53 protein-coding genes and 1 pseudogene (2 of these 54 running past the window's edge) are annotated in these 56,676 nt (G+C 64.1%); 23 read left to right on the forward strand and 31 right to left on the reverse strand.

All coding sequences use genetic code 11. The features are described 5' to 3' along the window. Positions 1-1,422: the 5' portion of a CoA-acylating methylmalonate-semialdehyde dehydrogenase gene (locus JQ627_RS00235; RefSeq protein WP_212482169.1), read on the reverse strand. It extends 75 nt beyond the left edge of the window; 1,422 of the gene's 1,497 nt are visible here — the first part of the coding sequence; its start codon is at positions 1,420-1,422; the stop codon falls past the left edge of the window. A 102-nt stretch (positions 1,423-1,524) separates the two neighbouring features. Between JQ627_RS00235 and JQ627_RS00240 the strand changes: the two genes are divergently transcribed. Continuing rightward, complete coding sequence (locus JQ627_RS00240; protein WP_212482170.1) at positions 1,525-2,448, forward strand: LysR family transcriptional regulator; 924 nt, start codon at positions 1,525-1,527, stop codon at positions 2,446-2,448. Positions 2,449-2,543: 95 nt separating this feature from the next. Here the strand turns inward: JQ627_RS00240 and JQ627_RS00245 are convergent, their stop codons facing one another. Together JQ627_RS00245 and JQ627_RS00250 are read right to left on the reverse strand one after the other, a co-directional pair. After that, positions 2,544-3,164, reverse strand: a complete 621-nt coding sequence (locus JQ627_RS00245; RefSeq protein WP_212482171.1) for a TetR/AcrR family transcriptional regulator — start codon at positions 3,162-3,164, stop codon at positions 2,544-2,546. A gap of 69 nt (positions 3,165-3,233) precedes the next feature. Beyond that, a complete protein-coding gene (locus JQ627_RS00250) occupies positions 3,234-3,764 on the reverse strand; it encodes a PaaI family thioesterase (protein ID WP_212482172.1) in 531 nt (176 codons plus the stop codon). A gap of 153 nt (positions 3,765-3,917) precedes the next feature. Between JQ627_RS00250 and JQ627_RS00255 the strand changes: the two genes are divergently transcribed. The 3 genes from JQ627_RS00255 to JQ627_RS00265 all read left to right on the forward strand — a co-directional run bounded on the left by JQ627_RS00255 (position 3,918) and on the right by JQ627_RS00265 (position 7,578). After that, positions 3,918-4,688: an enoyl-CoA hydratase gene (locus tag JQ627_RS00255; protein ID WP_212483120.1), complete on the forward strand. Its 771-nt coding sequence runs from the start codon at positions 3,918-3,920 to the stop codon at positions 4,686-4,688. 283 nt (positions 4,689-4,971) lie between these two features. After that, the gene (locus tag JQ627_RS00260) at positions 4,972-6,168 is read left to right on the forward strand and encodes an acetyl-CoA C-acyltransferase (protein WP_212482173.1); all 1,197 of its coding nucleotides are present in this window, start codon (positions 4,972-4,974) and stop codon (positions 6,166-6,168) included. A gap of 114 nt (positions 6,169-6,282) precedes the next feature. Beyond that, a complete protein-coding gene (locus JQ627_RS00265; protein WP_212482174.1) occupies positions 6,283-7,578 on the forward strand; it encodes an MFS transporter in 1,296 nt (431 codons plus the stop codon). Here the strand turns inward: JQ627_RS00265 and JQ627_RS00270 are convergent. The 4 genes from JQ627_RS00270 to JQ627_RS00285 all read right to left on the reverse strand — a co-directional run bounded on the left by JQ627_RS00270 (position 7,575) and on the right by JQ627_RS00285 (position 11,144). After that, positions 7,575-8,978, reverse strand: coding sequence for a carbohydrate porin (locus tag JQ627_RS00270; protein WP_212482175.1), 1,404 nt, complete (start codon positions 8,976-8,978; stop codon positions 7,575-7,577). The genes JQ627_RS00265 and JQ627_RS00270 overlap by 4 nt on opposite strands. 22 nt (positions 8,979-9,000) lie before the next feature. Beyond that, positions 9,001-10,017, reverse strand: coding sequence for a transporter (locus JQ627_RS00275; protein ID WP_212482176.1), 1,017 nt, complete (start codon positions 10,015-10,017; stop codon positions 9,001-9,003). A 115-nt stretch (positions 10,018-10,132) separates the two neighbouring features. Then, positions 10,133-10,915: an acetoacetate decarboxylase gene (locus tag JQ627_RS00280; protein ID WP_212482177.1), complete on the reverse strand. Its 783-nt coding sequence runs from the start codon at positions 10,913-10,915 to the stop codon at positions 10,133-10,135. Positions 10,916-10,976: 61 nt separating this feature from the next. Then, a complete protein-coding gene (locus JQ627_RS00285; RefSeq protein WP_212482178.1) occupies positions 10,977-11,144 on the reverse strand; it encodes a hypothetical protein in 168 nt (55 codons plus the stop codon). Between JQ627_RS00285 and JQ627_RS00290 the strand changes: the two genes are divergently transcribed. After that, positions 11,143-12,318 (forward strand): patatin-like phospholipase family protein, encoded by a 1,176-nt coding sequence (locus tag JQ627_RS00290; protein WP_212482179.1) that lies wholly within the window; start codon positions 11,143-11,145, stop codon positions 12,316-12,318. The two genes, JQ627_RS00285 and JQ627_RS00290, sit on opposite strands and share 2 nt — an antisense overlap. Before the next feature lie 71 nt (positions 12,319-12,389). On the opposite strand, the gene JQ627_RS00295 is transcribed toward JQ627_RS00290, so the two are convergent. Continuing rightward, positions 12,390-12,884 carry a hypothetical protein gene (locus JQ627_RS00295; RefSeq protein WP_212482180.1) on the reverse strand — a complete coding sequence of 165 codons (495 nt, stop codon included), beginning with the start codon at positions 12,882-12,884 and terminating at the stop codon, positions 12,390-12,392. A gap of 419 nt (positions 12,885-13,303) precedes the next feature. Between JQ627_RS00295 and JQ627_RS00300 the strand changes: the two genes are divergently transcribed. Next, the gene (locus JQ627_RS00300) at positions 13,304-14,779 is read left to right on the forward strand and encodes an FAD-binding oxidoreductase (RefSeq protein WP_212482181.1); all 1,476 of its coding nucleotides are present in this window, start codon (positions 13,304-13,306) and stop codon (positions 14,777-14,779) included. Positions 14,780-15,043: 264 nt separating this feature from the next. Continuing rightward, positions 15,044-15,274: pseudogene (locus JQ627_RS38915) on the forward strand (DUF3303 domain-containing protein); the annotation flags it as partial. A 493-nt stretch (positions 15,275-15,767) separates the two neighbouring features. On the opposite strand, the gene JQ627_RS00310 reads toward JQ627_RS38915, so the two are convergent. Continuing rightward, positions 15,768-17,327, reverse strand: coding sequence for an acyl-CoA carboxylase subunit beta (locus JQ627_RS00310; RefSeq protein WP_212482182.1), 1,560 nt, complete (start codon positions 17,325-17,327; stop codon positions 15,768-15,770). Next, positions 17,257-18,231, reverse strand: coding sequence for an IclR family transcriptional regulator (locus JQ627_RS00315; RefSeq protein WP_212482183.1), 975 nt, complete (start codon positions 18,229-18,231; stop codon positions 17,257-17,259). Before JQ627_RS00315 ends, JQ627_RS00310 begins: the two co-directional genes overlap by 71 nt. Positions 18,232-18,325: 94 nt before the next feature. Between JQ627_RS00315 and JQ627_RS00320 the strand changes: the two genes are divergently transcribed. The 4 genes from JQ627_RS00320 to glsA all read left to right on the forward strand — a co-directional run bounded on the left by JQ627_RS00320 (position 18,326) and on the right by glsA (position 23,862). Further along, the gene (locus tag JQ627_RS00320) at positions 18,326-18,547 is read left to right on the forward strand and encodes an acetyl-CoA carboxylase biotin carboxyl carrier protein subunit (protein WP_212482184.1); all 222 of its coding nucleotides are present in this window, start codon (positions 18,326-18,328) and stop codon (positions 18,545-18,547) included. Between the two features lie 166 nt (positions 18,548-18,713). Then, on the forward strand, positions 18,714-19,880 hold the full coding sequence (locus JQ627_RS00325; protein WP_212482185.1) for a TAXI family TRAP transporter solute-binding subunit: 1,167 nt from the start codon (positions 18,714-18,716) through the stop codon (positions 19,878-19,880). A gap of 36 nt (positions 19,881-19,916) precedes the next feature. Further along, positions 19,917-21,992, forward strand: a complete 2,076-nt coding sequence (locus JQ627_RS00330; protein WP_212482186.1) for a TRAP transporter permease — start codon at positions 19,917-19,919, stop codon at positions 21,990-21,992. Between the two features lie 22 nt (positions 21,993-22,014). Continuing rightward, on the forward strand, positions 22,015-23,862 hold the full coding sequence (gene glsA / locus JQ627_RS00335) for a glutaminase A (protein ID WP_212482187.1): 1,848 nt from the start codon (positions 22,015-22,017) through the stop codon (positions 23,860-23,862). Between the two features lie 5 nt (positions 23,863-23,867). Here glsA and JQ627_RS00340 read toward each other — a convergent pair whose 3' ends face one another. Both JQ627_RS00340 and JQ627_RS00345 read right to left on the reverse strand, forming a co-directional pair. After that, a complete protein-coding gene (locus JQ627_RS00340; protein ID WP_212482188.1) occupies positions 23,868-24,170 on the reverse strand; it encodes a nucleoside triphosphate pyrophosphohydrolase family protein in 303 nt (100 codons plus the stop codon). A 26-nt stretch (positions 24,171-24,196) separates the two neighbouring features. After that, positions 24,197-24,724 carry a carboxymuconolactone decarboxylase family protein gene (locus JQ627_RS00345; RefSeq protein ID WP_212482189.1) on the reverse strand — a complete coding sequence of 176 codons (528 nt, stop codon included), beginning with the start codon at positions 24,722-24,724 and terminating at the stop codon, positions 24,197-24,199. An 8-nt stretch (positions 24,725-24,732) separates the two neighbouring features. On the opposite strand from JQ627_RS00345, the gene JQ627_RS00350 reads away from it, so the two are divergent. Further along, positions 24,733-25,098 carry a hypothetical protein gene (locus tag JQ627_RS00350; protein ID WP_212483178.1) on the forward strand — a complete coding sequence of 122 codons (366 nt, stop codon included), beginning with the start codon at positions 24,733-24,735 and terminating at the stop codon, positions 25,096-25,098. A 113-nt stretch (positions 25,099-25,211) separates the two neighbouring features. Here JQ627_RS00350 and JQ627_RS00355 read toward each other — a convergent pair whose 3' ends face one another. The 12 genes from JQ627_RS00355 to JQ627_RS00410 form a co-directional block, all read right to left on the reverse strand. Further along, entirely contained in the window at positions 25,212-25,571 is a 360-nt protein-coding gene (locus JQ627_RS00355) for a Zn-ribbon domain-containing OB-fold protein (RefSeq protein ID WP_212482190.1), read from the reverse strand. Then, the gene (locus tag JQ627_RS00360) at positions 25,568-26,704 is read right to left on the reverse strand and encodes a thiolase family protein (protein ID WP_212482191.1); all 1,137 of its coding nucleotides are present in this window, start codon (positions 26,702-26,704) and stop codon (positions 25,568-25,570) included. Before JQ627_RS00360 ends, JQ627_RS00355 begins: the two co-directional genes overlap by 4 nt. A 147-nt stretch (positions 26,705-26,851) precedes the next feature. Then, the gene (locus JQ627_RS00365) at positions 26,852-28,051 is read right to left on the reverse strand and encodes a CaiB/BaiF CoA-transferase family protein (RefSeq protein WP_212482192.1); all 1,200 of its coding nucleotides are present in this window, start codon (positions 28,049-28,051) and stop codon (positions 26,852-26,854) included. 121 nt (positions 28,052-28,172) lie between these two features. Continuing rightward, a complete protein-coding gene (locus JQ627_RS00370) occupies positions 28,173-28,379 on the reverse strand; it encodes a hypothetical protein (protein WP_212482193.1) in 207 nt (68 codons plus the stop codon). Positions 28,380-28,503: 124 nt separating this feature from the next. Next, positions 28,504-29,673 (reverse strand): acetyl-CoA acetyltransferase, encoded by a 1,170-nt coding sequence (locus JQ627_RS00375; protein WP_212482194.1) that lies wholly within the window; start codon positions 29,671-29,673, stop codon positions 28,504-28,506. Between the two features lie 59 nt (positions 29,674-29,732). Further along, positions 29,733-30,383, reverse strand: coding sequence for a bifunctional 4-hydroxy-2-oxoglutarate aldolase/2-dehydro-3-deoxy-phosphogluconate aldolase (eda, locus tag JQ627_RS00380; protein ID WP_212482195.1), 651 nt, complete (start codon positions 30,381-30,383; stop codon positions 29,733-29,735). A gap of 18 nt (positions 30,384-30,401) precedes the next feature. Further along, a complete protein-coding gene (locus JQ627_RS00385) occupies positions 30,402-31,382 on the reverse strand; it encodes a sugar kinase (protein WP_212482196.1) in 981 nt (326 codons plus the stop codon). A gap of 29 nt (positions 31,383-31,411) precedes the next feature. After that, on the reverse strand, positions 31,412-32,398 hold the full coding sequence (denD, locus tag JQ627_RS00390; protein ID WP_212482197.1) for a D-erythronate dehydrogenase: 987 nt from the start codon (positions 32,396-32,398) through the stop codon (positions 31,412-31,414). 90 nt (positions 32,399-32,488) lie between these two features. After that, entirely contained in the window at positions 32,489-33,364 is an 876-nt protein-coding gene (locus JQ627_RS00395; RefSeq protein ID WP_212482198.1) for a carbohydrate ABC transporter permease, read from the reverse strand. A 2-nt stretch (positions 33,365-33,366) separates the two neighbouring features. Then, entirely contained in the window at positions 33,367-34,314 is a 948-nt protein-coding gene (locus JQ627_RS00400) for a carbohydrate ABC transporter permease (RefSeq protein WP_212482199.1), read from the reverse strand. Positions 34,315-34,483: 169 nt separating this feature from the next. Then, positions 34,484-35,797 (reverse strand): ABC transporter substrate-binding protein, encoded by a 1,314-nt coding sequence (locus JQ627_RS00405; RefSeq protein WP_212482200.1) that lies wholly within the window; start codon positions 35,795-35,797, stop codon positions 34,484-34,486. 61 nt (positions 35,798-35,858) lie between these two features. Beyond that, on the reverse strand, positions 35,859-36,920 hold the full coding sequence (locus JQ627_RS00410; protein WP_212482201.1) for an ABC transporter ATP-binding protein: 1,062 nt from the start codon (positions 36,918-36,920) through the stop codon (positions 35,859-35,861). A 202-nt stretch (positions 36,921-37,122) separates the two neighbouring features. Here JQ627_RS00410 and JQ627_RS00415 point away from each other — a divergent pair, with 202 nt between their 5' ends. The 6 genes from JQ627_RS00415 to JQ627_RS00440 all read left to right on the forward strand — a co-directional run bounded on the left by JQ627_RS00415 (position 37,123) and on the right by JQ627_RS00440 (position 43,409). Then, on the forward strand, positions 37,123-38,223 hold the full coding sequence (locus JQ627_RS00415) for a LacI family DNA-binding transcriptional regulator (RefSeq protein ID WP_212482202.1): 1,101 nt from the start codon (positions 37,123-37,125) through the stop codon (positions 38,221-38,223). Between the two features lie 122 nt (positions 38,224-38,345). Continuing rightward, positions 38,346-40,175: an IlvD/Edd family dehydratase gene (locus JQ627_RS00420; RefSeq protein ID WP_212482203.1), complete on the forward strand. Its 1,830-nt coding sequence runs from the start codon at positions 38,346-38,348 to the stop codon at positions 40,173-40,175. Between the two features lie 136 nt (positions 40,176-40,311). Next, a complete protein-coding gene (locus tag JQ627_RS00425) occupies positions 40,312-41,043 on the forward strand; it encodes an SDR family oxidoreductase (RefSeq protein WP_212482204.1) in 732 nt (243 codons plus the stop codon). Between the two features lie 20 nt (positions 41,044-41,063). Beyond that, positions 41,064-41,810 (forward strand): SDR family NAD(P)-dependent oxidoreductase, encoded by a 747-nt coding sequence (locus JQ627_RS00430; RefSeq protein WP_212482205.1) that lies wholly within the window; start codon positions 41,064-41,066, stop codon positions 41,808-41,810. A gap of 30 nt (positions 41,811-41,840) precedes the next feature. Further along, positions 41,841-43,013 (forward strand): serine hydrolase, encoded by a 1,173-nt coding sequence (locus JQ627_RS00435; RefSeq protein ID WP_212482206.1) that lies wholly within the window; start codon positions 41,841-41,843, stop codon positions 43,011-43,013. Positions 43,014-43,016: 3 nt separating this feature from the next. Next, on the forward strand, positions 43,017-43,409 hold the full coding sequence (locus JQ627_RS00440) for a GFA family protein (protein WP_212482207.1): 393 nt from the start codon (positions 43,017-43,019) through the stop codon (positions 43,407-43,409). A gap of 2 nt (positions 43,410-43,411) precedes the next feature. Here the strand turns inward: JQ627_RS00440 and JQ627_RS00445 are convergent, their stop codons facing one another. Further along, entirely contained in the window at positions 43,412-44,323 is a 912-nt protein-coding gene (locus JQ627_RS00445; protein ID WP_212482208.1) for a DMT family transporter, read from the reverse strand. 90 nt (positions 44,324-44,413) lie between these two features. Here JQ627_RS00445 and JQ627_RS00450 point away from each other — a divergent pair, with 90 nt between their 5' ends. The 3 genes from JQ627_RS00450 to JQ627_RS00460 all read left to right on the forward strand — a co-directional run bounded on the left by JQ627_RS00450 (position 44,414) and on the right by JQ627_RS00460 (position 46,517). Next, positions 44,414-45,280 (forward strand): LysR family transcriptional regulator, encoded by an 867-nt coding sequence (locus JQ627_RS00450; protein WP_212482209.1) that lies wholly within the window; start codon positions 44,414-44,416, stop codon positions 45,278-45,280. Positions 45,281-45,351: 71 nt separating this feature from the next. Beyond that, complete coding sequence (locus JQ627_RS00455; protein WP_212482210.1) at positions 45,352-46,032, forward strand: site-2 protease family protein; 681 nt, start codon at positions 45,352-45,354, stop codon at positions 46,030-46,032. Positions 46,033-46,094: 62 nt separating this feature from the next. Continuing rightward, on the forward strand, positions 46,095-46,517 hold the full coding sequence (locus JQ627_RS00460) for a hypothetical protein (RefSeq protein WP_212483121.1): 423 nt from the start codon (positions 46,095-46,097) through the stop codon (positions 46,515-46,517). Between the two features lie 63 nt (positions 46,518-46,580). On the opposite strand, the gene JQ627_RS00465 is transcribed toward JQ627_RS00460, so the two are convergent. The 6 genes from JQ627_RS00465 to JQ627_RS00490 all read right to left on the reverse strand — a co-directional run bounded on the left by JQ627_RS00465 (position 46,581) and on the right by JQ627_RS00490 (position 52,413). Next, positions 46,581-47,378 carry an energy transducer TonB gene (locus JQ627_RS00465; protein ID WP_212482211.1) on the reverse strand — a complete coding sequence of 266 codons (798 nt, stop codon included), beginning with the start codon at positions 47,376-47,378 and terminating at the stop codon, positions 46,581-46,583. Positions 47,379-47,381: 3 nt separating this feature from the next. Next, positions 47,382-47,858 (reverse strand): biopolymer transporter ExbD, encoded by a 477-nt coding sequence (locus JQ627_RS00470; protein WP_212482212.1) that lies wholly within the window; start codon positions 47,856-47,858, stop codon positions 47,382-47,384. Positions 47,859-47,861: 3 nt separating this feature from the next. Next, entirely contained in the window at positions 47,862-48,857 is a 996-nt protein-coding gene (exbB, locus tag JQ627_RS00475; RefSeq protein WP_212482213.1) for a tonB-system energizer ExbB, read from the reverse strand. Next, positions 48,854-49,543 carry a Fe2+-dependent dioxygenase gene (locus tag JQ627_RS00480; RefSeq protein WP_212482214.1) on the reverse strand — a complete coding sequence of 230 codons (690 nt, stop codon included), beginning with the start codon at positions 49,541-49,543 and terminating at the stop codon, positions 48,854-48,856. The genes exbB and JQ627_RS00480 overlap by 4 nt, the downstream gene beginning before the upstream one ends. A 2-nt stretch (positions 49,544-49,545) precedes the next feature. After that, positions 49,546-51,963 carry a TonB-dependent siderophore receptor gene (locus JQ627_RS00485; RefSeq protein ID WP_212482215.1) on the reverse strand — a complete coding sequence of 806 codons (2,418 nt, stop codon included), beginning with the start codon at positions 51,961-51,963 and terminating at the stop codon, positions 49,546-49,548. A gap of 210 nt (positions 51,964-52,173) precedes the next feature. After that, a complete protein-coding gene (locus JQ627_RS00490) occupies positions 52,174-52,413 on the reverse strand; it encodes a hypothetical protein (RefSeq protein WP_025035676.1) in 240 nt (79 codons plus the stop codon). 396 nt (positions 52,414-52,809) lie between these two features. Between JQ627_RS00490 and JQ627_RS00495 the strand changes: the two genes are divergently transcribed. Together JQ627_RS00495 and JQ627_RS00500 are read left to right on the forward strand one after the other, a co-directional pair. After that, positions 52,810-53,982 carry an efflux RND transporter periplasmic adaptor subunit gene (locus JQ627_RS00495; RefSeq protein WP_212482216.1) on the forward strand — a complete coding sequence of 391 codons (1,173 nt, stop codon included), beginning with the start codon at positions 52,810-52,812 and terminating at the stop codon, positions 53,980-53,982. After that, on the forward strand, positions 53,979-56,676 hold the 5' portion of the coding sequence (locus JQ627_RS00500; RefSeq protein WP_212482217.1) for an efflux RND transporter permease subunit. It continues 449 nt past the right edge of the window; the window shows 2,698 of its 3,147 coding nt (coding positions 1-2,698); it begins with the start codon at positions 53,979-53,981; the stop codon falls past the right edge of the window. The genes JQ627_RS00495 and JQ627_RS00500 overlap by 4 nt, the downstream gene beginning before the upstream one ends.

Here is a 56,676-nt window from a genome sequence, read left to right on the forward strand (position 1 = left end):
CTTGGTGTAGAAGCGGACCGAGTCCGGGCCGTGCTGATTGAGATCGCCGAAGCCCGACTTCTTCCAGCCGCCGAAGGTGTAATAGGCGATCGGCACCGGGATCGGCACGTTGACGCCGACCATGCCGACATTGACCTTTGCCGCGAAGTCGCGCGCGGCGTCGCCGTCGCGGGTGAAGATGGCGACGCCGTTGCCGTAATCATGCTCGGACGGCAGCGCCAGCGCTTCCTTGTAGTCGTGCGCGCGCACGACCGAGAGCACCGGGCCAAAGATCTCTTCCTTGTAGATCCGCATGTCCTTGGTGACGTTGTCGAACAGCGAACCGCCGAGATAGAAGCCCTTCTCGTAGCCCTGCATCTTGAAGCCACGGCCGTCGACGGCGAGCGTCGCGCCTTCCTTGATGCCGATATCGATGTAGCTCTTGACCTTCTCGACCGCCTCGCGCGTGACCAGCGGACCGTAGTCCGCGGACGGATCGATCGAGGTGCCGATCTTGAGCGACTCGACGCGCGGGATCAGCTTTTCCATCAACCGGTCGGCGGTGGCCTTGCCGACGGGCACCGCAACGGAGACGGCCATGCAGCGCTCGCCGGCCGAGCCGTAGCCCGCGCCGATCAGTGCGTCGACCGCCTGGTCCATGTCGGCGTCCGGCATGATAATGGCGTGGTTCTTGGCGCCACCGAAACACTGGCAGCGCTTGCCGGTCTGGGCGGCGCGCTCATAGATGTACTGCGCGATCGGCGTGGAGCCGACGAAACCGACGGCCTTGATATCGGGATCATCCAGGATGGCGTCGACCGCCTCCTTGTCGCCGTTGACGACGTTGAGGATGCCTGCCGGCAGGCCCGCCTCGATCATCAGCTCGGCGAGCAGCATCGGCACGCCGGGATCGCGCTCGGACGGCTTCAGGATGAAGGCATTGCCGCAGGCGATGGCAGGGGCGAACTTCCACATCGGGATCATCGCCGGGAAATTGAACGGCGTGATGCCGGCAACGACGCCGAGCGCCTGGCGCATCGAGTAGATGTCGATGCCGGGGCCGGCGCCTTCGGTGTACTCACCCTTCATCAAATGCGGGATGCCGCAGGCGAACTCCGCGACTTCGAGGCCGCGCTGGATGTCGCCCTTGGCGTCCGGCACGGTCTTGCCGTGCTCGCGGGCGAGCAGCTCGGCGAGCTTGTCGTAGTCGCGCTGCACCAGCTCGACGAACCTCATCATCACGCGGGCGCGGCGCTGCGGGTTGGTCGCGGCCCATTCCGGCTGCGCGGCGCGGGCGTTCTCGACGGCGGCGCGAACCTCGGCCTTGGACGCCAGTGCCACCTTGGCCTGGACGTCACCGGTCATCGGCTCGAAGACGTCTGCAGTCCGGCCCGACGTGCCCTTCACTTCCTTGCCACCGATGAAATGTCCGACTGAACGCATGGAATGATCTCCTTGAGGCCGAGCTTGAACGCTTTGACAAATCCTATCGACCTGCATTTTATAGGATTCAAGTCTGAGATATTGCACCATAGATGTGCGAAAATGCTGGATCAAGGCGCTATCGATTGGGACGACTTTCGCTTCGTGCTGGCCATCGTGCGGGGCGGCTCGGTGTCGGCTGCGGCAAAACAGCTCGGAGTCGACCACGCGACCGTGATCCGCCGCGTCGACCGGCTGGAAAAGCACCTCTCGGCAAAGCTGTTTGACCGGCGCAAGACCGGCTATCTCCTCACCGAGGCCGGCCAGCGCGTCGCCGACAGTGCGGAAGCGATGGAATCGACCATCGTCGCCAACCAGGAGCAGGTCGGCGGCTCGGTCGCGCGGCTCACCGGTACGGTACGGATCGGCGCGCCCGACGGGTTCGGCACCGCCTTCCTGGCGCCGCGGCTCGCGCCGTTCGCGGATCGCTATCCCGATCTCGATCTGCAACTTGTGGCCACCGCGCGGCTGTTCAGCCTCTCCAAGCGCGAGGCCGATATCGCGATCAGCCTGACCATGCCGAAGGAAGGCCGCATCGTCGGCCGCAAGCTGCTCGATTATCGGCTCGGGCTCTATGCGGCGCCTGCCTATCTCGACCGCTTTCCGGCCATCACCTCGCGCGAGGTGCTGCCGCAGCATCGCTTCGTCGGCTATATCGAGGAACTGCTGTTCACGCCCGAGCTCGACTATCTGCCGCAGGTGTCGCCGCGGATCTCAGCGCGCCTGCGTAGCGCCAATCTGATCGCGCAGCTCAACGCCACGCTCGCGGGCTTCGGCATCGCCGTGCTGCCGCATTTCATGACGAGCGATTATCCGCAGCTTGTCGCGGTGCTGCCGGAAGAGGTTTCGATCACGCGGTCGTTCTGGATGCTGATGCACGCGGACAGCAAGGACCTCGCGCGGATCAGGGCGGTGGCCGATTACATCGGCGAGATCGTGGAGCGCGAGCGGGCGTTGTTTGCGGGGCGGGTAAGGACGGTCCCGTAGGGTGAGCAAAGCGAAAGCGTGCCCACCATATTCGTTGCAGGCGTGAACAGATGGTGGGCACGGCGCAAGAGCGCCTTTGCCCACCCTACCGCATCTCAGTTCTGCTTCGCCTTCTTCGTCGCCGTCACCTTCGGCTCGCGCTTCGCACCATCGAGCGCGCTGTCCTTGCCGGCCTTCAGCACCTCGTCCGACAGTTCGCTGGAGCCGGCGATGCGCGCCAGCAGCATGGTGCCGGCCATCGTGGCAAGCGTCGCGATGGCCTGCTTGCGCGCGGCCTTGCGCGGCAGGTTCGGGATGAAATCGGTCATCATCTCGACCATCTCGTCGAGCTTTCCGGCAAAGGCTTTTCGCGTCTTGGGGCTCTCACGGGCGATCTCGGCGCCGAGCGCCGGAATCGAGCAGCCGTGGCCCGGATTGTCCCGATGCAACGCCGAGAGATAGGTCTCGACGATCTGGGTCAGTTGCTTTTCGGGCGCGACCTGATCGGACTGCTTGCGCCAGTGCTCCATCGAGCGGTCCATGGCGTAGGCAAAGGCCTCGATCACCAGCGCCTCGCGCGAGTCGAAATGCGCATAGAACCCGCCATGGGTCAGGCCGGCCTCCTTCATGAGGTCGGCGACGCCGATGCCGTGGGCGCCTTTTTCCCGCAGCCGCACAGAGGCCTTCTTCACGATTCGGTCGTGGGTTTCCTGCTTGTGTTCCCGGGAATAGCGCATGCGGGTCTCATTGAATGTCGGAGATCATCTCATAACACAGAAACGGACCAGGCGGTGCATTAATTCATGTTAAGTTGTCACGCCGATCATGGAAAAGGTTGCAGTTGCATGGACTGCGAGCGCACCCTTGCCGTCGCGGACAAAGCCCTCGGTGTAGCTGGTCTGGCGTCCCAGCTTGATGATCTTGCCTTCGGCCGAGATCAGCCCGGAACGGACCGACAGCGGGCGCAGGAAGGTCATTTTCAGGTCGAGGGTCACGGACGATTGCCCGGCCTCCAGCCGCGTCGAGATGGCGCAGCCCATGGCGGTATCGATCAGCGCCGCGGCGGTCGCGCCGTGCAGGAGGCCGATGGTATTTTCGAGATCCTCGCGTGGCTCCAGTTCCATCACGATCCGGCCCGGCTCGACCACCGCCATGGTGAAACCGATCAATTTTGCGAAGGGCGGCGGCGGCAACCGGCCGTCGCGGATTCCCAGCATCGCGTCCATGCCTGAAAGCCCCATCGCCACTTTTGCAACCGGCGCAGGCACCTGCCAATCCACCACGCGCTCACGCCGCTGCGCGGGCGAAAACAGATCGAGTTGATCGTTACTGGTCATGGCGGCCTCTTTGTATGATGACTGTCATACTATGTCACGAACTTCACAATGGCAACTCCGTTCCCCACCCGCTTGACAAGCAGGGCGTTTCGGCACCGAAGTGATCCCGACCCGCGCGCCTCGCGCATGTCCACGAAACTCCGAGACGTCCCGATGGAAATGCTCAACAATCACTGCGGCGTGACGCGCGATGCGCGCGGCGTCGTTCATGTCGCGATCTGCAACGCCGGCCCGCTCAACATTCTGGGCTCGCCCGTCACCGATGCCGTGCGCGAAGGCCTGCAGACCCTCGCGACCGACCGCAGCATCCGCGTCGTGGTGCTGCGCGGCCAGAGCGAGAAGAGCATGATCGGCGGCGCCGACATCAAGGAGATGGCCAAGCTCGACCAGAAGTCAGCCGAAGCCTTCATCAGCCGCCTGCGCGATCTCTGCGAGGCCGTACGCCAATTCCCTGCCCCCGTGATCGCGCGGATGCCGGGCTGGTGCCTCGGCGGTGGGCTCGAAGTCGCCGCCGCCTGCGATTTCAGGATCGCGGCGTATGATGCGCATTTCGGCATGCCGGAGGTCCGCGTCGGCATCCCCTCGGTGATTCACGCAGCCCTGCTGCCACGCCTCATCGGCTGGGCGCGCGCCCGCTGGCTGGTGATGACGGCGGAGAACATCGACGCGCCGACGGCGCTGGCCTGGGGCCTGGTCGACAAGGTCGCGCCGGCGGGCGGATTGGATGCAGAGGTCGAACACGTTGTGACGGCGCTGCTCGAATGCGGCCCCGAGGCGCTGCGCTCGCAAAAGGCGCTGCTGCGGCAATGGGAGGAACTGCCGCTGACGGAGTCGGTCAACCTCAGCGTCAAGGTGTTCGGCGAGTCCTTCCTGACGGACGAGCCGACGCGGCTGATGCAGGCGTTTGTGAACAGGAAGCGGTAGGGTTGCCGCCGCGTTAGCACGCCGTCACTACACCAAAGGTGTCATGCCCCGCGAAGGCGGGGCATCCAGTACGCTGCAGCTTCTCGATTCATCACAGCCGTCTAGCAGTACTGGATCACCCGCCTTCGCGGGTGATGACAGTGTGCCGTGGGCAGGCCTCCTCCGATCGCACGAGCAAATCTCATGCGAACCGCAAGATTTTCTCATGCCGGCCGCGGTTGCATTTTTTGCGCCGCATCATATGATGATCATAATCTTTCACGTCATCGCAGGGAGTTTTCTCATGGCCGAAGCCGCCGATCCCGTCGTCATCGTCTCCGCCGCCCGCACTCCGCTCGGCCGCTTCATGGGCGAATTGTCGCCACTGGCGGCGCACAAGCTCGGATCCCACGTCATCGGCGCAGCACTGGACCGCGCAAAACTCGCGCCCGAGAAGATCGACGAGGTCTTCATGGGCTGCGTGCTGCCGGCCGGACAAGGCCAGGCGCCGGCTCGCCAGGCGGCACGTAGCGCCGGCCTGCCCGACGCCACGGGCGCAACCACCGTCAACAAGGTCTGCGGCTCCGGCATGAAGGCGACCATGCTGGCGCACGACATCATCCGCGCAGGCTCGGCCGAGATCGTCGTCTCCGGCGGCATGGAGAGCATGAGCAATGCGCCCTATCTCCTCGCCAAGGCGCGCGGCGGCTATCGCGCCGGTCATGACCGCATCATCGATCACATGATGATGGACGGGCTGGAGGACGCTTACGAGACCGGCCGCTCCATGGGCGATTTCGGCGAAGCTACCGCGGAAGCCTATCAGTTCACCCGCAAGGACCAGGATGCCTACGCGATGGAAACGCTGAGCCGCGCGCGCAAGGCGGTCGAGAGCGGCGCGTTCAAGGCCGAGATCGCACCGATCACGCTCACCGAGAAAGCAGGCCCGCGCATCGTCGCCAATGACGAGCATCCGCTGAAGGTCGATCCTGCGAAAATCCCCGGATTGAAGCCGGCGTTCCGCGCCAACGGCACCATCACGCCGGCCGCCTCCTCCGCCAATGCCGACGGCGCCGCCGCGCTGGTGCTGACGAAGCGCTCGCTCGCGGATCGCAACGGCCTGCCTCTCATCGCCGAGATCAAGGGCCACGCCACCCACAGCCAGGAGCCGCAATGGTTCACGACGGCGCCGATCCCGGCGATCCGCAAGCTGCTCGACAAGGTCGGCTGGAGCGCCGGCGACGTCGACCTGTTCGAGATCAACGAAGCCTTCGCCGTGGTGGCGATGGCGGCGCAGCGGGATCTCGGCATTCCCCGCGAGAAGTTGAACGTCAACGGCGGCGCCTGCGCGCTCGGCCATCCCATCGGCGCCACCGGCGCGCGGCTGATCGTGACGCTGCTGCACGCGCTCGAGGCGCAGAACCTCAAACGCGGCGTCGCGGCACTCTGCATCGGCGGCGGTGAAGCCACTGCGATCGCCGTGGAGCGTCTGACGCACTGACCAAGAGTCACGTCCGAAAATGAGGGAACTCTGTCATTTCCGACAGACAGATCCCGTGCCATTCTGCAAACTCGCGCAAGTCTCTTGCGACCTGACTACCAAGATTGAGGCCCAATGATTTCGAACTGGCTCGCGGCAGCGCTTTCCCGCCGCAATATCCACTACGGCTGGGTGATGGTCGGCGTGACCTTCCTCACCGCGCTGATCAGCGCCGGCACGGTCGGCGCGCCCGGCGTGTTCATCGTCCCGCTTCAGCAGGAGTTCGGCTGGAGCACGGCGCAGATCTCCTCCGCGCTGTCGATCCGCTTCATCCTGTTCGGGCTGATGGCGCCGTTCGCGGCCGCCCTGCTCAACCGCTACGGCCTGCGTAACGTCACGCTGACTGCACAGCTCATCGTCGTCTCGGCGCTGGTCCTTTCGCTCGGCATGACGCAGGTCTGGCAGCTCGTGTTGCTGTGGGGCGTCGTGATCGGCATCGGCACCGGCATGACCGCGCTGGTGCTCGGCGCCACCATCGCGACGCGCTGGTTCGCCGCGCGGCGCGGCCTCGTCGTCGGCATCATGACTGCGAGCGTCGCCACCGGCCAGCTCGTATTCCTGCCGCTGCTTGCAAGCCTGACCGAACGTTACGGCTGGCGGCTCGCGCTCGGCTTCGTCTGCATCGCGCTTGGCGTCTCCGCCGTGGCGGTTCTCCTCGCGATGCGCGACCGGCCGAGCGACGTCGGCCTGCGCCCGTTCGGCGACGAAGGCACCGAACCCCTGCCGGCTCCGCCGGTCAGCCATGGCTCGATCACGGGCGTGGCGCTCGGCACGCTGCGCGACGCCTCGAAGTCGCGCGCGTTCTGGATCCTGTTTGCGACCTTCTTCGTCTGCGGCGCGTCGACCAACGGTCTCGTGCAGGTGCACCTGATCCCGATGTGCCTCGATTTCGGCATCCCGCAGGTACAGGCGGCAAGCCTGCTCGCCGCGATGGGCATCTTCGACTTCTTCGGCACCATCATGTCGGGCTGGCTGTCGGACCGCTACGACAACCGCTACCTCCTATTCTGGTACTACGGCCTGCGCGGGCTCTCGCTGATCTTCCTGCCCTTCAGCGATTTCTCATTCTACGGCCTGTCGATCTTCGCGATGTTCTACGGGCTCGACTGGATCGCCACGGTGCCGCCGACGGTGCGCCTCACCGCGCAGAAGTTCGGACCCGAGCGCGCCAATCTGGTGTTCGGCTGGATCTTTGCCGGCCATCAGCTCGGCGCAGGCACCGCGGCGTTCGGCGCCGGGTTCTCGCGGACGGTCTATGAGAGCTATCTGCCCGCCTTCTTCATCGCCGGCGCGCTCTGCGTGTTCGCCTCGCTGATCGTGCTGGCGCTATCGCGGCAGCCGAAGGCCGAGCCGAAGCGAGCGATGGCCTAGTACCTGAGCGTGGAGGTGACGCCGAACACCGCGGCGTCACCGATCCGCGACACGCCCGTGGGATCGTTCGGGTTCGGGATGCCGCCTGAGGGGCGGAACACGTATTGAAAGTAAGGCGCGATCAACCAGCCCGGCTTGATGTGCGCCTCGTAGATCATCTCGATCAGCGTCTCGTTGCTGCGCACCGGGCTCTCGACGCCGGTGAACGCCTGCGTGTCGATGTCGAGATTGCGCGCGGTGTTCGAGATCCGCATATAGGCCATCGCCACGCCGAAGCGATCGAGCGGACGGCCTGGCGTGAAGCCGACGAAGCCGATGCCGCCGTCCACGTAAAGGTCGATCAGATTGCGGTCCGGCGGGCTGTAGGCGATGCGGCCGAACGCGGTGATGCCGGGAAGCGAGGCTGACGTGGTGTTGTCCTTCACCTCCGGCGGGCGATAGAGCACCTGCTCGATGACCGCAAATATTCCGTAGTTGCCACGAAGTTTTGCCGGGATGCCGGTGCCGCCGGGATCGGCGATCGACTGCCCTTCCGCCGTGAACCGCTGGCTGTCGAACGAGCCATAGTGCTTCCAGGCGCCCGGCGTGAAATTGCCGGCGAGCGGACGGCCGCCGATATCGAGGTCGTAGTTGAAGCGGACCTGCCCGATCACCCACGGCGCATCGTTGACGCGGAACGCCAGGCCATGATGGTCGCGCAGCTGCGGATCCGCCTCGCCAGGGCCTGACGGATCGCCGTTAAACACCGCGCCAAACGCGGTGATGTTGTCGGTCAGTGCCGCCTTGATGCGGATGCCGGACACCGCGATCGGCGGTGCTGGACCGCCGGCGGGAAGATTGCTCGCCTTGATCGCGGGCCAGCCGAAGGTGCCGTTGATGAAGAGGTCGTCGGTCTGGCTGTCGAAGAACTCGACGTCGGCGGCCTGCTGGCCGGCCCTGATGTTCAGGCGGTCGCCAAAGAAGCTCTGCTCGAAATAGGCATTGTAGAGCCGTTGGTCCGGCAGTGCCTCGATCTCGCTGATGGTAGCGAGGTTTATCACGTAGTTGCGGGAGAGCCCCTGGCCGTAGATCACGAACGCATTGGCGTAGAAGCGGCCGCCGGTCCAGCCGACCAGCTTGTCGAGATCGGCATCGACCGACAGATCGAGGCGGCCGAAATGGATGGCGCCACGCTTAACGCCGCCGGAGACGTTGGCGATGTTGTCGGCGATATAGGTGGCGCCGAAATTCAGGCCCTTGTTGGCGAGCCCGTCATGCCATTCGTTGAACCATTTTGGCGCCAGCCATTCGGCCGCGCTTTCGTCCTTGGCGCCGGCGAGCGCGCCGGTGCTCGCCACCGTTGAGGCCAGCACAATCGCGACCGCAATTCGCAGCGGATATCTGTGGGCAGTCCCGATCACGGCTGATACCGGCTGGCGTACGCTACCTGAAGATACCCGTGCGCCGCATGAAGAGATAGGCCGCGCCGACCGAAGAGGCCATCAGGAGAGCCGCCCAGAGAAATCCGCTCTCGACATCGGTCAGCGGCAGGCCCTTGGTGTTCATGCCGAAGATGCCGGTGATCAGGGTCGGCGGCAACAACAGCGAGGTCACGATGGAGAGCGTGTGGAGGTGGCGGTTGCTCTCCTCCTCGTTCTTGAAGCGCAGCTCCTCCTCGAGCAGGCGGCTGCGTTCGCGGAGCTCGACGATGTCGTGATCGAGCCCGTCCAGCCGCTGCGCCAGCTTGCCGGCGTGGATGCGCAAGGCAGGCGAGAGATGATCGGTGTTCTTCTGATCGAGGCGGTGGAACAGCACGCGCAGGCCGGTGAGCTGGCGATGCAGCCTGACGCAGGTCCGGCGCAGCCGGCCGAGATTGCGGCGCATCTCCGGCTTGGCGTCGTCGGCCAAAATCCGTTCCTCGATGTCGTCGATCTCCTGGCCGAGCTTGTCCGCCATCCGGTCCAGCGTGTCAGCGACCTCGTCGACGATCTTTTCCAGGAGATGGGCGACGTTGTCGACGCGGTAGCCGCCTTCGAGCACGCGGCGCGTCGCATCCGCCGAGCACAGCGCCTGATGCCGGCCGCTGACGAGAAGATGCTCGGTCATGGCAAAGCGCAGGAATGCGGTCTCTTCCGTCGCGCTGTCGATATCGCGCACGAGATCGGAGAACACGCCGTAGACGCAATGGTCGATGACGTGAAGCTGCTGGAACGTGTCGTTGGACAGCAAGAGGTCACGCGCGAGCGGCGGCAAATGCGACGACGCGATCCAGGGCCGTGCGCGCGCATCGGTCAGGTTGAAATGCAGCCAGAGCCGGCCGTCATGGCTGAACTCGATCGGCTGGTCGATCGGCAGCGCCTCGGCACTGCCGTCGCCGTGCAGCCGGAACGCCCAGACGAGGCCAGGAATGGCGGGCTGGGAATCCGATATCGCGCTGACAAGCTTCGCCGGCTCAGCCATGGCCAACCCCAACCGTCAACAAATGCCCCGTTTCCAGAAGATGGCTGACAGCATCTTCCGGACCTCTCAAGGGTACTCAATTACGGCTTTGTTACAGTTTAATGATGGTGCAGCCCTACTCCGCGGCCAGCCCTGTCGCGGCCACCGCCTCGGCCTCTTTGACGTAGTCGTGCACGACGCGGCCGAACGGCAGCGTGAGGTCGGCGATGTAATGGTGCGCGCCCAGGCAGCGGCGAACCGGGAAATCCGCGACCGGCGCGTTGACATGCGGCACCAGATGCAGCCGGCCGGGCCCCATCCAGGAGCCCTTCGGCACGATGTCGATGAGGTTGATCGCGACGAGCTGACAGACTTCGAGACGGCCGTCGACGCCCGGGATCATCTTCAGATTCACTTGCGTCTTCGACAGCGTCGCCCGGGTGCGATCGCCGTTGCCGGCCATGCTCTCGTGCTTGTAGCCCATCGTGCCCATGGCGACGAGCTGGCCGGCATATTCCAGCGTGCCCGTCAGCGTGTCCTTGACGATCTCGAGCTTGGGATGGGCGTATTTCTTGGGAAAGCCCCAGATCTCGCGGCCCGCCGCGATCGGCGGATCATCATCCAGATACATCTGGGAGACGAAATTGACCTCCTCGCCGTTGAGGCGCGCGGGGATGACGAGACCGGATTCGGTGTAGCTGCCGAAGCCGGAAGAGTCCGGCATCTTGATCCATTCGTAATGCACGATCGGCTGGTCGATTGGCTCCAGCGGCTCAGGCAGACCGGCGCGGATCAGGTCGGGATCGGTCTCGTAGGTGATGACGAGGAATTCGCGGTTGACGAAGCGGTACGGTCCGGCCGGATAGCTCGGCCCGGCCGCCGGCATGGACGGAAGTCTCAGCACGTCTTCCCTGCGCATCGCGCCTCTCCTGTGATGTCTGTGATGTCGGCCCGGCAGCTCGCAAGCTCAAGCCAAATTGCTAGCCGCCGTCATTGACTACGATGTGAAGGATTTCCGTCAGGTGCACGACCTCCTGCCATTCCCGCTGGGGTTGGCCTGCATGCAGACGATGCATCGGCGCCGAACTTGTCATCACGCCGTCACCGCCGGACGCAATCGTTTGGGACAGGCAGGAGATATCGGCCATGGACGCCCGCACGTCACAACCGGCTCATCAGACACATCAGCCTCCGTCACGGGGCTGGCGCCCCGAACGCTGCGATCGCGTCGCGCTGGTGCTGCAAGGCGGCGGTGCGCTCGGCGCCTACCAGGCCGGCGTCTATCAGGCGCTGCACGAGGCCGGCATCGAGCCCGACTGGGTCTGCGGCGTCTCGATCGGCGCCATTAACTCCGCCATCATCGCCGGCAACAAGCCGGAGAAGCGGCTGGAAGCGCTGCGCATCTTCTGGGAGCGCATCACCAACCGCAAGATCTGGCACTACACGCCCGACGGCGACATCTTCCGCCAGTGGCGCAACCTCACCAGCGCGTGGATGACGTCGGCGATGGGCCAGCCGGGCTTTTTCACGCCGCACCAAGTCAATCCCTGGTTCAGCCCGGTCGGCGCGCGCACGGCCACCAGCTATTATGACACGATGCCGCTGAAGGAGAGCCTGCTGGAGCTCGTCGACTTCGATCTCATCAACGAGAAGAAGGTCCGCTTCGCGGTCGGCGCGGTCAACGTGCTCTCGGGCAATTTCATCTATTTCGACAATTCCCATGACGAGATCGAGCCGGAGCACATCATGGCTTCCGGCGCCCTGCCCCCGGCGCTGCCGATGGTACGGATCGGCACCGATCATTTCTGGGACGGCGGCATCGTCTCCAACACGCCCCTGCAGCATCTGCTCGACCAGGAGGACGCGCTCAATTCGCTGGTGTTCCAGGTCGACCTGTTCAGCGCGCGGGGCGTGCTGCCGCGCTCGATCCAGGACGTGATGGCCCGCCACAAGGACATCATGTACTCCTCGCGCACGCGCCACAACACCGACGTCTACCGCCGCACGCACAATCTCAAGGTCCTGCTCTACAAGGCGCTGGCGAAAATCCCGGACGAGCAACTCTCCGACGAGGATCGTAGCCTCAAGGCGAGCCTGCGCCGAATGCCGGAGATCGCGATCTTGCACCTGATCTACCAGCAGAAGGCCTATGAGGGCGACGCCAAGGACCACGAGTTCTCGGGCACCTCGATGCGCGAGCACTGGACGAGCGGCTACGAGGACACCAAGCGCACCCTGAAGCGACGCGACTGGATCAAGATGCCGGAGGAAGGCATGGGGCTGGTGGTGCACGACGTGCACCGGGAGACGGAGAGCGCGTAAGGGGCGCTTTGCGTGGGGCGCTCAAACAGAATTGTTGCGCGTGAGCAAAGACCGAGGTCAAGCGATCGAAATCACTTGGTTTCCTTGTTCAATTCGATCGCGACCTCCGACATCCAGGAGCCCGGCGCCTCCATCAGAAAGGATTGATGATTGCTCCTGGTCTGGATCGTCACCAGCGCGGCGACGGTGTTTCCCTCAATTCGGGCCTCGATCAGGCCGTCCTTGTTCGTGCCGTAGACCTTGCCGCCCTGCCGGTATTCGCTCTCGAACCAGTTGCCGGAAAGCTCCGTCCCGCTCTGCTCGATGTTCGCGGACAGGACCATCTTGTACGCATCGCTCGCGCAGCGCAGCTCCAGCGTCAACGACCGTCCGGGCCTGGTGACGTTGTACGCCACTTTGCAGCGCACCTTCTCACGCGGACCATCGGACGGCTTCATCGTGCCGATGCCCGACCATGCGCCGGCCAGAGTGTCGAACACCGGTTCTGCGCGCAACGGGCTGAAGCCGACAAGCGCAAGGCAAGCGGCGCCAACGCCCATGCGCAGCACCGAAATCTTCAAAAGCATTATGCCAATCCTGATCCGTAAAATCCGAGCGCGTCCTATCGTCAAACAACCGCGGGATGTTGACGAAGATGTTTAGAAATGTTGCAGAGATTGCCTGAACGTTGCCGGGGTCGGCGCATCAATCGGTGATGAAGCCGATATCGCCGCGGCGAGCTCCCGTTGGTCCGGTTCGGCCGTAAATGCGATCGATGTTGCCGATCGTTGCGCCCGGACGACATCGTCCTTCGACGGGCCGGGCTATCACATATGAAGAAAAACGTGGCTGAAAGCTCGCCTGCGGCGCCTGCCCGGCCGAGATGATGCGGTCCGCATCCGCATGCCAGAGATATTGCCGTTAGACTCCCCGCTCCAAACGTGGACAATGCCCCTCGAGCACGTCACGTGCGCAGTGCACACCAAGATGCGCCAGGGGAAACACAATGCCGGCTGCCTTCCCGTCGTCCATACCCACCATCCCGACCGCTCCTTTGACCGCCCGGATGCGCGACGCCTTGCGCGCAATCGTGGGCGAGAAGGGTTTTATCGAGGACGAACACGGCAAGCAGCCGTTCGTGACGGACTGGCGGGGATTGCTGGTTGGCGGCGCAGGTGCCGTCGTTCGTCCTGGCAGCACCGAGGAAGTCTCGAAAGTGGTCCGGCTTTGCCATGAGCACGGCGTCGCGATCGTGCCGCAGGGCGGCAACACCGGCCTGATGGGTGGGGCCACGCCCTGGCCGGCGCACACCGGAATCGTGTTGTCGCTCGGCCGTATGAACCGGGTCCTGGACATCGATGCCGTTGGTTACGCGATGACGGTCGAGGCCGGCTGCGTTCTTCAGACGCTTCAGGAGACCGCAAGCAATCACGACAGGTTCCTGCCGCTCAGCCTTGGCGCGCAGGGCTCATGCATGATCGGCGGCAATCTGTCGACGAACGCCGGCGGCGTGCAGGTGCTGCGCTATGGCAATGCCCGCAATCTCGTATTGGGGCTCGAAGTCGTCCTGGCCAACGGGGACGTCTGGGACGGACTGCGTGCGCTCAAGAAGGACAACACGGGCTACGACCTCAAGCACCTTTTCATGGGCGCCGAAGGTACGCTCGGCATCATCACCAAGGCTGTCCTCAAGCTGTGGCCGGCGCCCAAGGATGTGTGCACGGCGTGGCTGGCTGTCCGGGATCCACGGGCGGCCCTGGAGATCCTGTCCGAAGCGCATGCTGCATCAGGGGACAATGTCGGCTCTTGCGAGCTGATGAGCCGCAGCGCCATCGACATGGTGTTGCGTCACGTCCCCGGCACCCAGGACCCTCTCAGGGCGGATACGCCATGGTACCTCCTGCTTGAATGGTCGTCCTCGCGGGCACGACAGGACGGGACCGAGGGCATGTCCGAGAAGATGGAGCAGTTTCTCGCCGATCAACTCGAGGCCGGTCGCGTGATTGACGCGGCGATCGCGCACACCGGAAATCAATCGCGCAACATGTGGCGCATCCGGGAAAGCGTCGCCGAGGCCTCCCGTGCCGAGGGGCCGGGACTGAGCTACGACGTGTCGGTGGCCATCTCCAGGATTCCCGAGTTCATCGACAAGGGGCTCAAGGCCGTGCTCGACATTCTCCCGACCATTCGCCCCTATCCGCTCGGACATATTGGCGATGGCAATCTGCATTTCTCGTTCATGGGCCCCAAAGGCATGGATCAGCGGACGCTGACCCAATATTCGTCCGCCATCACGCGGGCCGTGAACGATCTCATCACCTCGATGGGCGGCTCGATCTCGGCGGAACACGGCATCGGCCTCGACAAGCTCGACGAGCTCAGTCACTACCGATCGAAGACCGAGCTCGACATCATGCGCACCATCAAACGCGCGCTCGATCCGCAGAACATCATGAATCCGGGCAAGGTGCTGCGGCTCTGATGAGGTGACGCTTCGCCGCCTTGTCTTCGGCTGCGTCGATGTCAGAGCGGTAGCGGAACACGAATAATCGCCTTGGACACACGACCAAGTCCGCTTCGGGTTCCGCATCGCACTAACGCACCGTTTCATTCGCCGTTGTTATCCGACACGCCAGCGCTATTGTGCGCGGGCGGCGCAGCCGCAGCATTCATCCAATAATTCAGGTTATGGGAGAATCGCATGAAATTCATTACAACCTGAAGCGTACCTCAAGGCACCTTCAATGCGGCCGTCAGCCGCTTTCTGGAAACCGGCGGAGCGCCCCCCGAAGGCGTCAAGATGCTGGGCCGGTGGCATGGCATGAACGGACAGGGATTTGCGATCTCTGAATCGAGCGATCCAAAGGCGATGTATCGCTGGCACGCACAGTGGGCTGACCTGCTCCCATTGACCGTCACTCCCTGTCTGGAGGACGGCGACGCCGGAGAAGTGATGGCCTCGCTACCGAAGCGCTAATCGTCAACCCTCATGCCACTGCCGCCGAAGACCGGCGGCAGTGGCATGCCCGGCAGGTTTAAAATGTCGATCTGTCCGGCGGAAGGCATGGCCGCTCGCGTCTGGCGGCTTACGGTTAATGCTTTTGCGGGTACTTCGATAGGATCGTCACTGACGGCCGCGATTCCTTTAGCGCTCAGGTGGCGGGCGCGGGATCACCCATTGCTCGAGGCGATCGATTGATGCCTCCCGTTCATGCTGGCCCAACCAAATCGTAAAGAGAACCAGCGCGGCGGCGAGGGCCCCGATGCCGAAATACAGGTTCCTCATGCGCGTTTGAATGCGCATCGCCGCGAATGGTTCCATCCATCACGACTTTCACCGCGCCGCTCCACGAGGAGCGCAGCGACGAAGCAATCCAGACGGCCTCCGCGGGTGAAGTCGGGATTGTTTCACGGAGCCTGTCATCGGGGCCTCGCTTCGCGCGCACCCGGTTGCTCGCCATGACCGCAACCTAAGGTCTGATCGTCATGTTCTCCGGCGGTCCGGCCTTTCGCAGCGGCTCGGCGAGGCGCGCGAACTCGCACAGCAGCGACCGCGTCTTCCTGGGATCGACGATCTCCTCGACCCAGAATTTTTCGGCTGAACGGAACGGCGAGCGCAGCTTGTTGAGACGCTCCTCGATCTCCCTCAGCTTGCCCGCCCTGTCCTCGGCCGCATCGATGTCGGCGCGGTAGGCAGCTTCGATGCCGCCTTCGAGCGGGAGCGAGCCCCAATAAGCCGACGGCCAGGCGTAGCGGATCGAGAAGCGGTCCGCAGGCTGGTGCACCACGCCGGCGACGCCGAAGGCATTGCGCAGGATCACGGTGCACCAGGGCACGGTGGTCTGGTTGACCGCGGCCATGGCACGGACGCCATGGCGGATTGTGGCCGCCTTCTCGGCGTCGAGGCCGATCATGAAGCCCGGGCAGTCCATGAGATAGACGATCGGCAGATGGAAGGTTTCGGCGAAGTCGACCCAGCGCACCACCTTCTGGCACGCATCAGCCGTCCAGGAGCCGCCGTAGTGGAAACTGTCGCTGGCGAGCAGCATCACCGCCCTGCCCTCTAGTCGCGCCAAGCCCACAATGATCGGCTTGCCAAAGTTCTTTGCGACTTCGAAGAACGAGCCCTTGTCGACGACCGATTCGATGATCGGCCGCATCTTGTAGACCTGCTTGCGGTTGCGCGGCACCGCATTCATCAGCGCTTCCTCGGTGCGCTCCGGATTGTCGGTGCACGGCAAGGTCGGCGGCAGCTCGTAGACCGATGACGGCAGATAGGAGAGGAAGCGCCGCGCGCAGGCAAAGGCCTCTTCTTCCGTGTCGACGGCATGATCGACCGCGCCGGCGCGGGTCTGGATATCGGCGCCGCCGAGCTCCTCCTTCGAGAGGTCCTGCCCCAGCGCCTTCACCACCGGCGGGCCCGCGACGAACATCGCGGACTTCCGGGTCATGATGGAATAGTGGCTGGCGGCAAGGCGCGCCGCACCTAAGCCTGCGACCGAGCCGAGACCAAGCGCGACGACCGGCACCCGCGACAGATTCTCGGTCGTGAAGCGATACCAGCGCGTGCCGCCGATGCCACCCGGCAGGTTAGCCGCACCCTTGGTCTCGATGGTCTTGACCGAGCCGCCGCCGCCGGAACCCTCGATGATGCGGACGATGGGCAGGCGGAAATCATGCGCCATCTCCTCCGCCATCAGCGGCTTTGCCGAGATCGACGCGTCCGCCGAGCCGCCGCGGACGGTGAAATCGTCGCCGACCACAACGATTGTGCGGCCGTCGGCGCGCGCGCGGCCGAACACACAGTTCGCCGGCGTCAATTTCTGCAACTCGCCGCTAGAATCGTACTCACCGATGCCGGAGACGGCACCGATCTCGTGAAAGCTGCCCTTGTCGATCAGCTTGTCGATACGCTCCCGAACAGTCAGTCGGCCCTGGTCATGCTGACGCTTGACCTTGTCAACGCCGCCCATCTCCCGCGCGAAGGCTTCGCGCCGGGCGAGCTCGTCGAGTTCCGGCTTCCAGTTCATTCACTCCCTCCGAATTGATCGGCTTGTTATTGTTATGTACGGCCATTGCGACCGGCTTGCGCGAGATGCGGTTATTGAAGACGTCGCCTTCCGCGCCCGCCATCAGGCTGTCGAGCGAGCGGCCGAGCGTGAGCATCAGCGGCGCGACTTCGGCATGCAGACGCTGCTCGTCATACATCGCCGAGAGAAGACCGATCGTGATCACAACAAAGGTCTGGTACTGCGGGGACCAGATCGGCACCGCGAGGCCGTTGATGTGCGGGCTCCACAGGCCGCAGGCCGTGACATAACCGCGCTCGCGCAACGACTGCCGGTTGGTCTCGATGCGCGGCCGCAGGATCTTTGCAGCCTCGGGCGCTTCGCGCTCCATGTCCGCGATGAAGGCATCGCCGACTTCAGGCGCAAGCGCCGCGGTGTAGGCCGCGCCTGCGGCCGTCGAGGCCATCGAGATGCGGCTACCGGTGCCCTCGTGCAGGCCGAGCGCCGAGGCCGAGCGCGCGAACTGGAGATAGACCAGATGGAAGCGATCGGGCACGACGAAGCCGACGGTACCAGGCAATTGATCGGCGACTTCCTGGAGCCGCTGCCGGATCATGCTGCGCAGCTGCGCGCCCTTCATCATCGAGGCGCTCATCGCCACCGCGCTCGGGCCGATGCGATATTTCTGGTCGCGCGGCAGATAGACCAGCTGGCCCATGCGCGTCAGCGTGTGCGTGAGCCGCGACACGGTCGAGCGCGGCAGGCCGCAGCGATTTGAAATCTCGAGATTGCCGAGCCTGCTATCGTGGCCCTCGAAGCATCGCAACACGTCGAACGCGCGCGAAACCACCTGGATGACGTCACCCTCGCCTGCATCGCCAGCGAGCGCGCCTTGCCTGCTTAACCGCTCCGATCGTCGTCCCATGTTCCCTACCGGTTGTTCCGCTGTGCGGAATTAAATTCCACTTGCAGACGACGCTACCTCAGGCATTTTGCGACGACAACAAAAAGGCGATGGCATGCCAGAAATTAAGATCATCACCGAGATCGCGGGTCGCATCTGCTCAACTCCCGTGCAAGTTGGAGGAACCGTTGCGGATGGCGATGACGTTGTGGTGGTCGAAGCGATGAAGATGGAGATACCCGTGCCCTCGCCTGCGAGCGGGACGATCACATCGCTTCTCGTCAAGCTCGATGACGTCGTCGCCGAAGGACAGGCGATCGCGATCATCGCGAACTGACTGCATTATCCGTGACTTCCGCGACAATCTGTCTGCCTCATCGCCGCGTTCGCGGTACGGCGTTGCCATGGCTTGATCGCGATGACATGATCTGATTCAAACAAAAAACTGTTTCAAACAAAGAATGAAAGTCTTCGCGGCAAAGCGAGGATCATCGGAGGGAAACATGCTTCGTGGGCTAATCGTGCTCGCGCCTGCCTTGGTTGCGGGCATTTCTTTTGCGTCTACACGCTATGCAATCGCCGAAGACATCAAGCTGCCGGCGACATTGACGTTCACCGCCTACGACACCGGAACCGCCGGCTTCAACATTGCGGTCGGCGTCGGCAAGATGATGAAGGACAAATACGGCACCGACGTGCGCGTGCTGCCTGCAGGCAACGACGTCGCGCGGCTTGCACCACTGCGCGCCAAGCGCGCGGCGTCTGCTGCGATGGGATCGGGTACCTATTTCGCGCAGGAAGGCGTGTTCGAGTTCGGCAGCAAGGAGTGGGGCCCGCAGCCGCTCCAGATCATGCTCTCGAGCGTCGATTGCAATTGCGGTTCGCTTGGGGTCGCAGCCGACAGCGGCGTGAAAGATCTGAAAGACCTGAAAGGCAAGCGCGTCGGATTCGTCGTGGGCTCGCCCGCGCTGAACCAGAACTCGCTCGCGGTTCTCGCCTTCGCAGGCCTGACGCAGAAGGACGTCAAGGCCGTCGAGTTCGCAAGCTACGGCGCGATGTGGAAAGGCCTCATCAACAACGACGTCGATGCCGCCTTCGGCACCACCATCACCGGCCCCGCCAAGGAAGCCGAGACTTCGCCGCGCGGCCTGGTCTGGCCGCCACTGCCGGCGAAGGACAAGGAAGGCTGGGCGCGGATGCAGAAGGTGGGCTCGTTCTTCTTCCCGCAGACTGCCACCTGCGGCGCCGGCATCACGCCGGACAAGCCGATCGAGCTCGGCAACTATCCCTACCCGATCTTCGTCGCCTACGCGGCTCAGCCGGCCGATCAGGTCTACGCGATGACCAAGGCGATGATCGTGAACTACGACGCCTACAAGGACTCCGCGCCCGGCGCCGGCGGGTTGGGTGCCGACCGCCAGACCAAGAACTGGGTCGTCCCTGTGCATCCCGGCGCGGTGAAGGCCCTCAAAGAGGCCGGCCAATGGTCCGACGCGCAGGACGCGCACAACAACAAGCTGATCAAGCGCCAGGAAGTGCTCGGTGCCGCGTGGGCGGACTACGGCAAGTCCAATCCGCCCTCGGATGACAAGGCGTTCCTCGACGGCTGGATGAAGGCCCGCGCAGCAGCGCTCGCGAAGGCCGACATGCCGAACGGCTTCGAGGAATAGTCCACAGCGGTTCATAGCCCACGCGCGGGGTCGATCATGTCGTCTGCTCCAGTCTCCACCGCCTCGCAGGACGAGGCCAAGCGGGTCGTGTTCGACGACCCGCACGGCGCCGCCGGCAACATGCAGGAAGCGGAAGTCACGCGCGTCCGCACGTTGCGCGGCGCCTGGCGCTGGACGCTCGTCGTCGCGACCGCGGCGACGATCTTCCTCTGCATCAACCAGCAATTCTCGCTGCGCTTCTTCATCGGCTATACGCAGCTCAACACGGAGTATTTCTACCTCCTGATCGCCTTGATGCTGCCGTTCACCTTCCTGATCTTCCCGGGGACCGAGCGCGCGCCGCTCGACCGCATTCCGTGGTACGACGTCGTCTTCTTCGTCGTCACCTTTGCCGCCGCGCTGCTGTTGATGTCGAACGTGCGCAAGGCGGCCGAGGCCGGCTGGGAATTCGGCGGTGCGCCGAACACCGTGATCGCCGCGGGCCTCGTGATGTGGGTCATGCTGATGGAGGCGCTGCGCCGCACCGGCGGCTGGAGCCTGCTGCTGAGCGTGCTTCCCTTCACCGTCTATCCGCTGTTTGCGGAATCCAGCTGGCTCGGGCCGTTCCGCGGCACGCAGTCGACGCTGGAGCAGGCCACCGCCTATCACGTGCTGTCGGGCGAGAGCCTTCTCGGCATTCCCATTCAGGCCTTCGCCGACACCGTGATCGGCTTCCTCGTGTTTGGCACAGCGCTGATGATGACCGGCGCCGGAAAGTTCTTCATCAACCTCGCCTTCGCGCTGTGCGGCACGTTCCGCGGGGGCGCGGCGAAGGTCTGCATCTTCGCCAGCGGGCTGCTCGGCATGATGTCGGGCTCGATCATCTCCAACGTGCTGACCGCCGGCACCATGACCATTCCGGTGATGAAGAAGAGCGGCTTTCGCGCCTCCTATGCCGGCGCGATCGAGGCCTGCGCCTCGACCGGCGCGGTGCTGGCGCCGCCGGTGATGGGCGCAACCGCCTTCGTGATCGCGCAGTTCCTCAACGTCAGCTACGCCGACGTCGCGATCGCCGCGATCATTCCCGCCGCGCTCTATTACATCGGCCTGTTCATGCAGGTCGATGCCTATGCCGCGCGCCACGGGCTGAAGGGCATTCCGCGCGCCGACCTGCCGCGGATCATGGATACGATCAAGGACGGGTGGTATTACGTCTTCGTCATCGCGCTCCTGATCGTGATGCTGCTCTACTTCAAGCGCGAGAGCCACGCCCCATTCTATGCGACCGCGTTGCTGCTGGTTCTCAACCAGCTCTTCTCCAAGGACACGCGCTGGACGCTCGGAACGATCGGCAAATTCCTGGAGGTCAACGGACGCACCTTCGTCGAGCTGGTCGGCATTCTGGCCGGCTGCGGCCTTCTGATCGGCGCGTTCTCGATGACAGGCGTGGTGTCGAGCCTCGCCAACGATTTGCTGCATATTGCCGGCGACAATCCCTTCCTGCTGCTCGGCATGTGCGCCCTCACCAGCCTGATCCTCGGCCTCGGGCTGACGACCACTGCCTGCTACATCTTCCTCGCCATCCTGGTCGCGCCCGCGCTGGAGAAGCTCGGGCTGAACAAGATGGCAGTGCACATGTTCATCTTCTACTGGGGCATGCTGTCGTCGATCACGCCGCCTGTCGCGATCGCGTCCTTCGCAGCGGCCGGCATCGCCGGCTCCCCGGCGATGAAGACAGGCTGGGAATCGATGTGGGTCGGCAGCATCATCTACTTCATCCCGTTCTTCTTCGTGCTCAATCCAGCCTTGGTGCTGCAAGGGCCGAGCCCCTATCTCGCCGGCCTCGGCCTGATGGGGCTCGCAGCCTTCGGCACGCTGTTCATCTGCGGCGGCATCCAGGGCTACCAGCCCTTCGTCGGTGACTTGCGCGGTGCCGGGATGCTGGAATGGCCGATCCGCGTGCTGCTGGTGATCGGCGGCTTCGTGGTGGCGACCCCCGGCGGGGGGATCATGCCGCTGTCGCAGATGCAGGTGACGCTGCTCGGCCTCGCCATCCTCGTTCCGACGGTGCTGGTCGCCCTGCTGCTGGTCCGGCGGCAGGCCCTGCTGCCGGACGGGTTGCGCGCACCCTGATTGCGATGCACAAAGAGAGGCGATGACACCGCTTTCGCCTCTCGCCTCCGCCTGGACCCGCTCGAAGCCGCCCTTGCTGCGGTTTCTCGACACCTGCCTCAACGAATTCTCGGCCGAGACCGCAGGCCACGTCGCCGACTACATCCCCGAGCTGAGCAAGGCCGATCCTGCCTATTTTGGCATCAGCCTCGCCACGCTGGACGGCCATGTCTACGAGGTCGGCGACTCCAGGGTACCCTTCACCATCCAGTCGATGTCCAAGCCGTTCGTATTCGCGCTGGCTCTCGACCTTTTGGGTGCAGGCAGGGTCGAGAGCGCGATCGGCGTCGAACCCTCCGGCGATCCCTTCAACTCGATCCGGCTCAATTCCGAGAACCATCCGTTCAATCCGATGGTCAATGCCGGCGCGATCGCCTGCACCGGGCTGATCTACGACAGCAAGGGCACGGAGGCCTTCGAGCAGATCCGGCTTGCGCTCAGCCGCTTTGCGGGGCGCGATCTCGCAGTGGATGAGGCCGTCTATACGTCGGAGAGCCAGACCGGCGACCGCAACCGCGCTATCGGCTATCTCCTCAAGACCAATGCGGTGATCTCGGACAATGTCGCCGGCGTGCTCGACGTCTATTTCCGGCAATGCGCGGTGTTGGTCACGGCGCGCGACATCGCGGTGATGGCGGCAACGCTCGCCAATCGCGGCGTCAATCCCGTGACGCGCGAACAGGTGCTGACGCCCTACGCCATCTCGCGCACGCTGTCGGTGATGACGTCGTCGGGCATGTACGACTATGCGGGCGAATGGATCTACCGGATCGGCATCCCCGCCAAGAGCGGCGTCGGCGGCGGCATTCTGGCCGCGCTCCCTGCCCGCCTCGGCCTCGGCAGCTATTCGCCGAAGCTCGACAAGCACGGCAACAGCGTGCGCGGCATCAAGGTCTGCGAGGCGCTGTCCTCGCATTACGACCTGCACATGCTCAACCGCAGCGACGATGCGCGCAACGCGGTCATTGCGGACTACGACATCGGCAAGAGCCCGTCTCGCCGCGTCCGCCGCCCGCAGGAGCGCGAGATCCTGGCCGCGCATGAGCAGGAGGTGCGGATCATCGAGCTGGTCGGCACGCTCTCCCTGTCGGCGGTGGACTACGTCTCGCGCCGGCTGGCCGGACAGCCGCGGCCGCAAATCGTCATTTTCGATCTGCACCGCGTCACCTCGACGACGCGCGCCGGGGCACGGCTCGTGGCCGAAGCGTTCGCCGAGCTGGCGGCGCTGGGCGTGACCGTCGTGATTTCAGGCGTTCGTCGCGCCTCGAAGGCGTGGGATACGTTACGGGAATGGACCGCAGAGCTGAAGAACGTCCGCGACTTCTATTTGCTCGACACCGCGATCGAATGGGCCGAAGACCAGATCGTCTACCGCTATGGCGGCTCGATCGATTTCCACGAGACCACCGAACTTGCCGAACAGCCGCTGCTGTCAGGCATGAGCGAGGAAGAGCTGACCGACCTCGCCTCGATCTGCACGATCCGGACCTTTCAATCCGGGGCAAAGATCATCACGACCGGCGAGCCCGCCGATTCCCTGTACTTCCTGCGCAGCGGCGCGGTGCATGTCACCCTGCCCGACGGCGTGCGGCTGGCCACACTGACCGCCGGCATGGCCTTCGGCGAGATGGCGCTGCTGGAGCCGACGCGCTCGGCCGACGTGTTCGCGGACATGGCCGCGACCGCTTTCGAGGTGCCGCTGAAGGATTTCGAGCGCTTCCGCAAGCAGCACCCGCGCGCCAGCGAGCGCGTGATGCGCAACCTCGCCCAGTTGCTGGCCGATCGCCTGATCCTCGCCAACGCCAAGGTCGATATCTTGACGTCGACGTAAATGGCCTAGCGGCTCGCGGCCTCGCCGAGCCGCCGCTTGATCTTGGCGGCGCTTGCCTTGAGCAATTCGGATGGCTGCTGGCCGGTCGCGGCGCACAGGCAAGCCCAGTAGTAGATGACGTCGCCAAGCTCATCGACGAGGCCCGCCTTGTCGAGCCAGTCATCGCGCAACAGCTTCTTGATGTGGTCGGCGACCTCGCCGGATTCACCGGCGAGGCCGAGCCCGAGGTAGGACAGCCTCTCGTTGGACGGATGTTCATCGACTTTCGCAATCGTTGCAGCCCAGGCCGCATATTCATCGATCGTCATGGACATCCCTCGCCGCGGTTTTTGGATCAGCCCACCACTTCGGTCACGGGCTGGAGATCGATCTCGAAGGTCTCCAGAAATTTCGAGGTCATGATGTAGAAGCCGACCGAAAGCTGGAGCTCGACCAGCGCGGCCGGTGTCAGCTTCGATGCGATCGCCTTGAACGTCGCATCCGTCGGCTTCTTCAGTTTCACGATCTCGTCGGTGAAGGCGAGTGCGGCGCGCTGCACTTCATTGAAACAGGTCGCAGCCTGCCAATTCTCCAGCGCTTCGTTCTGCTCGTCGGTGACGCCGACATTCTTGCCGATGCGCTTGTGCGCGACGATCTCATACGGCGCCTCGCACAAAATGCCGGTGCGGGTGATCGCGAGTTCGCGCACGATGGGATCGAGTTCGCCCTTGTGGCGGATGGCGCCGCCGAGCCGGCAGTATTGCTCAAAATAGCTCGGCGAGTGCGACATCATCCGGAAGATGTTGGCATTGCGGTTCTTGTCGAGAATTTCGCGGGTGCGGTCGGATGCCCTGGACGGGTCGCTGTAGTTGATGCGGGCCATGATTTTCCTTGAGTTTTTACCTTGCGCTTTTGATGCTTATTGTCGTTGCCGGCGAAAATTCCCCTAAACTCTATTCGCGCGTCATCTTAGGAGCAACATTATCGAGTCAAAATGCCGCCGCATTGCTGATCGACCTTGGCACAGTCGATGTTCGCCGCGTGGGGACAAATCACGGTGAATACTCGCAAGGGGTGTTCCGAGTAAAAATAATTGACCGTCGGGTGCGCAGCGCGCGCAACGATGAGTCACGCCCAAGTCTAGGGAGAATAGGCATGAAGGAAGCCACCAAGGGGGCGGCCTCGGGAGCGCTCGCGCATATGCTGGCGGTGACGGCGATGCTCGTCATCGCCAGTATATTATTCTACGGGCGTTAGTATACGGGCGTAAGTGAGTGTTTTCGTCATTCCGGGGTGGCTCTCGCACAAGCCAGGCCCAGAATCCCGTTCCAGGCTCGGTCCCTTGGACCGCCCCCGAATGACGAATCCTACTATTTCCTCTTGCTGAAAAACGGCACGAGCTTGCCGGCAAATGGTTTGAAGCTCGCATCAATCTCGTCGCCGATAGCTAGATTCGTCTCGCCGTGCGCCATCATGCGAAAACCTTCGTCGCAATCGACCAGCAGGATGTTGTAGGGCACGTGCGCGCGCGTCTCTGGTGTGGCGGCGCGGCAGACCAGCGAGGTCGCGTAAACCCTGCCCTTGCCGCTGGCGCGCTGCTCGCGGGGGTCGGATGCTCCGCAGGCTGCGCAGAAGGCGCGGTAGAAATACTGCACGTGGCCGCATGAATCACAGGTCTGGTAGGTGATGGCCTGCTCGCCTTTGGTCCAGTCCGCGATTCGCTCGCTCATCGCACCCGCTCCAGAAACATGCTGACATGGGACGACAGCACGCCGCCGTCGCCGTGCAGCAGCGCGATCGAGGCGTCGAGCACCTGGCGATTCGCCGCCCGTCCCGTCATCTGCAAATGCGCCTCGACCAGATGCGCCATGGCGCCGCCGACCCCGCAATGGCCGTAGCTGAGCAGGCCGCCATGGGTGTTGAGCGGCATCGCGCCGTCGCGGCTGAAATGACCTGATCGCACGCGGACTGCGGCCTCGCCGCGTCCCGCAAGGCCGAGGTCTTCCAGCAACATGGCGAGCGTGATCGTAAAACTGTCGTAGATCGCGGCGTAGCGCACGTCGGAGAGCGCAAGGCCGGTGGCCTCCCTGGCGCGCGCGATGGAGATTTCAGCACCGAGCTCGCTGAGCGCGGGCGCGGCGGTGACATGCTGATGGGTATGCGCCTGGGCGCAGCCGCGGATGCGCACGCCGGCCTCGCCGGTCCGCTCGCGGCTGATCACGAAGGCCGCGCCGCCGTCGGACACCGGGCAGCAGTCCAACAGCTTGAGCGGCATTGCCACCGGCTTCGAGGCCATGACATTGGCGACCGTGATAGGATCGTGGAATTGCGCGCCGGGATGGGTGCAGGCGTGCGCGCGCATCAGCACCGCGAACTCGGCGAGGTCCTCTTCCGTCACGCCGTATTCGTGCATGTAGCGGTTAGCAACGAGGCCGTAATAGGCAGGAATGGTCGGGCCGAGCGGCACCTCGTAGTCGGGATGACCGACCTGCGCCAGCGCCTGGATCGAGGCATCGCGGCTCTGCCCGGTGAGACGGTTCTCGCCAGCGACGACGAGGACGTTGCGGCAGACGCCAGCCTCTACGAGGTGATGGGCGAGCATCGTCATCGCCAGCCCCGTGGCGCCACCGACCTGCACGGCGTGGGCGTAGGACGGACGGATACCGAAATGCTCGGCGAAGACGGTCGCCAGCATGATGTGTGGCGAGACGGTCGAGTAGCCGCAGAGGATACCGTCGATCTCGTCGCGCTTGAGGCCCGCGTCGTCGAGCGCGGCTTGCGCCGCCTTGCTCATCAGGTCGAGCGAGGACGAGCCTTCGTGCCTGCCGAAAGGTGTAAGGCCGACGCCGGTGATGAAGCTCATCGTCTCTCCTCCTCGTCATTCCGGGGCGGCCCGAAGGGCCGAGCCCGGAATCCATCGCGCGGCACATGCGGAGAATCAATGGATTCCGGGCTCGCGACTTCGTCGCGCCCCGGAATGACGGATGAGAGAGTCATTTGTCATTTTCCCCTACTCCGGCGGCGAACGCGTGACGCCGTCGCGGACCATGGCCGCGATCTCGTCCTGGGAATAGCCGATCTCGCGAAGGATCTCCTCACCGTGTTCATTGAGCCGCGGCGCGAGCCGAACAGGCTCGGCTTCCGTCGCCGACCAGGTCGCCGTCACCTTCATGCTGCGGATGGCGCCCTCCGTCGGATGGGTCACGACCGGGAAGAAGCCGGTCGCCTCGAGATGCTCATCGTGCAGGATCGTTTGCAGATCGTGCATGGGCATCACAGGCACATCAGCTTTGGTCAGCAGCTCGATCCACTCCGCCGTGGTGCGGGTCTCGAAGATGCGGGCGAGCTCGGCATAGACGACGTCGATATTGGCGGCGCGGCCGGCGAAGGTCGCGAATTTGGGATCGGCGCGCAGATCGTCGCGGCTCGTTGCCTTGAAGAAATTCTCCCACTGCTTGTCGTTGTAGACAATGACGCTGAGATAGCCGTCCGAGGTCTTGTAGGGCCGGCGGTCGCGCGAGAGGTGGCGGGCATAGCCGCCCTTGTCGAGCGGCGGCTCGTAGGTGAGCCCGCCCATGTGATCGCCCATGACGAAGCCGGCCATGGTCTCGAACATCGGGATGTCGACGCGCTGGCCGCGGCCGGTGCGATCCCGATGCACGAGACTGGCGCAGATCGCGCCGACGGCGGTGAGGCCGACGATGCGGTCGACCAGCGCGTTCGGTACATAGCGCGGCACGCCATCACCAGTCTGCGCCATCAAGGCGGGGAGCGCCGTCGCGCCCTGGATCAGGTCGTCATAGGCGGGCTTGGCGGCATAAGGCCCGTCCTGGCCGAAGCCGAACACACCGGCATAGACGAGGCGCGGGTTGATTGCGGAGACGACGTCGTAGCCGAGCTGAAGCCGCGCCATCGCCTGCGGGCGGACATTGTAGACGAGAACGTCGGCGTCCTTCAGCAGCCGCAGCACGGCCTCGCGCCCCGCAGGCTTCTTCAGGTCGAGGCAGATCGAGCGCTTGCTGCGGTTGGTGTTGAGGAACACCGGGCCCATGCCGGCGTGGCGCATCGGGCCGATCAGGCGGGTGACGTCGCCGTCGAGCGATTCCACCTTGATGACGTCGGCACCGTAATCGCCGAGCATCTGGGTCGCATAGGGCCCCATCAGCACGGTGGTCATGTCGACGACCTTGATGCCCTTCAGCGGCCCCATCCGTTTGCTCCCGATTGCGCGGGCTCTCAAGGCGGCGCCGCGATTTCGGTCCAGCTAAAGGCAGCGGCGCCGCGCGCGCAAGGGCAGCCGGCGTATGGCCGTATGCGCGGCGCTGCGGCTGCTATTTCTTCTGGCGGGATTCGCGGATCTTGATGAGACGGTCGAGTTCGTCGTTCTGCTGGTTGATGCGGTCGGCGATGCGCGACTCGTTCTGCTCGCCCGAGGCGGCTGCGGCCTGCTCGATGAGCTGGCGAATATTATCCTCGAGGATCGCGATGCGATCGTTCAGGGCGTCCAGCGACAGCGAAGATTCGTAGTCATTGCTCATGATAGCTTTCCCGCAAATCAATCAGGAGCGTCAGGGTGGGCAAGCCGAAGCGTGCCCACCATGATCTAGCGCAAAGAAAATGGCGGGCACGGGCCTTCCGCGCCTTTGCCCACCCGACGAGAGCTTACTTCAGCGGCTCCAGGACGGAGACGTAGTTGGCCACCGCCGCGCCGCCCATGTTGAAGATGCCGCCCAGCTTGGCGTTCTTGAGCTGCATGCCCTCGGGCGCCTGGCCGGCGAGCTGCATGGCGGTCATCACATGCATGGAGACGCCGGTGGCGCCGATCGGATGGCCCTTGGCTTTCAGGCCGCCGGACGGGTTGACCGGCAGCTTGCCGTCCTTGAGGGTCCAGCCTTCCTTGATGGCGCGGGCGCCCTGCCCCTTCGGCGTCAGGCCCATTGCTTCGTACTCGATCAGTTCGGCGACCGTGAAGCAGTCATGGGTCTCGACGAAGGAGAGATCGTTGAGCGTGATGCCGGCCTGCTCCAGCGCGCGCTGCCAGGCGACCGTGCAGCCCTCGAACTGGAGGATGTCGCGCTTGGACATCGGCAGGAAGTCCTGGGCGTGCGCCGCGGCGCGGAAGCCGATCGACTTGCCCATGCCCTTGGCGGTCTCGGCATCGGCCAAGACCAGCGCGGCGGCGCCGTCGGACACCAGCGAGCAGTCGGTGCGCTTCAGGGGACCGGCGACATAGGGGTTCTTCTCGCTCTCGGCGCGGCAGAAGTCGAAGCCGAAATCCTTGCGCATCTGAGCGAAGGGATTGGCGACGCCGTTCTTGTGGTTCTTGGCCGCGATCAGCGCCAGCGCATCGGACTGGTCGCCGTATTTCTGGAAGTAGGAGCTGGCGATCTTGCCGAACACGCCGGCGAAGCCGCCGACGGTGTCGCCGTCCTCGGGCAGATAGGACGCCTTGAGCAGGTTCTTGCCGATCTCCGGGCCCAGCGTGCGGGTCATCTGCTCGACGCCGACGACCAGCACGATTTTCGCCGCCCCTGCGGCGATCGCGCGCAGGCCCTGGTGGACGGCGGCAGAACCCGTCGCGCAGGCGTTCTCGACGCGCGTTGCCGGCTTGAAGCGCAGCTTCGAGTCGGCCTGGAGCACCAGCGAGGCGGTAAAATCCTGCGGCGAGAAGCCGGCGTTGAAATGGCCGAGCACGATCTCGTCGACGTCGGAGGCGGAAATGCCGGCATCGGCCAGCGCCTCATTGGCGACGCGCGTGACGAGGCTTTCGACGGTTTCCGTGTCGAACTTGCCGAACGGCGTATGCGCCCATCCGACGATGCTGGCGGTCATGGTCTTTTCTCCCTGGGGTCTCTTCCTGACCTAAGTCTTAGCTTAGGGATGGCAAGACTTCACGCAGGTTTAAGGGCCTGAAGGGTGCGCTGGCAGATGGCAGTTATGCCGGCCCAGTTCCCGGCCCTGATCTCCGCCGTCGGGCACAGCCAGGAACCGCCGACCGCGACCACGTTCGGCTCGGCCAGCCAGGTCGCCGCATTGGCCTCGCCGACCCCGCCCGTGGGGCAGAACCGCACGTTCGGGAACGGGCCACCGAAGGCGCGCAGGCCCTTGATGCCGCCAGCCTGCTCGGCCGGGAAGAATTTCGCGACGTCGAAGCCGTGCGACAGCGCCAACATCAGCTCGGAAGCCGTGGCAATGCCCGGCGCGAACGGCAGGGAGCTATGCGCGGCGGCCGCGAGGAGATCGGGGGTCAGGCCGGGGCTGATACCGAACGCGACGCCGAGTTTCTCGACGCGGGTGAAGTCGGCCGGATTGAGGATCGTGCCGATGCCGACCACCGCCTCGGGCACTTCGGCCATGATCGCCCGCGCCGCCTCGATCGCAACAGGGGTGCGCAGGGTCACCTCCAGGGTGCGGACGCCGCCGGCCACCAGCGCATGCGCCAGCGGCACGGCGTCCTGGATACGCTCGATGGTGAGGACGGGAATGACGGTCGCGGCCTTGAACAGGGCGACGAGGTGGTTCTGTTGGGCAGCAGTGGGCATCTTGAGGATCTTTTCGTTTCACTTGGTCGCTAGACGCGTGGGCGCAGCCCGGTGCCGCTTTTTCGGCGGCATGGCATAGCCCGGAATGATGGCGCCGGGATAGCAGATCACGAGGCTGGCGAGACGATGCCCGGCCTGGGCCGCCTCGACTGGATCGGCCCCCGTGAGCCGGGCGGCGATATAGGCCGCGGCAAAGCTGTCGCCCGCCGCCGTGGTGTCAACCACGGGCTTGGTCATTGGTTCGGCGCGGACCTCGCTGGTCCCCCCGGGGAAGCGCAGCAGGCTGACGGGGTCGGCCAGCCGGAACACCAGCTCGGGCGTGGGGATGCGCGCCATCAGCTGGTCGTGGCTCTCGCCGGGATAGAGCGCGAGCAGATCCTCGGTCGAGGTCAGCACAATGTCGGCGGCCGCGAAGGCCGCCGCAAACACCTCGCGCGCGACGTCGCGATCGGGCCATCCCCGCGCACGAAAATTGGTGTCGAACACGAAGCGGGTGCCGAGCAGGCGCGCGCGCTTGATCGCCGCGAACAGGCGCTCGCGTCCGGCGGCGTCGTAGATCGAGAGCGTGATCGCGGAGAGATAGACGATGTCGTAGCTCATCAACGAGTTGAGGAGTTCGTCCGTCTCCGGCAGGCTCATCAGCTGGCGCGCCGCCGCACTGTCGCGCCAGTGGAAGAACTGGCGCTCGCCCTTCGCATCGGTCTGGATCATGTAGAGGCCGGGCAGCTTGCCCGGCAACCGCACGACACGGCGGGTGCCGACACTCTCCGCATTCCAGGCCGCGATCATCTCGTCGCTCAAGGCGTCATCGCCGAGCGCGGTGAGATAGTCGACCTTGACCTCGAGCCGCGCCAGATACACCGCCGTGTTGAGGGTGTCGCCGCCAAAGCCGCGTGAGTAGAGCCCACCGCCCTGCCCGGCGGACTGCCCGGAGGAATGTCCCCCTTGGGCCTGCCGGAGCTCGACCATGCATTCACCGATGCAAGCAACGCTCGCCATCGTCATATCCACGCTGTTCATCGGTTAGATCAGGCGACGAAATTGCCGCCGAGCTCGTCTTCGATGTGAATGCGGATGATGTCGTCGAAGCTCTTCTCTTCGGTGGTGAAGCCGAGCTCGCGCGCCCGCTTCGCCTCGAAATTGCGCGGCCAGCCGCCGACGATGCCGACGATGAACGGATCGAGCTCGTGCTTGATGCGCGCGGCGACCTTGTCGCCGGCAACACGCCGCAGCGCTGCGATCTGCTCGCCGACTGTTGCCGAGAAACCGGGCATGGTCAGGTTGCGGCGTGGACCAACCTTGGCGAGGTCCATGGTGCCGGCGTGCAGCAGGAAGCCGACGGCGGAGCGCGGCGTGGCGTGCCAGTGGCGGACGTCCTCGGAAACCGGGAGCACCGCTTCCTTGCCGGCCAGCGGCTCGCGCAGGATGTTGGAGAAGAATCCCGATGCCGCCTTGTTGGGCAGGCCCGGCCGGATGCAGATGGTCGGCAGGCGGATGCCGATGCCGTCGAGGAAGCCGCGGCGCGAATAATCGGCGAGCAGCAGCTCTCCAATCGCCTTCTGGGTGCCGTAGCTGAGCAGCGGCGTGTGGAAGAACTCATCGCCGATCGCATCCGGGAACGGCGCGCCGAACACCGCGATTGACGAGGTGAAGACCACGCGCGGCTTGTAGCCGCCGCCGACGAGCCTGACGGCGTCGAGCAGCATCCGCGTGCCGTCGAGATTGATGCGGTAGCCCTTGTCGAAATCGAGCTCGGCTTCGCCCGAGACGATTGCGGCGAGATGGAAGATCACGTCCGGCCGGCCGGCGATCAGCTTCTCGGCCGCGCCCGGCACGGCGAAATCGCCCGACACGGTCTCGACGGGGAAACCAGCCTTTTCCGGCTTTTTGGGCTCGACCACGTCATGCATGGTCAGCTTGGTGACGTCGCTCTTGCCGAGCCGGCCATCGCGCAGCAGCCGTTCACAGAGTTTGCGGCCGACCATGCCGGCGGCGCCCAGAACCAGAATGTGCAAGAGCCTACTCCTTTTTATTGGCCGGAACGCACCTCTTTCGGGGCGTTCACTGGAACGCCCTCCTGGCGCGATCTCAGGCAGGCCCCGCGATCATTCCTTCACGGCGCCGGTCATCGCCGACACATAGTACTCTACGAAGAAGGAATAAAGGATAACTACAGGGACGGAGCCGGTCAGTGCGGCCGCCATCAGCGCGCCCCAATGATAGACGTCGCCGCTGACGAGCTCGGTGATGGCGCCGACGGGGATGGTCTTGTTCTCCGACGAGGAGATGAAGGTCAGCGCGTAGATGAACTCGTTCCAGGACAACGTGAAGGCGAAGATGCCCGCCGAGATCACTCCTGGGAGCGACAGCGGCAGCGTGATTTTGACCAGGATCTGGAGCCGCGTCGCGCCGTCGATCAGCGCGCACTCCTCGAGCTCGTAAGGAATGGTGCGGAAATAGCCCATCAAGAGCCAGGTGCAGAACGGGATCAGGAAGGTCGGATAGGTCAGGATCAGCGCCAGATTGCCGTCGAACAGACCGAGCTGGAACACGATCGCCGCCAGCGGAATGAACAGGATCGAAGGCGGCACGAGATAGCCGAGGAAGATCGCAAGGCCCACATAGCGCGAGCCCTTGTAGCGCAGCCGCTCGATCGCATAGGCGGCGCAGACGCTGGCGAACAGCGAGATGAAGGTGGAGGACACCGAAACGATCACGGTGTTCCACATCCAGAGCGGATAGTCGGTTTCGACCAACAGCTTCTTGATATGCTCGATGGTCGGATTCACGATCCAGAACGGATTGTACTTCTCGTAGTCGTACATCTCCGCGTCCGGCTTGAACGTCGCAACCGCCATCCAGTAGAACGGAAACAGCAGGAAGAAGATGATCAGGCCAAGCGGAAGGTAGACGCGCAAGAACTTCCGCGGGAAGCTCTCGAGGTAGTCCATTCCGACGCTTTGGTCGTCCGTCGTGGTCATTGTCAGTCCCTCCCGCCCTGCTGCCAGCGGGAACGCTGAAGCCCGAAGAAGCTGAGCAGGATCGCCGCGACCAGGAACGGAATCATCGCGTTCGAGATCGCCGCGCCCTCGCCGAGATTGCCGCCGGTGATGGCGCGCTGGAACGACAGCGTCGCCATCAGATGCGTGGCATTGATCGGCCCGCCCCGCGTGATGGTGTAGATCAGCTGGAAGTCGGTGAACGTCATCAGCACCGAAAAGGTCATCACGACCGCGATGATCGGCGACAGCATCGGCAGCGTGATGTGGCGGAAGCGCTGCATGTTGGTGGCGCCGTCGAGATTGGCGGCCTCATAGAGCGACGGCGAGATGGTCTGAAGGCCCGCCAGCAGCGTGATCGCCACGAAAGGCACGCCGCGCCAGATATTGGCGGCGATGACCGACCAGCGCGCATTCCAGGGGTCGCCGAGGAAGTCGATGTAGCGCGTGATCAGGCCGGCCTTCACCAGCACCCAGGAGATGATCGAGAACTGGCTGTCATAGATCCACCAGAACGCGATCGCCGAGAGCACTGTCGGCACCACGAAAGGCAGCAGCACGATCGCACGGATCATCGACTTGAATGGCAGCCGCTCGTTGAGCAACAGCGCCAGGTAAAGTCCGATCGCGAATTTCACGACGCTCGCGAACACCGTGTAGAAGATGGTGTTGAACACCGACAGCCAGAACACGGAGTCCTTGGACAGCGAGATGAAGTTCTGGAAGCCGATGTAGCGGCCCGCCCCGCCGATTTTCGTGTCGGTCATGCCGAGCCAGAAACCCAGCGCCAGCGGATAAGCCAGAAACAGGATGAGGATGGCGATTGCCGGCACCATGAACATCGCGCCGAGAAAGTTCCGGCTTTCGAATGCTCTGGACCACAAGCTACCGGGCTTGACCTGCGCGACAGCGGACTCGGCCATGACTGCCATGTCGGATTCCCCTCAACTAGAGCCATCTCCGTTCCGATGGAATCGGAACGGGGCTCTAGATTCTAGTTTCGACGCGCTTTCTTGATGCGAACCGGTATCCACTTCGCTCGAAAACGCTCTGGGAGTCGCGGCGTCCGGCGAACCGGACGCCGCGCAGATTAGAGGCTGATCAGACCTGGTAGTAGCGCTTGGCGCGCTCGGCGGCGCGCGCGGCGGCCTGCTTCGGCGTCGCGGAGCCCGAGGCCGCCTCGGCGAACATGTCGACGACGACGAAGTCGCCCATCACGGCGGCGGAGGCATAACCGAGATCACCGGCAAAGCCGTTGTCGCGGCAGCGCTTCAGGCAGTCGCGGTACGGGGTGATCTTCGGGTCCGACGTCCACACCGGGTTGTCGTTATAGGCCGGGAGCGGCGGCGAGACGTAGCCGTTGGAGGCGACCTCCCACGCGTCGTAGTTCTCCTTGTCCATCATGAACTTGATGAATTCCTTGACCGCCTTCGGATACTTCGAGTGCTTGTAGCCGTAATAGACGAGCACGTTCTGCTGCTCAGTGGACACGCCAACCGGCCCGATCGGCATCGGCGCATGGTTCATGTCCTTGGCGATCTCCTGCTGCTTCGGATCCGTGGAGTTCTTGCCGACGGTCCAGATCGAGATGCCGTTCAGGGTGAGGCTGAGTTCGCCGTTCAGGAACGCCTTGTTGTTGTTGGAGTCGTTCCAGGACAGCACGCCGGGGATGAAGGTCTCATAGAGTTGCTTGACGTATTCGAGCGCGGCGATCGTCTCGGGCGAGTCGATCACGACCTCGTTCTTGTCGTTGACGACCTTGCCACCGAACGCCCACAGCGCCCACTGGCACCAGCCGTTGGCATCGCCCGTGGCGTGGCCGAGAGCGAAGCCGGCCGGTGTGTTGTTCTTCTTCAGGGCCTGGCAGAGCTTGAGGAAGCCGGCGGTATCCTTGGGGAATTCCTCGAAGCCGGCGGCCTTCACATGGCTGATGCGGTAGTTCAGGCAGCCGCCGGTCGCGCCTTGCGGAATCGCGATCCAGCCATTGCCCTTCTTGCCGTACTTCTCGGCGACCGGGTACCAACCGCCATACTGCGCGCCGAGATATTGGGCGACGTCGGTGACGTCGATCAGCTTCTCCGGGAATTTGTGGGGATCATCGAGCGTGCCGATGATCAGGTCGGGCCCGGCACCGACATTGGCGGCGACCGCGGCCTTCGGACGAATGTCCTCCCAGCTCTCGGCCTCGAGCTTGACCTTGACGCCGGTCTTCTCGGAGAACTTCTTGGTCTGCTCGGCGAACTTGTCGAACTCAGCCTGGATGAACTGCTTCCAGCGCAGGACGCGGATGGACGCGTTCGGCTCGGGCGTGTTGGTCCACTCAGCAGCGCGCACCGGCACGATGCCCGGGCCGGCCAGCAAGGCTGCGCCGCCCAGGCCTGCTTTGAGCACACTACGCCTGTCGAAATCGCTCATCGTTCTCTCCCTTAAATTTTATATTTGTATTGGGTCGTTCTTGGGCAGTTCTTCGGCGTCGCTACATGCGTTTGCCTGTCGCCTCGTCGAACAAGTGAACCAGCGACGGATCGGGCTTCAGCCGCACCTTGTCGCCCGGGTTGAACTGGTGACGCTCACGGAAAACCGCGACGACCTGCTCGCCGCCGACCTTGGCGAACACCTGCGTCTCCGAGCCGGTCGGCTCGACCACGATGATCTCGGCGTCGGCGCCGTCGTCCGCGATGGTGAAATGCTCGGGCCGCACGCCATAGACCACGGGGCGGCCGTCAGACCCGGCCGGCGCGTTCTTGAGCGGCAGCTTGACGCCGTTCGGACCCTCGAAGGTCGCAACGCCGTTGACGCGGACATGCCCCTTCAGGAAGTTCATGGCGGGCGAACCGATGAAGCCGGCGACGAACTGGTTTTCAGGCTTGTCATAGAGCTCGAGCGGCGTGCCCATCTGCTCGACGATGCCGTCATGCATGACGACGATCTTGTCGGCCATGGTCATGGCCTCGATCTGGTCGTGGGTGACGTAGACGGTCGTCGTCTTCAGCCGCTGGTGCAGCTCCTTGATCTCGGTGCGCATGGCGACGCGCAGCTTGGCGTCGAGGTTCGACAACGGCTCGTCGAACAGGAACACCTGCGGATCGCGCACGATCGCGCGGCCCATCGCGACGCGCTGGCGCTGTCCGCCGGAGAGCTGGCGCGGATAGCGCTCGAGCAGCGGCGACAGCGCGAGAATTTCGGCGGCGCGCTTGACGCGCTTGTTGATCTCGTCGGAGCTCGCGTTCCGCAGCTTCAGCGAGAAGCCCATGTTCTCGCCGACCGTCATGTGCGGATAGAGCGCGTAGTTCTGGAACACCATCGCAATATCCCGCTCCTTGGGCTGGATATTGTTGACGACGCGGTCGCCGATCGAGATCGTGCCGGAGGTGATGTTCTCGAGGCCTGCAAGCATGCGCAGAAGCGTCGACTTGCCGCAGCCTGAGGGGCCAACCAGGACGACGAACTGGCCGTCCTCGATCGGAATCGAAACGCCGTGCAGGACTTCAAAATTGCCGAACGATTTCCGCACGTCGCGGATTTGCACAGACGACATCTAGCTCCCTCCTCGAAAGTCCACGACGCCTCTTGCGCCGCGACCGTCTTGTTTTTTCAGACTTCACCGAACGAAGCCCGATCTTAGCGGGCGACATTGTCGGCAGTTTGTGCGGTTTTGGCAATTTGTCTTTGGTTAGTCGTTGCTGGTAGCGCTGTCAACGATCCTTTGTTTGCGGGTGTGGCTATGCTAAGACCAACAAATGGGTCGAAAACGCACCAAGTCAGGTAAAATCCGGCTGGCGGAAGTTGCCGAGCTTGCCGGCGTCAGCCCGATCACGGCGTCCCGGTTCTTCCGCAATCCGGAGGCGCTGTCGGTCGCCAAGCGGACGCGGGTCGAGAGCGCGGCCAGGGAGCTCGGCTATGTGCCGAACCTGGCGGCGCGGGCGCTGGCCTCGCAGCGCACCGAAGTGATCGGCGTCCTGATCCCGTCACTGACCAACAACGTGTTTTCCGACGTGCTGCGCGGCATCTATGACGCCTCCGAAGGCAGCCGGTACTCGATCCAGTTGTCCAACACGCGCTACAGCATTCTCCAGGAGGAGAAGCTGCTGCGCCTGTTTCTCGCGCAGAAGCCGGCCGGACTGATCGTCACCGGCATCGACCAGACCACGGAATCGCGCGCGATGCTGGAGGCGGCGGACTGCCCGATCGTGCAGATCATGGAGATCGGGCCCAATCCGGTCGACATGATGATCGGCTTTTCGCACTATGACGCAGCCCGCGCGGCGATCGCGCACCTGTTCGCGCAAGGCCACCGCAAGATCGGCTTCGTGGGCGCGCGCATGGATCCGCGGGTGCAGCGGCGGCTGGACGGATATGTCTCGGCCATGAAGGACGCCGGCCTGTTCGAGCAGCGCCTCGTCGTCACGACGGCGACACCGACCTCGGTGACGCTCGGCGGCGCCCTGTTCACCGATCTGCTGGCGCGGCAGCCAGGCATCGACGCGGTGTTCTGCGCCAATGACGACCTCGCGCTTGGCGTGCTGTTTGAATGCCGGCGCCGGGAGATCGCGGTCCCCGAGCAGATCGCGATCGTCGGTTTCAACGACCTCGAATTCATGGCCTCCGCCGTGCCCACCCTCACCAGCGTGCGCACCAACCGCTACGAGATGGGCAACACGGCCGCCACCATGCTGATCGAAGCGATCGACGGACGGCGCCCCGAGCAGCCGGTGCTCGATCTCGGCTTCAAAGTGATCGAGCGGCAAAGCTCGTCGTCGCGGCGCTCGGACGGCAGGCCTGCCGCATCGGGCGCTGGCGCGGCGAACAAAATGATAGCGTTACCAAATGGCCAAGACTAGTATCGCATTTGTGAGGGAACGACCCGCCAGCGGGACAGCAGATCATCGCTCGCGCCGTTGGGCATCGCACAAGCCGACAGCCTAGGACCGACGCCAGTGCGTTTGCATTGCAGGAGAAACCAATGACAAAAAAGCCAACCAATGGGCATGCGCCCGCCAGCAACGGCGCTCGCCGCCACCTCCGCTCGCAGGAATGGTTCAACAACCCGCATAACCCGGGCATGACCGCGCTCTATATGGAGCGCTATTTGAATTACGGCCTCACCCGGGCCGAGCTTCAGTCCGGCAAGCCGATCATCGGCATCGCCCAGACCGGCAACGACCTTTCCCCCTGCAACCGCCACCATATCGAGCTGGCGCACCGCGTCCGCGAGGGCATCCGCGAGGCCGGCGGCATTGCGATGGAGTTTCCCACCCACCCGATCCAGGAGACCGGCAAGCGTCCGACCGCGGCGCTCGACCGCAACCTCGCCTATCTCGGCCTCGTCGAGATCCTGTACGGCTATCCGCTCGACGGCGTGGTGCTGACCACCGGCTGCGACAAGACCACCCCGGCCTGCATGATGGCGGCGGCGACCGTCAATCTGCCCGCGATTGTGCTGTCGGGCGGCCCGATGCTGAACGGCTGGCACGCCGGCGAGCGCACCGGCTCCGGCACCATCGTCTGGAAGTCGCGCGAACGGCTCGCCGCCGGCGAGATCGACTATGAAGAGTTCATGGAGATCGTGGCATCCTCGGCGCCCTCGGTCGGCCATTGCAACACCATGGGCACCGCCTCGACCATGAACGGGCTTGCCGAAGCGCTCGGCTTCTCGCTGCCGGGCTGCTCGGCGATTCCCGCGCCCTACCGCGAGCGTGGCCAGATCGCCTACGAGACCGGCAAGCGTGCCGTCGAGATGGTCTGGGAAGACCTCAAGCCCTCGGACATCCTGACCCGCAAGGCGTTCGAGAACTGCATCGTGATCAATTCGGCGATCGGTGGCTCGACCAACGCGCCGATCCACATCAACGCGCTCGCGCGCCACATCGGCGTCGAACTGTCGATCGACGATTGGCAGAAGGTCGGCCACGACGTGCCGCTGCTGGTCAACATGCAGCCGGCCGGCTTCTATCTCGGCGAGGAATTCCACCGCGCCGGCGGCGTGCCGGCCGTGGTGCGCGAGCTGATGAAGCACAAGCGCATCCATGAGGACGCGGTCACCGTCAACGGCCGCGGCATCGGCGAGAACTGCAAGGACGCACCGAAGCCCGACAACGACGTGATCTGGGCCTACGACAAGCCGCTGGTGAAGGATGCCGGATTCCTGGTGCTGAAGGGCAATCTGTTCGATTCCGCGATCATGAAGACCAGCGTGATCTCCAAGGAATTCCGCGACCGCTATCTCAGCAACCCGAAAGACCTCAACGCCTTCGAGGGTCGCGCCATCGTGTTCGAAGGTCCGGAGGATTATCACGAGCGGATCGACGATGCTTCGCTGGATATCGACGAGCGCTGCGTGCTGTTCGTTCGCGGCACTGGGCCGATCGGCTATCCCGGCGGCGCCGAGGTCGTGAACATGCAGCCGCCGGCGGCGCTGATCAAACGCGGCATCCTGTCCCTGCCCTGCATCGGCGACGGCCGCCAGTCCGGCACCTCGGGCTCGCCCTCGATCCTGAACGCCTCGCCGGAAGCCGCCGCCAATGGCGGGCTCGCGATCCTCAAGACCGGCGACAAGGTGCGCATCGACCTCAACAAGGGCAGCGCCAACATCCTGATCTCGGACGACGAGGTGAAGAAGCGCCACGCCGAGCTGATGGCCGATGGCGGCTTCAAGCATCCGGCGAACCAGACGCCGTGGCAGGAGATCTACCGCAACACGGTCGGCCAGCAATCGACCGGCGCCTGCATGGAGCTCGCCACGCGCTACCAGAACGTCGCCGGCACGTTTGGCGTGGCGCGGGACAATCACTGACACTGTCATTTCCGGGGCGCGACGCAGTCGCGAGCCCGGAATCCATCAGGCCACAGAACACGTCGAAAAATGGATTCCGGGCTCGCGCCAAGAGGCGCGCCCCGGATTGACGAAAAGAATTTCAAAGGAGAAAAAAATGGCAGACCGCCTCAAGGGAAAACGCGCCGTCGTCACGGCTGCGGCCGCAGGCATCGGGCGCGCATGCGCCATCGCATTCGCGCGTGAAGGCGCAACCGTCATCGCCACCGACATCAACGAGGCCGGCATCGCGGGCCTGACCAAGGAAGGCATCGCCGAGGTCGCAAAGCTCGACGTCCGCAACACCGCCGACGTCAACGCCTTCGCCAATCGCGTCGGCAAGGTCGACATCCTGCTCAACGCGGCCGGCTTCGTGCATCACGGCACCATCCTGGAGTGCTCGGAAGAGGATTTTGACTTCTCGTTCGATCTCAACGTCAAGTCGATGCACCGGACCATCCGGGCCTTCCTGCCCGAGATGCTGGCGGGTGGCGGCGGCAGCATCGTCAACATCTCGTCCTGCGCGGCGCTGCGGCCGCCGGCCAACCGCTACGTCTACAGCGCGTCGAAGGCTGCGGTATCGCTGCTGACGCGCGCGGTCGCGCTCGACTTCATCACCAAGGGCATCCGCTGCAACAGCATCTGCCCCGGCACCGTCGAGACCCCCTCGATGCTCGACCGCGCCGCCGCGCAGGGGCCGCAAGGCAAGGAGATGTTCGTCTCGCGCCAGAAGATGGGCCGGCTCGGCACCGCCGACGAAATCGCTTCCATGGCAGTCTATCTCGGCAGTGACGAAAGCGCCTTCACCACCGGCGTCGACCTCGTCGTCGACGGCGGCTACATGCTCTGACGCTCAGGGGATCGCATCTCATGAACAAGATTGATCTCAACGGCCGCGTCGCTGTCGTCACCGGCGGTGCGCAGGGTTTTGGCCGCGCCATCACCCAGCGTTTCGTCGATTCCGGTGCCAAGGTCGCGATCTGGGATTTCGATGCCGCACTGGCCGAGAAAACGGCAAAAGAGATCGGCGACAACGTCCGCGTCTTCAAGGTCGACGTCACCGAGACCGCAGGCGTCGAGCAGGCCCGCGATGCGACGCTTGCGGCCTTCGGCAAGATCGACATCCTGGTCAACAATGCCGGCATCGCCGGGGTCAACAAGCCGGTTTGGGAGACCGATCTCGAGGAGTGGCGCAAAGTGCTGCGCATCAACCTCGACGGCCCCTTCATCGCCTGCAAGGCCATCGTGCCCACCATGCTCAAGCAGAAATACGGGCGAATCGTGAACATCGCCTCGATCGCTGGCAAGGAAGGCAATCCGAACGCATCGCATTATTCGGCGTCCAAGGCCGGCCTGATCGCGCTGACGAAGTCGCTCGGCAAGGAATTGGCAGCCCACGATATCCTCGTGAACGCGGTGACGCCGGCAGCCGCCAAGACCGCGATCTTCGACCAGATGACGCAGCAGCACATTGACTTCATGCTGTCGAAGATCCCCAAGGCGCGCTTTGTGCTGGTGGAAGAGCTGGCCGCGATGGTGACCTGGCTCGCATCCGAAGATTGTGCCTTCTCCACCGGCGCGGTGTTTGATATTTCCGGCGGACGGGCGACCTACTGAGGCACTGGCCGCCCCTGGAAGGGGCGGACCATGCGGCTTGGTCGTCAGGATTTTGGGCGTCGGGATTTCGTGAAGCTCGCAGCGGGCGCAGGCGTGCTGCCGCTGCTATCATCGACTGCACTTGCGCAAGTCGCGCCCAACCCGCCGAGCATCCGCCCGCCCTCGCCGGCCGAGCGCGGCGCCATGGCACGGCTCGCGCACAGCTTCATGGACAAGTACGGCGTGCCGGCACTGTCCGTTGCTATCGGCTATGCCGGCGCTGTTGTTCATGAGGACGCCTTCGGTCTTGCCGATATCGAACGCAATGAGGCCGTAACGCCGCGGCATCTGTTCCGGATCGCCAGCATCAGCAAGATGATCACCTCGGTCGCGATCTTCCGCCTGATCGAGGAGAACCGCCTCAAGCTGACGGATCGCGTGTTCGGCCCCGGTGCGCTGCTTGGCACCGATCACGGGCCGCCGCCCTACTCTGCCGGCATCGACCAGATTACGGTCGAGAATCTCCTGACGCATACCGCCGGCGGCTGGAGCAACGACAACCACGATCCCATGTTCACGCATCCGCGGATGGATCATGCCGAGCTGATCGCCGGGACGCTCGCCAACCGGCCGCTCGACCGGCCGCCGGGCCAGCACTATGCTTACTCCAATTTCGGCTATTGCTTGCTGGGCCGCGTGATCGAGAAGCTCACCGGCCAGCCCTATGCCGAGCGTGTCCGCGCCGACGTGCTCGCGCGTTGCGGCGTCACCGACATGACCATCGCGGGCAACACGCGCGAGCAACGGCAGGCCGGCGAAGTCACCTATTACGGCCAGGGCGAGGGCCCCTACGGCATGAATGTCCGGCGGATGGACTCCCATGGTGGCTGGATCGCGGCACCGTCGGATCTCGTGCAGTTCCTGATGCATGTCGACGGCTATACGAGGCCCGCGAACATCTTGCGGCCGCGCACCATCGAGGTCATGACCACCGCGCCCAGCTACAGCCCGGCCTACGCCAAGGGCTTTAGCGTCAACAAGTCAGACAATTGGTGGCACAATGGTAGCCTGCCGGGCACGAGCACGATTGCCGTGCGAACCCATGGCGGCTTCTGCTGGGCCGCCTTCACCAACACCAGACGCAGGAATTCCGACATGGATGGCGAGCTCGACAATCTCAACTGGAACATGGCGCGCCAAGTCGGCGAATGGCGGGTGGCCTGAGCCATGATCCGGGAGGGTGGATGCCTGTGCGGCGCGGTGCGGTTCAAGGCGGAAGGCGAGCCGCTCAACGTCCGCATCTGCCATTGCCGCCTGTGCCAGAAGGCAATGGGCTCGCCCTACTTCGCGCGCGCGCAATTCGACCAACGCGCGCTCACCGTCGAGGGCGAGACCGAGCGCTATGCGTCGTCCGAAAACATCGACCGCGTGTTCTGCAAGCGCTGCGGCACGCGGCTGTTCGCGTGGCGGCGCAACGGCACACTCGCGGGTGTCTCGCTGACCACATTCGACGATCGCAACGCCTTTGCACCGACCGAGCACATCTGGGTCTCGGAAAAGCTCGCCTGGCTGAAGCTCGATGACGGTTTGACGCAATATCCGGGGACGATCCCGGCGTGACGTCAGGCCTGGTTTGAAGCGGACGCGCTCGCCGCCCGAGCGCGCTGGCCTGTCGTCGTTGCGATCCAGATCCCGGCAAACACCGCGACGATGCCGGCCGCCAAATTCCAGCGCAGCGGCTCGTTCAGCAGCCAGGCGCCGACCAGAGACGCCGTGATCGGATTGACCGTCACCGAGATCGCGACGCGCGTCGGCGTCGTCCGCTCCAGCGCGAAGGCCCAGAGATAGAAGGTCAGCGCTGCGCCAAAGGCGCCGAGATAGAAAGCCGCCAGCCATTGCGGCACGCCGAAGCCGGTAACAGGCGCAAAACTGCCGCGGACATAAGAAAGCAGGATGAGGCAGGCCGCGCCGGCCGCCATGCTCATGGTGGTGAAGGCGACCGGGCTGGAGCGCCGGATCAGCGGCTTCGACCAGATGCCATACAGCGCCATGCATAGCGCAGCAGCCATCATCAGGAGATCACCGCGCCAGGCGCCGGATGGTGCCGAGGTCAGATCGGAGAGCAGCGCGACGGCAACGCCAAACGTCGCAATCACGACACCGAGCGATTTGCGCCAGGTCAGGGCTTCAGCACCGAGCGCAGCCCCGATTACCAGCGACAGCAGCGGAAGCGTCGACAAAGCGAGCGCGCCGCGTGCGGCGGTCGTGAAGATCAGCGATGCGTTGAACAGGATCGGGAACAAGGCGAAGAACAGGATGCCGAGCCCGGTCGCCGCGGCCCAGTCCCCTCGCTCCGGCCAGCGATCCCCGCGGAGCAGCGTCAGCGGCAGCAACAGCAAGAAGCCGATGCCGAACCGGAACGAGCCGATCGCGAGCGGATCGAGGCTGCTCACGAGGTAGCGCGTGGCGCCGATCGAGGTGCCGCCGAGGCCGCTCGACAGCACGGCGGCCAGAACTCCGGAGATTTCGCCCACACTCCCTCCCTTGACGAGCCCTCAACGCAACATACGAGGCGCGCCGAAACAGGGAATGGAATTTCCGTCATGCTGGGATAAGTTTTCGTCATGACTGCTCCCGTTCTCGATCCCGATCTGCTGAAGGCCTTTCTCGCCGTCGCCGCGCATCGCTCGTTCACGCGCGCGGCCGCAACGCTCAACCGCACTCAATCGGCGGTGAGCGTCCAGATCAGGCGCTTGGAGGAGCGGATCGGTACAAAGCTGTTTCAACGCACCAGGGCCGGCGTCGCGCTGACCGCAGCAGGCGATGAACTCCTCGTTTATGCGCGGCGGCTTCTCGACCTCAATGCAGAGGCCGTCGATGCGCTCCGTGCGCGCAAGCGCGAAGCCGTGGTTCGCCTCGGCGTGATGGACGATTACGGCACGATCGTCATTCCGCCATTGCTGACGCGCTTTGCCCAAAACCATCCGGAGATCCGGGTCGAGATCGAGACCGGGCTGACCGCGACGATGCCGGCCCGGCTCGGCGAAGCCTATGACCTCGTCATCGCCATGCATCCGGAAGGACGCGGCGATGGCGAGATGCTGCGGCGCGAGCAGGCGGTCTGGGCCGCGGCCAGGACGTATCGAGCCGAAGCACAGGACATACTGCCCGTCGCGCTCTACCCGCCGGGCTGCCTGTTCCGGCAATGGGCCGCAGACGCCCTCGATGCCGCAGGCCGGCCCTGGCGCCTCGCCTTTGTCAGCCGGACGCTGGCAGCCGTGGAAGCGATCGCGGCGCAGGGCCTCGCAATCACGGTCGTGAAAGCCGGCACGGTGCCTTCCCGCCTGCGCGTCCTGTCGGACGGGCTGCCGCCCTTGCCGACGGCGGACATCCGCCTGCACCGTGCGCGCAATCTGTCGCGTGCAGGCGGCATGCTGGCGGATCATTTACAGCTTGGGATTTCGGAACCGGCGTCCCATATCCTGCCCTGACGCGTTGCCCCATCACCGGATTGGCCGGGTTGGCTGCAAGGTCACGAGGCACAAACCGGGATAGACGAGCCGTGAACATTTCCTTCTATGACCTATCGGTGTGGGTGCTGCCGTTGGTGCTCGCCATCACCTTCCACGAGGCCGCGCACGCCTTCGTCGCATACCGTCTCGGTGACAACACAGCCTGGCAGCTCGGACGCGTCAGCTTCAACCCTATCAAGCACATCGACCCGTTCGGCACCCTGATCCTGCCGGCGATGCTGCTGTTCGCGCATTCGCCGTTCCTGTTCGGCTATGCCAAGCCGGTCCCCGTCAATTTCCGCAAACTCAACCACCCGAGGCTCGACATGGTCTGGGTGGCCCTAGCCGGGCCCGCCACCAACATCCTGCTGGCGCTCGCGGCGGCTCTCGCGCTCCATGCCCTGCCCCTTGCACCGGCCGGCTCGGCGCAGTGGATCTTCGACAACCTCAAGAACGCGCTGCTCATCAACGCGGTCCTGGCCGTCTTCAACATGATGCCGATCCCGCCGCTCGACGGCGGACGGGTCGCGGTCGGGCTGTTGCCCCGGGCCCTCGCCATGCCACTGGCCCGGCTCGAGCCGTTCGGGATGCTGATCCTGATCGGCCTGTTGATCCTGCTGCCGCTCGCGGGCTCGCAGTTCGGTCTAAATCTTGATGTTATTTCAGGAATACTGCGAACGTTGACCGGTTATGTGATTCAGGCTGTTCTCTTCCTGACCGGCAACGCGTAGTTGGACAGAACACCCGAACACAAGCCGAAGGGCTCGAGGCCGACTTGGTCAAAGCTGCCGATATGCTGATCGCGCGACGCGCGGACACCCGCGCCCGCGCCGATTTTGCCACCTGGAAGATGATGGCCAAGCTCAACGGGTCGTCCGCGCTGCCTCCGGAGGCCCAGGAGTTCCTCGCGAGCTACAAGAACCTGCTGGCGCAGATGAGCGAGGGCGAGGCCACCGAGGCTACGATCGGCGCGATCTACAAGGCCTACTACGCAGAGATGGGCGGCGCGGGAACTCCGCCCGACGTTCGTACCCGTCCGCCCGAGCGGGCGGCGGACAATGTTACCGCTTTCCGCCGTCCGGAACCGAAGCCGAAGAAGGTCAATTTCTTCGGGGCAAACGCAGCCGCTGGAGCCCAGAAACGGCCGCTCCCGGTGGCACTGATCTTCGCCTGCCTCGTCGTGGTCTATGTCGGGATCCGGCTCTACTGGCGCTGAGGCGAAGCCGCCTCGCCGGTCGCTTGCCCCGCGCGTGTAGGTCCTCGTCCGCCGACGGGGGTGCTACTTCTTCTTTTCGTTGAATATGACGTCGATGCTGAATTTGAGGCCCTCGTCCGCTTGTGCCGCGGGCGGCGCAGGCAGCGGGCTCGCACGATGGAGCATCGCCACGGCCTCATCATCAAATCGCTTGTCGCCGGATGATTCCTGAATTTCGACTGACATGACGTTGCCGGTGCGATCGAGCTCGAAGGCGACCTTCACCTTGGCGTCCTTGACCTTGTCGACTTTCGGGTAGCGCTTGTGACGCTCGAACCAGGCGTTGATCTGCTTGGCCCAGCCCGCCACGAGCTTCTTCTTATCGTCCAGAAGCCCCTTTTCGACGATCTGAGCTTTGTCGCCGATCGTTGCATCGTCGGAAGGTTTCCGCGGAGCGGTGGCCTCCGAGGCGACAGATTCGACCGACTGGTTGGTCTCGACCTTGGCTTTCTCGGGCTCGTCCTCCTGAGGCTTCTTGGAGTTGTTCTCGGTGACGAACTTGTCGGCCTCCTCCTCCGTCTCGGTCGGCTTCTCCTTCGGAAGATCGACCTCCTTGACGACGGCCTTCTGCTGATTCAGCGCCGGTGAGGCCACCGACGCGTCACTTTCCGGTCCCGGCGGCAGGTCGGTTTCGTCGGCTTTCAGGGCGACCATCTCCAGACCGATCTCGCCCCCGTCGGCGCCCAGCCCTTCATCGAGATCGGCGGCCTCGAGATTGACGATCGCCAGCGCCGCACCGCCGACGTGAAGAAACAGCGCGAGAATCGCCGCCAGCACCCAAGTGCTGCGCGACAGCCATTTCCTGGTAGGAGGCTCGCTCATATCTCACTGCTTCGCCGAGCTTGCAGGCTCGGCTTGCTGCGCGGCTCCGCCTTGCGACGGCACGCCTTCGAGTGCCTCGATCTTGAACTGGGTAAACTTACCCGCACGCAAGATCTCAAGCACGTCGAAAAACTCGCCGTAAGGCACCCCGCGATCGACCCTCAGGAAGATCGGCTTCTCCCTGCTCATGTTGGGCGTATTCTCGAGCGAACGAACGAGGTCGGCGCGCTTGACGAAATTTTCGCCGATCGCAACCGCCAGATCCGACTTGATCGTGACGAAGGTCGGCTTGTCCTTTTTCGCCGGTGTCGCCGTCGACGACACCGGCAGATCGACCGGCAGGTCGACCGTGGAGAGCGGAGCTGCGACCATGAAGATGATCAGCAGCACCAGGATGACGTCGATGAACGGCGTGACGTTGATGTCATGCGTCTCGCCGAAATCGTCGTCGTCATCATTGTCTGCGAGCGAAACACCCATGGTTCACTCCGCCGCGCGCGAGTGCACGCTGCCGTGGCTGCGGTCGAGATCGCGCGAGAGCAGCCGCCCCGCCGCGCCCGAGGCACGGTTGACAAGCTCGAGATAGCTCTTCGTCACGCGCGAGAAGTGGTTGTAGATGATGACGGCGGGAATGGCGGCGACGAGACCGATCGCGGTGGCGAGCAGCGCCTCGGCGATGCCGGGCGCGACGACGGCGAGATTGGTGGTCTGCGACTTCGAGATTCCGATGAAGCTGTTCATGATGCCCCACACGGTGCCGAACAGGCCGACGAAGGGCGACGTGGAGCCGATGCTCGCGAGCACGCCCATGCCGATGCGGATGCGCCGCGCCTCGGCGCGCACGATCTCCGAAAAGCTCGAGGCTGCGCGCTCCTTGATGCCGGCATCGCTGGACAGGCCGGCCGACATCCGGGCCTCGCGAAGGGCCGCCGCCAGGAAGGACGGCAGGACGCCCTGCTTGGCGCCGAGCGCCATCTGCGCTTCCGCGAGCGACCGTGCCTCAGCGATCTTCTTCAGCGCCGAACGCAGCTTGGCGGAAGCGGCCGACAACTCGATCGACTTGGCGATAAAGACAGTCCAGGTCATCAGCGATGCAAAGGCGAGCCCGATCATCACCGCCTTCACGATGACGTCCGCCGACATGAACATCACCCAGGGCGACAACTCCTTCATGGCCGGCGCGGCCGACTTCAGAGAACGGCCGCCGTCCGTCGATGCCGTGTCGGACGCGGGCGCCGCCGGTGCCGCGGCTGCCGGAGCCGCGTCAGGCAAGGACGGGCTGGATGAAGGCGGCGCAGGGGTCTGGGCGACGGGAGGCTGCGCAGCAGGCGTCTGAGGACCAGGTGCCGCCGCGGTCGGCCGAGCCGCTGCCGGGGACGCCGGCGGGCTTTGTGTCTGGGCCGAAACAGGGGATGCGAGCCAGGCGGCCGCCAGCATCAATGCTGCGGCAAGACTTGCTTGGAAGGACATGATCTTCATACTTCGGCCCAGTAGCGAATGAGATTGTGATAGATACCCGTCAATTTGACCGTTTCGGGATCGTCACGCCCGAGCCGTTTCACCAGCGCCTGAATCGCGGTGTCGAGGTCAAAGATCATGCTCCGGGCTTGATCGTCCCGTATCATGCTCTGAAGCCAGAAGAAAGATGCAACCCGCGTCCCCCTTGTCACCGGCGTGACGAGATGGAGGCTGGTCGAGGGATAGAGCACGCAGTCGCCTGCTGGCAACTTGACTTCGTGCGAACCGTAGGTGTCCTCGATCACAAGTTCGCCACCGTCATACTCTTCCGGCTCGGCCAGGAACAGCGTGACCGACAGGTCTGTGCGGATGCGAAGGCCGGTCAGGCGGTCGCCGCGGATCGCGTTGTCGACATGCAGGCCGAAATGGTGGCCGCTGCTCGCCGCATAGCGGTTGAACAGCGGCGGGAAGATCTGGAGCGGGATCGCAGCTGCGATGAAGCGCGGGTTCGAGGTCAGCGCCGAGATGATGCGGTTGCCCAGCTTTCGCGCAACCTCGCCATCTGGTGGCAATTGCTCGTTGCGCTTGACCATCGCCGACTGCGAGCCGGCGGTGGAGCGCCCGTCCTCCCATTCGCTGGCGTCCATGATGCGGCGGAAATCCGCCACATCATCTTTGCTCAGGACCCCAGACAGGCATGTCAACATGATCAGAACTTCGCCGACGTTATGAGGTAGAACGCCCTGCCCGGCGCGACCGCCACGAACGGCGTCGCGCTGCGATAGAGCGTATCGTAGTAGAGCTTGTTGGTGAGGTTCTGCGCGTAGAACTTCATGGTCCAGTTCTTGTCGATCTTCTTCTCGATGAACGCGTCGAAGCGCCAGTAGCTCGGGATCAGCGTGCCGGTGTTGGCGCCGAAGGTGCCGCCATAGACCTTGGAGCGGAACACCGCCTGGCCGCCGAGCTCCCAGTCACCGTCGAACTTGTACTTGGTGAGCAAGCTGAACGACTGATGCGCGACGTTGGCGAGCGGCAGGCCGACATTGCCCGGGATGTTGCTCTTGGTGACCTTCGAGTCCATCAGCACGATGCCGCCGAAGATGCTCCAGCGGTCGGTCAGCTTGCCGCTGGCCTCGATGTCGATACCCTGGATCCGGTAGGCCGCCCCCGAGGTCAGCGTGGTGCCGACGGTCTCACGGGCATTGTCCTTCGTCGTTTGGAACAGTGCGCCGGTCACCAGCAGGTGGCGGTCGAACAGCTCCCATTTGGTGCCGATTTCCGCCCCCTTGTTCTGCTCGGGCCCGAGGATCGTGGTGCCGGTCGGCGGAGACGAGCCGTAGTCCGTGCCGGTTGCGTCGAGTTCGGAGCCGAACGGATTGGTCGAGGTCGCATAGGCCGCATAGAGGCTGCCGATCGGAACGGGCTTGTAGACGATGCCGGCGTTGTAGTTGACGAAGTCGGAGTCGACGCTGCTCGAAGCAGCCGCAATCGACGATTTCAGCTTGTAGCTGTCCCAGCGCACACCACCGTTCACGATGATGGTGTCTTCCCAGTTCGCCGTGTCCATCACGTAGACGGCGCCGCTATCGACGTTGTAGCGGGTCGGATCGCCGCCGAGCACCGGGTTGAACGGGCCGGGTGTGTTGGTATAGCCCGGCGAATACATGCTCTGCAGGGTCAAAGCGCCATTGCTGTTGGAGCCGGCGCCGAACGCTTCCGACGAGAGGCCGGTGTAGCGGCCGATTCCGATGCGTTCATTGGCCACATCGAGCCCGGTCACCGCGGTGTGCCTGACCGATCCCGTATTGAACTTGAACGCGGCTTCTTCCTGGTTGGCGATGACGTCAACCCACTGGTTGCGGCTCTGTGCGCTCGCAGTGATCGTCCACTTGGTCGGATCGGGATTGGTCGTGATGGGCGACTGCGGCAACGTGCCGATATATTCCAGCGTCGACTGCTCCATGCGGGTCCGGCTGGTCAGGGTGATGTTGTTGGTCGGCTTGTATTCGCCGGTCAACGTGCCGAAATCCTGCCGCGCGGTCTGGAAGTCGCGATTGAGGAAGCCGTACCAGGTCCCACGCGGAATGCCCGCTTCGGTGGCCGGCACGTTGCCCTGCTTGTAATAGGGCACGCCGAAATCGGGATAGCCGCTGAGGTCGGTGTGGACGTAGTTCGTGGTGATCTTGATGTCGTTGGTCGGGGTGTACTTGGTCGAGATGAAAGTGCCCCAGCGATTGTCGGTCACGAAGTTGCGGCCGGCAACGTTGGCGTCCTGGAACAGGCCTCCGACACGTACCGAGAAGGTCGGGTCGACGACCTGGTTGACGTCGATCGTGACGCGCTTGGTCATGTCGGTGCCGAACGTCGTCTCGGCGTTCTGGAAGTTGCGATCGGTCGCCTGCTTGGTGACGATGTTGATCGCACCGCCCGCGGTGCCGCGGCCCGCAAAGGACGAGGCCGGGCCGCGCAGGATCTCGAGCTGCTCGGTGAAGAAGTTCTCGCGGATGGAGACCGCGGGATCGCGGATGCCGTCGATGAAGACGTCGTTGCGCACGTCGAAGCCGCGGATGAAGAAGCGGTCGCCGAACGCATTGCCGCCTTCACCCGAACCCAGCGTTACGCCCGCGGTCGAGCGCCCGACCTCCCTCAGCGTCGTGGCGTTCTTGTCCTCGAGGATCTCCTTGCTGAGCACGGTGATGGTCTTGGGCGTGTTCAGAAGCGGCTCGGGAAACTTGCCCGAGGCCTGGACGCGGTCGACCTTGTAGGGCGCGGCCGGATCGGCATAGGGATTGGCGTCGGCGGGGCCGGACGATACGGTGGGAGCTGCCTGCTGGGCCTGCTGGCGCTGTGCCGCACGGCGAACCGCGTTGCGCGCGCGGACCTGCTCGGGTGAAGGTTTAGAGGCCGCCGGACGCGGACGCTCGACGGGAGCATCGACCGTCACCGGCGGCAGGTTCGACTGCTGCGCCTGCGCGCCGCTCGATACCGACGCCACCGCGATCAAGCTCGCAACTGCCGAGACTTTCTTGCCGGAAGTTCCCGCGGACTTGTCATCCGTCGGATTGAACGCTGCGACTGAACGCAGCGACTTCGGTGCGACCACCTGCCCCATTACCAAACGCCCCATCTTCTTGTTCGCTCACTCACTTCGATGAACGATGGGCTGTTGGTATCGGCCGCAAAATAGCGGGTCAATGCGAGCACCGCGCGAGAACGCTTGAATAAGTCCAGATCAAAACGATTCTAAACTACAGTTTGAAATCGTTCTAAAATTAGATTGGACTCGTTCTAAAGAGAGCGCAAAAATATCGCACGGTCGTTGGTCTCGCGCACATCATCAATCGCTGCTCGGCGGCTTCATCAGCGAGAACAATTCGTCGACGGTCTTCTGCGCGACTGCGCGCACGCGATCGGTGTTGTCCATGCCGGCGATGTTGACGCCGTTGACGACGGCTTTGATCTCGTCGCGAAAGTCGGTCAGGAATCGCAAGGGATCGCGCTGCTCGTTAGCGACGCGCGCGATCAGTCCCGTGATCAGAATCTGACACGCGATCAGCTTGCCGTTCAGCTCGTCCATCCTGCGCTCCCGTTGTGGCGGGGCCGATATGACCGATGCCGATTTTCCTGACAACCGGAACGCCGCGCTCGCGATTTAGAACCGTTCTCACGAGCGTTAATTCCGACTCGCTTCGCAGCGCGGCCGGGGCGGCCCTGCGGAGCCTCTGCAAGCCGCCCACACCGGTTCCGAGCATTGCCTAAAGTTTGCACGCTGATTGTCCGCGCCGGGAAAATGCAGCACTGCACACCGTAGTGTCACGGAGCTGCCTAGACAGTGCAAAGCTTTCCAATTGTTTAGGATTCCGAACCGATAGTGCTGTTTACACTGGAACTTGGCGTGTATTATACAAGCGCGCTGGAACCCTACGATTGCTCCACAATTCGTAGTTTTGGGTATACGAGCCAACGAGCCGACATGAAAAAATCACGGCCGATCCTCTGGATTCTCATTATCGCGGCCGTGGCCTTGGCGGGTTACTATGGTTGGCAGAAATTCGGCTCCCCCGAGGCCGGAAAAGCCCAGACGGCTCAGAAGGGCCCGCCGCGCCCGCCCGCCATCCCCGTCAGCGTTTCGCCGGTCCAGAAGGCCGACTTCCCGGTTTACCTGACCGGTCTCGGCACGGTTCAGGGCTTCAACACCGTGCAGGTCCGGAGCCGGGTTGACGGCCAGATCGACAAGATCGCCTTCAGCGAAGGCCAGATGGTCAAGCAGGACGACCTTCTGGTCTCGATAGATCCCCGGCCCTATCAAGCCACGCTCGACCAGGCCAAGGCCAAGAAGGCGCAGGACGAGGCGAATCTCGCCAACGCCAACCTCGAGCTCCAGCGCGCCATGAAGCTTGGCGAGTTCGCGACCGCGCAGCGGGTCGACACCCAGCGTTCCACCGTCGCGCAGCTGACCGCCCAGATCGCCGCCGACGAAGCCGCCATCTCCAACGCCCAGACCCAGCTCGACTACACCCAGATCAAGGCGCCGTTCACCGGCGTGGCCGGGCTGCGCCTGGTCGACGTTGGCAACATCGTCAACGCCTCCACGCAGACGGGAATCGTGACGATCTCGCAGGTCGAGCCGATCTCGGTGATCTTCACCGCGCCGGAAGATCAGCTGCCCTACATCAGCGAAGGTCAGAAGGCCGGTGCGCTCAAGGTGATCGCGTTCACCACCGACGGCAAGAAGACGCTGGCCGAGGGCAAGCTCGCGGTCATCAACAACCAGGTCGACACGACCAGCGGGACTATTCGGCTCAAGGCGGTGTTCGACAACAAGGAGCACACGCTGTGGCCGGGCCAGTCGGTTTCGACACGCCTTCTGGTACGCACCCTGAAGGACGCGACAGTGGTTCCGGATGACGCGGTCCAGCATTCGACCAACGGCCTCTACGCCTATACCGTCAATCAGGACAACAAGGCCGAAGTGCACAAGATCAAGGTCAGCTACGCCATCGACGGTCGTTCGGTCGTCGATGAAGGCTTGAGCCCGGGTCAGCAGGTGATCACCGGCGGTCAGTTCAAGGTCCAGCCCGGAAGCCTCGTCTCGACGGCCGTAGCGAGCTCGGATCCAAGCCAGAACAAGGTACGACAGGAATGACCGAGGGCGGGATTTCGGCACCTTTCATCCGTTATCCCATCGGCACCTCGCTGCTGATGGCCGGTATTCTCTTCGTCGGTCTCGTCGCCTATCCCCTGCTGCCGGTCGCGCCGCTGCCCCAGGTGGACTTCCCGACGATCCAGATCACGGCCAATTTGCCGGGCGGCAGCCCCGAGACGATGGCCTCGTCGGTGGCCCAGCCGCTCGAGCGGCAGTTCGCCCAGATCCCCGGCATCGCCCAGATGACCTCAACGAGTTATCTCGGCACCGCCTCGATCACCATCCAGTTCGACCTCAACCGCAGCATCGACGGTGCCGCCAACGACGTGCAGGGCGCCATCAACGCCGCAAGCGGCCAGTTGCCGAAGAACCTGCCCTCGCCGCCGACCTACCGCAAGGTCAACCCGGCCGACGCGCCGATCCTGCTCCTGTCGGCGACATCAGAGACGCTGCCGCTCACCAGCGTCAGCGACGCCGTCGACGCCCAGCTCGCCCAGCAGATCAGCCAGCTCTCGGGCGTCGCGCAGGTCTTCATCGGCGGCCAGCAGAAGCCTTCCATCCGCGTTCAGATCGACCCGGCGAAACTCGTCGCCAAGGGCCTGTCGCTGGAGGACGTGCGCAGCCAGATCGCGATCACCACGGTCGACAGCCCGAAGGGCAATATCGACGGGCCGAAGCGCGCCTACACGATCTACGCCAACGACCAGCTCACCCAGTCCAAGGACTGGAACGACGTCATCATCGCCTACCGCAACGGCGGCCCGTTGCGAATCCGCGACATCGGCCAGGCGGTCAGCGGGCCCGAGGACGCCAAGCAGGCGGCCTGGGCCAACGGCAAGCGCGGCGTGTTCCTGGTCGTGTTCAAGCAGCCGGGCGCCAACGTCATCGAGACCGTCGACCGGATCAAGGCGACCCTGCCTCGCCTCGTGGCAGCGATCCCGCCCGCGATCAAGATCGAGCTCATCAGCGACCGCACCACGACGATCCGCGCCGCGGTCGAGGACGTCCAGTTCACGCTGCTGCTGACCATCGCGCTGGTGGTCATGGTGATCTTCATCTTCCTGCGCAGCTTCTGGGCGACGGTCATCCCCACCATCACGGTTCCACTGGCGCTGTTGGGCGCGTGCGCCCTGATGTGGGTGGCCGGCTATTCGCTCGACAATCTGTCGCTGATGGCGCTCACCATCGCGGTCGGATTCGTCGTCGACGACGCCATCGTGATGCTCGAGAACATCACGCGCTACATCGAGGAAGGCGAATCGCCGATGGCGGCTGCCTTCAAGGGCTCCAAGGAAATCGGCTTCACCATCGTCTCGATCAGCATCTCGCTGGTCGCGGTGCTGATCCCGCTGCTGCTGATGGGCGGCATCATAGGACGCCTGTTCCGCGAGTTCGCCGTCGTGCTGGCGATGACCATCTTCGTCTCGATGTTCGTGTCGCTGACGCTGACGCCAATGATGGCCTCGCGCTTCCTGCGTGCCCATGGCGAGGTGACCCACGGCAAGTTCTACCAGTGGAGCGAACGCGCCTTCGACGGCATGCTGCGCGGCTATGAATACATTCTCGATCATGCCCTGGCCTGGCGCCGCACCACGCTCCTGATCTTCTTCGCCACGCTCGGCCTGTCGGTCTACCTGTTCGTGCTGATCCCGAAGGGCTTCTTCCCGCAGCAGGACGTCGGCCTGATCACCGCGACCTCCGAAGCGTCCCAGGACATCTCCTTCGCCGAGATGCAGCGGCGCCAGGTCGAGCTCGGCAAGATCGTGATGGACGATCCCGACGTCGCCACGATCGCGATGAACATCGGCGGCAGCGGCCGCGCCGGCAACAACGGCAATATGTTCATCACGCTGAAGCCGCGTAACGCACGCAATGCGTCGGCGCAGGAGATCATTGCCCGGCTGCGTCCCAAGCTCGAGAAGGTGTCGGGCGCCCGCCTCTACATGCAGGCGGCCCAGGACGTCCGGCTCGGCGGCCGGCCGACACGCACGCAGTTCGAGTTCACGTTGCAGGATGCCGACCTCGCCGAGCTCAATGACTGGGCGCCAAAGATCCTCGCCAAGATGCAGACGCTGCCGCAACTGCGCGACGTCGCGACCGACCAGCAGACGCAGGGCACCACGGTCCAGCTCAAGATCAACCGCGACACCGCATCGCGCTACGGCATCCAGCCGCAGCTGATCGACGACACGCTGTATGACGCCTTCGGACAACGGCAGGTCACGCAGTATTTCACCCAGCTCAACACCTACAAGGTGATCCTCGAGATCCTGCCGGAGATGCAGGGCAGTCTCGACAGCCTGAACAAGCTCTATCTGAAATCGCCGCTGACCGGCGACCAGGTGCCGCTGTCGACCTTTGCGACCTGGACCACCGATCCGGTCCGCCCGCTTTCGATCAGCCACCAGGGCCAGTTCCCGGCGATCACCATCAGCTTCAATCTCGCGCAAGGCGTCGCGCTCGGCCAGGCCACCGAGGCCGTGCAGAAGGCGATGGTCGATCTCGGCGCGCCGCCGACCCTGAATTCGAGCTTCCAGGGCACCGCGCAGGCGTTCCAGCAGTCGCTCGGCACCGTGCCGCTGCTGATCCTCGCCGCCCTCGTCGTGGTCTATCTGATCCTCGGCATCCTCTACGAGAGCTACATCCACCCGATCACGATTCTATCGACCCTGCCCTCGGCCGGCGTCGGCGCGC

Source organism: Bradyrhizobium liaoningense (genome assembly GCF_018130785.1).
Taxonomy (GTDB): Bacteria; Pseudomonadota; Alphaproteobacteria; order Rhizobiales; family Xanthobacteraceae; genus Bradyrhizobium; species Bradyrhizobium liaoningense_A.

Bases quoted from the DNA above. Each gene is read 5' to 3' on its own strand.
- JQ627_RS00240 (WP_212482170.1), top strand. From the start codon at position 1,525: ATGCTGGATCAAGGCGCTATCGATTGGGACGACTTTCGCTTCGTGCTG.
- JQ627_RS00245 (WP_212482171.1), bottom strand. From the start codon at position 3,164: ATGCGCTATTCCCGGGAACACAAGCAGGAAACCCACGACCGAATCGTG.
- JQ627_RS00250 (WP_212482172.1), bottom strand. From the start codon at position 3,764: ATGACCAGTAACGATCAACTCGATCTGTTTTCGCCCGCGCAGCGGCGT.
- JQ627_RS00255 (WP_212483120.1), top strand. From the start codon at position 3,918: ATGGAAATGCTCAACAATCACTGCGGCGTGACGCGCGATGCGCGCGGC.
- JQ627_RS00260 (WP_212482173.1), top strand. From the start codon at position 4,972: ATGGCCGAAGCCGCCGATCCCGTCGTCATCGTCTCCGCCGCCCGCACT.
- JQ627_RS00265 (WP_212482174.1), top strand. From the start codon at position 6,283: ATGATTTCGAACTGGCTCGCGGCAGCGCTTTCCCGCCGCAATATCCAC.
- JQ627_RS00275 (WP_212482176.1), bottom strand. From the start codon at position 10,017: ATGGCTGAGCCGGCGAAGCTTGTCAGCGCGATATCGGATTCCCAGCCC.
- JQ627_RS00280 (WP_212482177.1), bottom strand. From the start codon at position 10,915: ATGCGCAGGGAAGACGTGCTGAGACTTCCGTCCATGCCGGCGGCCGGG.
- JQ627_RS00290 (WP_212482179.1), top strand. From the start codon at position 11,143: ATGGACGCCCGCACGTCACAACCGGCTCATCAGACACATCAGCCTCCG.
- JQ627_RS00285 (WP_212482178.1), bottom strand. From the start codon at position 11,144: ATGGCCGATATCTCCTGCCTGTCCCAAACGATTGCGTCCGGCGGTGAC.
- JQ627_RS00295 (WP_212482180.1), bottom strand. From the start codon at position 12,884: ATGCTTTTGAAGATTTCGGTGCTGCGCATGGGCGTTGGCGCCGCTTGC.
- JQ627_RS00300 (WP_212482181.1), top strand. From the start codon at position 13,304: ATGCCGGCTGCCTTCCCGTCGTCCATACCCACCATCCCGACCGCTCCT.
- JQ627_RS00310 (WP_212482182.1), bottom strand. From the start codon at position 17,327: ATGAACTGGAAGCCGGAACTCGACGAGCTCGCCCGGCGCGAAGCCTTC.
- JQ627_RS00315 (WP_212482183.1), bottom strand. From the start codon at position 18,231: ATGGGACGACGATCGGAGCGGTTAAGCAGGCAAGGCGCGCTCGCTGGC.
- JQ627_RS00320 (WP_212482184.1), top strand. From the start codon at position 18,326: ATGCCAGAAATTAAGATCATCACCGAGATCGCGGGTCGCATCTGCTCA.
- JQ627_RS00325 (WP_212482185.1), top strand. From the start codon at position 18,714: ATGCTTCGTGGGCTAATCGTGCTCGCGCCTGCCTTGGTTGCGGGCATT.
- JQ627_RS00330 (WP_212482186.1), top strand. From the start codon at position 19,917: ATGTCGTCTGCTCCAGTCTCCACCGCCTCGCAGGACGAGGCCAAGCGG.
- glsA (WP_212482187.1), top strand. From the start codon at position 22,015: ATGACACCGCTTTCGCCTCTCGCCTCCGCCTGGACCCGCTCGAAGCCG.
- JQ627_RS00340 (WP_212482188.1), bottom strand. From the start codon at position 24,170: ATGACGATCGATGAATATGCGGCCTGGGCTGCAACGATTGCGAAAGTC.
- JQ627_RS00345 (WP_212482189.1), bottom strand. From the start codon at position 24,724: ATGGCCCGCATCAACTACAGCGACCCGTCCAGGGCATCCGACCGCACC.
- JQ627_RS00355 (WP_212482190.1), bottom strand. From the start codon at position 25,571: ATGAGCGAGCGAATCGCGGACTGGACCAAAGGCGAGCAGGCCATCACC.
- JQ627_RS00360 (WP_212482191.1), bottom strand. From the start codon at position 26,704: ATGAGCTTCATCACCGGCGTCGGCCTTACACCTTTCGGCAGGCACGAA.
- JQ627_RS00365 (WP_212482192.1), bottom strand. From the start codon at position 28,051: ATGGGGCCGCTGAAGGGCATCAAGGTCGTCGACATGACCACCGTGCTG.
- JQ627_RS00370 (WP_212482193.1), bottom strand. From the start codon at position 28,379: ATGAGCAATGACTACGAATCTTCGCTGTCGCTGGACGCCCTGAACGAT.
- JQ627_RS00375 (WP_212482194.1), bottom strand. From the start codon at position 29,673: ATGACCGCCAGCATCGTCGGATGGGCGCATACGCCGTTCGGCAAGTTC.
- eda (WP_212482195.1), bottom strand. From the start codon at position 30,383: ATGCCCACTGCTGCCCAACAGAACCACCTCGTCGCCCTGTTCAAGGCC.
- JQ627_RS00385 (WP_212482196.1), bottom strand. From the start codon at position 31,382: ATGGCGAGCGTTGCTTGCATCGGTGAATGCATGGTCGAGCTCCGGCAG.
- JQ627_RS00395 (WP_212482198.1), bottom strand. From the start codon at position 33,364: ATGACCACGACGGACGACCAAAGCGTCGGAATGGACTACCTCGAGAGC.
- JQ627_RS00400 (WP_212482199.1), bottom strand. From the start codon at position 34,314: ATGGCAGTCATGGCCGAGTCCGCTGTCGCGCAGGTCAAGCCCGGTAGC.
- JQ627_RS00405 (WP_212482200.1), bottom strand. From the start codon at position 35,797: ATGAGCGATTTCGACAGGCGTAGTGTGCTCAAAGCAGGCCTGGGCGGC.
- JQ627_RS00410 (WP_212482201.1), bottom strand. From the start codon at position 36,920: ATGTCGTCTGTGCAAATCCGCGACGTGCGGAAATCGTTCGGCAATTTT.
- JQ627_RS00415 (WP_212482202.1), top strand. From the start codon at position 37,123: ATGGGTCGAAAACGCACCAAGTCAGGTAAAATCCGGCTGGCGGAAGTT.
- JQ627_RS00420 (WP_212482203.1), top strand. From the start codon at position 38,346: ATGACAAAAAAGCCAACCAATGGGCATGCGCCCGCCAGCAACGGCGCT.
- JQ627_RS00425 (WP_212482204.1), top strand. From the start codon at position 40,312: ATGGCAGACCGCCTCAAGGGAAAACGCGCCGTCGTCACGGCTGCGGCC.
- JQ627_RS00430 (WP_212482205.1), top strand. From the start codon at position 41,064: ATGAACAAGATTGATCTCAACGGCCGCGTCGCTGTCGTCACCGGCGGT.
- JQ627_RS00435 (WP_212482206.1), top strand. From the start codon at position 41,841: ATGCGGCTTGGTCGTCAGGATTTTGGGCGTCGGGATTTCGTGAAGCTC.
- JQ627_RS00440 (WP_212482207.1), top strand. From the start codon at position 43,017: ATGATCCGGGAGGGTGGATGCCTGTGCGGCGCGGTGCGGTTCAAGGCG.
- JQ627_RS00450 (WP_212482209.1), top strand. From the start codon at position 44,414: ATGACTGCTCCCGTTCTCGATCCCGATCTGCTGAAGGCCTTTCTCGCC.
- JQ627_RS00460 (WP_212483121.1), top strand. From the start codon at position 46,095: ATGCTGATCGCGCGACGCGCGGACACCCGCGCCCGCGCCGATTTTGCC.
- JQ627_RS00465 (WP_212482211.1), bottom strand. From the start codon at position 47,378: ATGAGCGAGCCTCCTACCAGGAAATGGCTGTCGCGCAGCACTTGGGTG.
- JQ627_RS00470 (WP_212482212.1), bottom strand. From the start codon at position 47,858: ATGGGTGTTTCGCTCGCAGACAATGATGACGACGACGATTTCGGCGAG.
- exbB (WP_212482213.1), bottom strand. From the start codon at position 48,857: ATGAAGATCATGTCCTTCCAAGCAAGTCTTGCCGCAGCATTGATGCTG.
- JQ627_RS00480 (WP_212482214.1), bottom strand. From the start codon at position 49,543: ATGTTGACATGCCTGTCTGGGGTCCTGAGCAAAGATGATGTGGCGGAT.
- JQ627_RS00485 (WP_212482215.1), bottom strand. From the start codon at position 51,963: ATGGGGCGTTTGGTAATGGGGCAGGTGGTCGCACCGAAGTCGCTGCGT.
- JQ627_RS00490 (WP_025035676.1), bottom strand. From the start codon at position 52,413: ATGGACGAGCTGAACGGCAAGCTGATCGCGTGTCAGATTCTGATCACG.
- JQ627_RS00495 (WP_212482216.1), top strand. From the start codon at position 52,810: ATGAAAAAATCACGGCCGATCCTCTGGATTCTCATTATCGCGGCCGTG.